Source organism: Brucella haematophila (assembly GCF_005938105.1).
In the GTDB taxonomy this organism is placed as follows: Bacteria; Pseudomonadota; Alphaproteobacteria; order Rhizobiales; family Rhizobiaceae; genus Brucella; species Brucella haematophila.
Genome location: NZ_VCPE01000018.1, coordinates 1 through 57671 on the forward strand (window position 1 = coordinate 1; position 57671 = coordinate 57671).

Below are 57671 nucleotides of genomic sequence, written 5' to 3' on the forward strand. Positions count from 1 at the left end.
ACTCATGGCGTTCTCTTCCGTTTGGTGCATGACGTCAGAGATGATAAGCGCTATTCAACTTGGACGGTGAGGCAAGCGCGGCTACACCATAGGAGCCTGTGGCGTATGCAACAGGCTTTCCAGCTAAAGGCCATGGGGCCGTTCAACACGGTTACTAACTCCCCGATCACCAGGAGTCAGAGAGTTTCGTTTGCGGGGGCGCACCGCAAGCCATCGCTCTCCCAGGATGAAGGGGAATGACGATGCGGGTTTCAGTCGAGCTTGATCCCGACGTGAACGATGTTGCGCCGACAGGCGACAAGATCACCACCTATGACGAACGGCATTTCGTGACCTATCTGCGGCTTCTCGATGCCAAGGCCGAGGATGCCGACTGGAAGGAAGTGGCGCGGATCGTGCTGCATCGCGATCCGGTCGCGGAGGAAGTGCGCAGTTTCCGGTGCTGGCAAAGCCATCTCGAACGTGCGCAATGGCTTTCGCGCGAGGGTTACAAGCGGATATTGGAACAGGCTGTCGCCAACAAGGCGTGACGCCTCGGGAGTTGCGACAACCGTAAATACTGGCCGAAGTCAGGTTCTGCCGGGTTTGACCGGGTAGTGCAGCAACAGGCGGTAACCGCCGCGCATCATCTTGATGCCATGCGCGACAAGCCTGCGAGCCTTGTTCTTGGAGGGATCGGTCTCGAAATCCTCCTTGTTGCCGTGGAAGTCGAGCAGGATTTCCGCAATGGCGCGATAGCTCTCGCCGCATAGTCGCGCATCCAGCGCACGTAGAGACAGGATGTGCCATTCACGGAGCTGGTCGGGCAGGACGCCGATGGGCGGGCCAGGCCGACGCTGTGTGAGGGAGCGCCAAAGGCGACGCGCGGCATGGACGCGAAGCTCCAGAAAAGAATCCATTGGCAAGGTTACGGCGTAGAAGGCGGCGGCGTCGGGCACCGCGTTCGGCAACCAGAACTGGTGCGCGATGTTGCCCACGTGCCAGACGCCATGCCAGCCATCGGCCGCACGGCGCAGATCGAGACCATCAAGGTGAGCAAGTGCGACAAGCAACTCTGTTTCTGAAACCTCGTGTTCGACAGGCGATAGCATGACTGCTTGCGGCTGAAGGCACGGAGACCAGAACAGGGGGGCGCGATCAGGCGATGCGTCGGGGTCGCTTGGGAAATCGCAACCCCCAGCGTTGCGCAAATCGCTCCATTTGCTGTGCGCCGGGTCGCCCGGTCAGGCCGATGGTCTGGAAATCGTGGCGATACTCTTCGTTGCGACGAAGATACTCCCAGGCGAAACCGGCGGCCGGCAGATTTTCGGTGTGCTTGTAAGCCGCCGGAGTACGCCAATCGATGCTAAGCATGGCGTCATTCTCCCAATGGCGGGCTGCGCAGGGCAAACCCGAATTGGAAGCCTGCTGGATTTCAGGCGGCAACTGTAGCTGCGCCAAGGCTATAAGTGGTGCAGATAAGTCGATCAATGTATTGGTTGTTTTTGCCTTAACAGTGCTTACCTTGATTCGCGAGCCGGGCGCAGCCCGGCGAGCGGCGGCCATGTCCCGGCATGGCCGCGCCGCCGATCCGCTGAGCCGGATTGGCGAAGAAATCCAGGAACCTGAAAGGCGGAAAGCCGTAGAGCCGGTTTCCCGGCTCTACGGATTGGCGGTCATCGGATCTTGAGGCGCTGCATGCCTTCGGCGAGCGTCCAAAGCGCGCGATTGACGGCCACGTTCTGCTCGATGCCGTTGATGGGGCGGGTCTGGCTGCGGCGGATGCGGCCTTCGGCATTGTGCTTGCGGCCATGGAGCCCGCCCCGGATTATATTTTCCTGAATGGTGTTGTAGGTCATCCAGAGGCTTTGCCCGACATCCTCGCGGCGACGCGGTTCGATGATCTGTTCCGGGCGGATCGGGCTTTCGTCCTCGCCATAGCGGGCGACAAGGCTGGCCTCGGCCAGAACGCGGCGCTCATCTTCGCCAAGCTGGATTTCCTTCATGGTTTCGCTGGCGTCGATCAGCCGGGGGAAGTCCTCCGCGACCGTATAGACGCCTTCGATAATGTCATGCTGGATATTGCCCTTATGGGGAACGCGCACGTCCTCGAACCGCTCTCCCGCCACAAGGCTGTTGGTGCAGACGAAACGGAGCATTCCGGCGAACATCTGGTAGCTGCTGGTTCCGTCATGGCTGTTGACGATGATGACTTCCGCCGCCTCCTGCTTGCCGATGCCGTCATCCCGGCGCAGGCGCAGCATATGCTTGGCGTGGCCGTGGCGGCTGCCGTCACGCGGAACCGACTGCACGGCGAAGAACGGGAACCATCCTTCCCGCCGCAACCCCTCCACGATGTCGATGGTGGGGACATAGACGTAACGCTCCGACCGGCTGTCATGAGCCTCGCGGGCGAAGATGGACGGGACGTGCCGATAGAGCGCTTCGTTGTCGAGCGCTTCACGCCCGCTGATCTGATGGCTGTTGCGGCCGAACCGGGTGGCAAGGTGATGATAGGTCATGATCTTGATCCTTATGGGTCTGGGTTGGAGCGCAGCGCTGCGCTGCAACCCTGGCCGTCGCCGAGACCGGGGGGTGCAAGGCGCAAGGGCGGACGGGCGGAGGGGGATCACCCGGCCTGCACAAGCGGATCGAAGTCATGACGAGAGTGCGCAGCACATATCCGCGCGGAAGGCTGGGGATACCGCCCGTCCGCCCTTGTGCCGCGCCAGGGGGCAGCGCCCCCAAGCAACCCGCCCGGCCAGAGCGAAGCGGAGGCCGGGGAGAAGAGCTGATCGGGATACGCGAAACCTGAAAACCGGAAAGCCGTCTATCCTGATCTCCTTGTTTCCTGAAAGGCGGCGGACATGAGCAAAAAGAAGCCCCGCTCGGTTGAGCGGGGCAATCTCGCGGAGCCGGTCTTAGTCGCCGTTACGGCGGGACCAGATGAGGTTGTGGTTGCCGCCGTCCTCGGCTTCGACCAGGCTGGCGTAGATCGGTGCGGGGAAGCTCGGATCGTCCAGCTTGACAGAGAGGTATTCGCGCTGCGTCTCGCGGGCGGTCTTCTTCCAGGCCGCGCCGAATTCGGTGGCGCCGGCGAAGATGCGGAAGTCGGGGCCGCGCTCGCTCTCGCCCTCGCTGGGGACGAACTTGGCCTTGACGTTGAGGGTCAGGGTCTTGACCGCGCCGGTGAAGCCCGCGCCGTTCTCGTTCTGGGTGAAGGTGCCGATGGTCGCCATTGTCGTATTCCTTTTCCTGTCGGGCCGCTCCATTGCGACCTCGATGGTGGTCGTGAGACCGGGGACGATCGGCCCCGCACCCGTCAGGGCTGAAACAACGTGGCAGGCGGCCGGCGACAGCTTTTTTGCTTCGCGATGCAAAGCCGACGGCGGCGGAAAAAAGCTGGCGACGGACGTTGCGGGAAGACGAGCGAGCCGCCGCTTCAGCGGTGGCGGTCGTCGGTCAGACCATGCCAATCGAGGACGCGAATGGAGCGCCCGTTTCAGGAAATTGCGGGAATACGGCAATGGCGGCCGTCCTGCGCCGCGCCGGGATCGGAGACGCTGCGCCGGTCGCCTTGGCTGCGGTCTTTTCATCCTGACCTTCAAGGCCAAGTCGTATGCTGCCAGCAGGGTGTTTGCGAGCGAGGCTTCGCCTGACCTGCGCCGGTGCTGGCGTGTCCGGTGTGGCCGGAAGACCGATTGCGGGCCGCACGCCATACCTTGCCAAGCAGATGATCCGAGCTTCCCGGTGCTGATCCGCCGACCCGTCGAAGCGGACGAAAAGCCCAACCTGTTGGTCTGCCGTGGCGACCATGACCAGCTCCGCGAGATTGCCTCTCCAGCCGGATGAGGCTTGCCGCGAAATGTCCGCCGCCGCCCTTGCGTTATGGGATTGAAGCCGAATGGCGGAAACGCGGAGAAGTCGTGGTTCCGGCGCAGCCGAAAGCCCGGCCCGAAGGGCAACGCCCGACGACTACATGAGTGAAGGCTGTCTATGGCGCTCGTCGCTTGTCGGCAGCGGACTACGGGCAATCATAATCTCCAGGAACGCGGAAAACGATGACATCGCCTTCGAGAGAACACCTTGCTTATCCATTGCAACCAAGGTCGCGCATGATCGCGCCTGGCAGTTTATCGATTTCAGCGGGTTGAAAACGATATCGGTAAAGCCTTTATAGTGATAAATTTTGTTCCTCAGATAATCCATGTGCGGATACAGCGCCGAAATATAAAGCCAGTCATAAAAGACTGTTTGCGGATAAATTGGATAGTCGTCTTCATCGAAGTGAAACCCTATCAGGGGGCCGGAATCGCGTAGTCGCGTATCCGACTTCGCTGCTCGCGGTTCCATTTCATAGAGATCGCTGTATGGTCCGCCATCCCTGAAAACCTTGCTTCCCTGAAAGGCATTTTCGAGAGCTATTTCGCGACCGGCCAACTTCACTTTGAGGCTAAAGGCACTCATGCGTTGGCCAACGCGATCCTCCGACTTGCTGGATATCTCCAGCAGCGGAGACAAGCCCCGTCTGGCCGCACTTTCGTGCAGCGACAACACATTCTTCCTCTTTTGGGAATCGGCCATGCCAGCGTGCCAGTGGAATTCGACAGGGCATTCCTGAACGAGCCGGTTTCCATCGGGAAGTGGTATGAAGACGGGGCGTTCGGCCATTTTCAGTATCCTGACAGTAGATCGGCCGATATGTGATCGGGTACGAGGAGTTCATATTTCTTGGCGACCTTCCGCCGTTCTTGCACGGCCGCGTCCTTCCAATTGGTTCGCTCATAGATTACCGGAAAATCCATCAAGTCCAAAGCGCGTGTGAAATCGAACGTCTCAACACCAGCTTTGGGTCGTGTCCCAGGCGGTGGTGTAGCTGAGGGATGGCCATCGGAGATCTTCGGATAGGTTTGGGTTGCGAAACTCAACCAACGGAGACTCCGATGACCGATGAGATGATGAGCGTTCAGGCGCTGCTGGGGAAGAGTGCGGACGCCGATTTCCTACGCGAGATGATCGGCTTTGCCGCGCAGCGTTTGATGGACCTTGAGGTCGGCAGCCTGACCGGCGCCGGCTATGGGGAGAAGAGCAGCGACCGACTTGCCCAGCGCAACGGCTACCGCGATCGGGACTGGGAGACGAGGGCTGGCACGGTCGAGCTGCGTATCCCCAAACTGAGAACCGGCAGCTATTTCCCAGCCTTCCTCGAACCGCGCCGCCTTGCCGAGAAGGCGCTGACCGCGGTCGTACAGGAGGCGTACATCCAAGGTATCTCGACCCGGTCGGTCGATGATCTGGTGAAGGCGATGGGGATGACCGGCATCTCAAAGAGCCAGGTGAGCCGGCTCTGCGAGGAGATCGACGTGCGCGTGAAGGCATTTCTCGACCGCCCCATCGAGGGCGACTGGCCGTATGTCTGGGTGGACGCGACATACCTTAAGGTCCGTCAGGCCGGTCGCATCGTATCGGTGGCGGTCACCATCGCGGTCGGCGTGAACGGCGACGGTCGGCGCGAGGTGCTCGGCATGGCGATCGGCACGTCAGAAGCGGAGACGTTCTGGACCGACTTCCTGCGGAGCCTGGCACGACGGGGCCTGCGCGGCGTGAAGCTCATCATCTCGGATGCCCATGAGGGCATCAAGGCCGCCGTCTCGCGGGTGTTCAGCGCAACCTGGCAGCGGTGCCGGGTGCATTTCGCCCGCAACGCCATGGCGCACGCCGGCAAGAGCGGTCGCCGCGTCGTCTCGGCCTTCATCGCCACGGCGTATGCCCAGGAGACGCCTGAGGCCGCCAAAGGGCAGTGGCGCAAGGTCGCCGACCAGCTCAGGCCCAGCGTCCCGAAACTCGCAAAGCTGATGGACACGGCAGAGGAGGACGTACTGGCCTACATGTCGTTCCCGCCGCAGCATCGCGCCAAGCTGCACTCGACCAATCCGCTCGAACGCTTGAACGGCGAGATCAAGCGGCGCACCGGTGTCGTAGGCATCTTCCCCAATGAGGACGCCATCACCCGTCTCGTCGGTGCCTTGCTGCTCGAGCAGAACGACGAGTGGGCCGTCCAGCGGGGCCGCTACATGACACTGGAAAGCGTTGCGCAATTAAGCGATGATCCCGTCGTCACGTTGCCGTCCATGGCAGCGCGATCCACCCGGGCCTAACCGGAGATCAAAGCGGCTACGCCGCCGAAGCTACACCACGCAGTGGGACACGATCCCAGCTTTGTTGGAAACATCATCCGACAATAATATTCCTGGCCTCGTCAGAACAGACTTGTCGACTTTGATGAATACGGTGTCTTTTATTCTACCATCCTGCCTTATCGTCCATTCCATAGGGTGCTGGTCGAGGAAGCAAAGGTGGACATAGCTATGCAGCCCCAAGCGTTCATCGGCCTCGTGGCTCCAATCATTTCCTCCTGCTGCCGGAGGAGCGATACCTTTCTCCCGCAACAAATGAAGCGACATCAATCCGTGAGATTTGATGGAGGGCACGTTACGAGTATCCGTGAAATGATAGAAGCACTTTCCCATCATATATTTTTCGATGAATTCTGACGGCTTCATGGTCCCCTCCCAAGGTTGTTTCGGGAAGGGTGATGCAATCAGTGCAAAACCGCAAGATGCGCTTGAGATTTCACAACAAATTATGCGCTCATCTTGGTCGCCTATCGTGCTCAAGGCTTGCAGCGGCGACAAGACGCATCAGCGCCGATAGCCCCGTAGAGGCTCCGCCGACCAGACAGAAGATACTCCGCCAGACTTCGAACGGCACGGCCTCGCGCGTGATGCCGTGAACCAGTGCGTAGCCCGCAACGGCGGCGGGCGCGGCGAAAACAAGCGCCACGGCGAGACGCAGGATCGGCGGTCGCACCGCCATGAACAGGACAATCAGCAGACCATAGGCGACAGCGCCTGCCACCAGCCCGACCAGGCCCGCGCCGATCAGGCCGCAGCCGGAGGCATAGGCCCAACGCGCCACCTCCACGCCGAGCATGAAGGGCAGCGCATAGACGGCGAGCGTATAGGCCAGGACGCATAGACCGCCGACCAGCGCGACGGTCATCAACATGAGCACAATCATAGCAAGTTCCTCCTGAACCGATGACGGCGACGGTCATCGGATCGGTCGCGCGGGGTCGATCCCCGCGCGACCGCAATTTTTTCGAGGGTGGAAAATAGGAAGGCCGGGACCACTTGCGCGATCCCGGCCCGGTCCTCACTCGACGGCTTGCAGATAGGCGTCGGCTTCCGGCTCGGCGGCAGGCGGCGCGGTACGCAGCACGGTCGGCAGCCAGCCGGTTCCGGCCAGAAGCTGTTCGGCGGCCTGCGCCATCTCCGGCTTCTTCAAGCCCGCGATCCGCTCGGCGGCTTCATCGCTGACGGCTTCCCGCACGGCGGCGAGGATATGCGCCTTGGTGACGCGACCAAGATAGGTCCGGCCGGTCGGGGTCCAATGCGCCGTCATGTCCAGCATCGTCGCCGTCGCCAGCTTTTCCGCCGTCGCGCGCGCGTTCGGCTTCTGCTCCCACTGAACCTTGACCGCATTGATGGTCAGCGATGCGCAATGCGCGAGCAAGGCCATGAGGCTCGCATGGTCCAGACCGGCGACGAAGGCCCACAGGTCCGCTACGTCGCGGGGCATGTCCGACGCCCATCCGGCATGACGATCCGCCAATGCCTTCGCGGCGGGCGTGTCCTCGATACCGTCCGCATGGGAAGCGAGATAGGCGCTGCTCAACCGGATTTCGAGGCAGGACGCTTCCCCGCCACGATAGAAGGTCTGCGCCGCCAGCGCGTGAACCACGGCGACAAGCGCCATATCCGGCTGCTCGCCAAGGGCGAGGCGCAGGCCAAGGGTGCGATGGGCAGTCAGATCGCGGATGAGAAGGTCCGACAGCGGCTTTCCCGCATCCCCGGCGTCCTCGTCCTCGGTCTCGAGCGCGGAATCCGCCCGCTTGTCCTCGTTTCCCTCGTCCCCGACAATCTCCCCATCCTCGTTGACGGTCACACTATCCACTTCATAGGTGGCGCTTTCCGCTTCCTCTGGTTCCGGCGCTTCGTCCTCGGCGCGGATGAAACCACGCTCGATCCGGGCCGTGCCGTCATGGTTGAGGATGACGAACACGCCGCCGCGAGCGATTTCGTAGGCGTCATAGGCGTGGCGCTTGGCGTCGATCCGCTCGATTTCGGCTTCAAGCTCCGCCAGCCGCTGATCCATCTCGTCGGGAAGGTCTACGTCCGCGTCCTGCCATTCTGCCGAAAGGCGCTCCAATTCCTCCTGCGCGGCGTCATAGGCGGCGGCATCTTCCTCCGACAAATCCACCGGGTGGGGATAGCTGCGGCGCAAGCCGTGCGCATGGGGATAGTCGATGTGAGCGGCGCTCCACTTCCATCCCTCTGCGGCCTGCACCTCGACGGCGATGTCTTCCAGCTTTCCGACGACAAGCCGGTCGAGCAACACGGCATCCTCGAAATAGCCGCCCCGATCCTCGGTGAAGAGGTCGCGGATGATCGTGCCGCCTGCCTCCGCATAGGCGTCCGCCCCGACGAAACGCGCGCGCCGTTCGGTCGCCTCCACATTCGCCTTGGTCAGATCACGCCGGATCGTCGCGGGTTCGCGGTTCCACGACAGATTATCGAAAACCTGTTCCTGCCGGTCATGATCCTCGGTGATGGCAAAGGCCATCAACTGATCCAGCGACAAGCCGCCATCCCGATAGACCTGCATCAGCTTCGGGCTGACCGCGCCAAGGCGAAGCCGCTGCTTCACGACATGGGCGGAAACCCCGAACCGGGCGGCGATCTCTTCCGCGCCCCATCCACGATTGTCCGCCAACTCTCGGAACCGCTCGAACTGGTCGGCGGGGTGCATAGCCTCGCGGGTGACGTTCTCGTCAAGGCTGATTTCCGCCGCGTCGTTCTCGGTATCCAGAACGCAGCGGATCGGTTCGGACTTCTTGATCTGCTTGCGCTTCACGCGCAGCAACTGCGCCAGCCTGCGGCCTTCTCCGATAGTCACGAAATAGCTGCCGGTTGGCTCGCCCTCCGCGTTCGTCTCCGGCTCCACCACCAGATTTTGCAGCATCCCCTTGGCGGCGATGCTGGCCGACAGCGCTTGAATATGGGCTTCGCTGTGCGGGGTCTTGCGGGCGTTGCGGGGCGACTTCTTCAACTTGTTCAGCGGCACGAACAGCACTGCGCCGCTTGCGGCGGCAGGGGCTTCGGAAACCGTGGCGGTCGTTTCGATGGTGTTGGTCATGTCTTGATCCTCATTGGCTTGGGTTGGAGCGCAGCGCTGCGCTGCAACCCTGGCCGTCGCCGAGACCGGGGGGTGCAAGGAGCAAGGGCGGGCGGGACGGAGGGGGATCACCCGGCCTGCACGGAACGGAGGCACGACGTGGAGGAAGGCCGGGGATACCGTCCCGGGCGAGCGTTAGCGATCCCTTGCGCCGCGCCAGGGGGCAGCGCCCCCAAGCAACCGGCCCGGCATGAGCGCCAGCGGACGCCGGGCAAGAAGCTGGATCAGGATGTGCAAAGCCTCAGAACATGGAGGCCGTGGAAGCTGATCGCCGCAGCTACCCTTGTGGTGAGGTATGACCCAGTTCAACAGCCTTGCGACGCTGGGCGGTCGTCAACGCGGTCCAGAACCGATGGACGCGCGCGGTCGGCATTTGTTTCAGATCGTTGATATGTTGGGCGCGGCGAAGCTCGATCTGAAAGAACGACGGGTGATGATCGATGTTGAAAGCCTGAAGCTTCCAGAAGACGACGGCGGCGTATTTGGGGGTGAGCTTCTTGTTCTTGCGATAGTAATCCAGAGCGCCCGACAGGATCGGGTTCTCCTCTTTCGCGGCAAGCTGTTCAAGGGTGCGGATGCACGATTCCAACTGCATCTGCTGGGTCAGCTTGGCGAGGTGACGCTTTGCCTCGGCTGGCGACAAGCGCCGACCTTTCTCCATGACCGCCACGTCGAATTGAAGTATGCAGTGAGATCCGACCCAAAGCGTCGCATCGGTATAGTGATTGGCGATCTCGAAGTGGTAGCGAAGGTCTTGCTGGCCGCAGAGTTCACAGGTTTCGATGGGTTGCTCGTGATCTACTGTGTTGTCGGTGAAGGACCACTCGTCGAACGCAGCCGGCAGGGTTCCCGCCACTGAAAGCGGTAGAATACTGTCACGAATCCGTTGCGTGTACCCGCCTATGATGATGCCGCCCGTTATTTAAGAGCGCTTACCTTAGCTCAACTGCTATTTAAGCCAAGCGCCAATTGCTTAAATAACACTGCGCCCGCATAATGGGGTATGTCCGAATCAGCTTCCAACCTCCGGCTAGGCCGCTTTGTCGAGACCCCTGTTGCGGGCGAAATCGTGCGTGCCTTCGTACCGCCCGCACTGCCGCCGGAACCGCCGATCGACGTGCTGACCCTTCTGGAGCGGCTAAGTTTGGCGGAACGTGCCTTGGGGCGCCTGGACGGCATCACTATGCTGCTGCCGCGCCAAGAACTGTTCCTCTACATGTACGTGCGGAAGGAAGCCGTCCTTTCGTCCCAGATAGAAGGAACGCAATCGACCCTTTCGGACCTGCTCCGCTTCGAGACCGAGGCGCAGGCCGGCCAGCCGATCGACGACATCCGCGAAGTCTCGAACTACGTCGATGCGATGATGTATGGGCTGGAACGGCTGGAAGAGCTACCGCTGTCACTGCGTCTGATCCGCGAGATGCACGAACGCTTGCTGCAAAGCGGACGCGGCGGGACGAAAAATCCCGGCGAGTTTCGGCGGTCTCAGAACTGGATCGGTGGCTCACGTCCAGGCAACGCGCTTTTCGTGCCGCCGCCGCCGACCGAGATGGATGGTTGTCTCGATGCGCTTGAGCGCTTCATGCACGAGGACGGCTCGCGTCTGCCCGCCCTGATCAAAGCTGGGCTGTTGCACGTCCAATTCGAGACCATCCACCCGTTCCTGGATGGAAACGGCAGGATCGGCCGCTTGCTGGTGACGTTGTATCTCTGCGTCAACGGCGTGCTGCGCAAGCCGCTCCTCTATTTGAGCCTGTACCTGAAGACTCATCGCGCCGACTATTACCGCCTGCTTCAGGAGGTGCGCGAGCACGGGGCATGGGAAGCCTGGCTCGATTTCTTCCTCACCGGCGTTGCGGATACGGCCAATCAGGCGTTCGAGGCCGCTACCCGGATTGTCGATCTGTTCAAGGACGACCGCGAGCGGATCACGACAGAGAGCGACCGGGCAGGCTCCGCGCTGCGTATCCACGATCTGTTTCAGCAGAACCCGTTCCTAACGGCCAACCAGCTCGTTCAGCAAACAGGACTCTCAGCCCCCACTGTCAATGCGGCGCTCGCTGATCTGAAACGGTTCGGCATCGTTGAAGAAATCACCGGGCGCAAACGGGGGCGCGTGTTCAGTTACCGGCGATATCTCGCCATCTTGAGCGAGGGAACCGACCCGCTCCCCACAACGGCCTAAAGGGGGGGAGCCTGTGCCGATAAAAACTATATCCGCCGCACAATTCGCGACCGCCTTCGATCTCAGGCCAAACCTCGTGGCATGGTTTCTCGGTGCTGGTGCATCGGCCGCCTCCGGCATTCCGACTGGCTATGCCATGATCCGCGATTTCAAGGCGCAAATCTTTTGCCGCGAAACAAACCTGTCAAGGCGCGAGATTGATACCGCTGACCCGATCTGGATCGACAGGATCGATGCCTTTTTCCGCCAAAACTCGCTGTTGCCGCCTGACGGTGATCCTACGGAATATGCCAAGGCCTTCGAAGCGGTTTATCCAGAGGCTCGGCATCGCCGACAGTATATAGACGATGCGATCTCCAAGGGCACTCCCTGTTTTGGACATAAGGTGCTTGGCAGTCTTATGGCCGCCGGTAAGGTAAATTGCGTTTTCACGACGAATTTCGATCCGCTCGTCGAGGAGTCGGCGCATTCGGCAAATGGGATTCTGCCAGTAGACGACCAGAACCGGCCGACTGTGGCGGCGATCGATTCCGCCGACCGTGCCATGAGGTGCCTGAATGAATCCGACTGGCCGTTGGTAGCGAAGCTCCACGGCGATTATCAGTCGATCACGATTAAGAACACGGGATCAGAACTGGAGGAACAGGACACCCGGATGCGGCATATGCTGGTCGAATCCGGCAAGCGCTTCGGAATGATCTTCGTCGGCTATAGCGGACGCGACGCTTCGATCATGGAGGCGCTGAACACGGTTCTGGATGGGCCGTCGCCATTTCCGAACGGACTGTACTGGCTCACCTCGTCAGTTTCGCGCTTGCTGCCAGCAGTGATCGAATTCCTAGATCGTGCTCAAGCGGCCGGCGTGGACGTGGCCGTCGTCGAATGCGCGACCTTCGACGAACTGGCTGCCGATATCATCAAGATAACCGACCTACCCCAACCGCTTCTTGATCGCGTGATGGAAGGGCGACCTACGCCGCGCCTCGTGCCCGTTCAGATTCCACATACCAAAGCCCGTGCCTTCCCGGTGCTGCGCTATTCGGCGATTCTGCTCCAATCGATGCCGACCGCAGCCAGACGCATCAGGCTGAGCCAATCAACGACGTCGGCAGAGGTACGCGAGATCTTCAAAGCAAAGGGATATCGAGCGACAGCAGCCGTGTTGGGGCGTGAGCTAGCGGCGTTCGGGCGGGACCAAGAAATCCTGGATGCCTTGGCTCCGCTCAGCCCATCGCTCACTGGAACGATCGACCTAGATCCGGTCGCCGATAGCTGGGCGGTGGGATTGCTCTACGACACGCTCGTGCGATCTCTCGCCCGACAGCGCCCGCTCATCCCACGCTACAGGCGTTCGGGCCATTCGCTCGTTGTTGCAACACCGCGCGACGGCGATGATCCTGATCGAACGCGGCGTCAGCAACAAACCCTATCCCGGCTTCGCGATGCCTACGGCACCAGTTTGTTTGGCACAGTGCCCAAGCTCGGCTTCCCGTTTCAGGAGGGTCTCCACCTCAAGCTGGAACAAGTCGATGGAAAGTGGTGGTGCGGCTTCGAGCCTTACACGTTCGTCCAGTTGCCCCGACAAGACACTTCCCAAACGGACGGTGATGAGGGACTGGTCGCCGAAGAAGCTCCCGCTGAAATGGGTATGCGAGCCGAGCGCCGAGGTGATCCTGCCGGTGACTGGCGCCGCGAGCGATGGGCCCCGCGCTATAATAGAAATTGGGCCAGCATTATTGGGGCCTGGGCACAGCTTCTAACCGAAACGGGAGGTACGACCCGAAGTGCCTTCGGCCTCGAGGATGGCACTGGCATTGATGCCGTGTTCAAGGTGTCACCCGTCACAGGGTTTAGCCGACCATCGCATCACCATACCTACTTCGACAGGAGCAAATGATGGCGAACCCAGCCCTCACCGAGCTGCCGCCATTCACGCTCTTGGATGAGCCGGACCTGACGTTTTCGCCATCCGACACCACCCAGGTAGATGTCCATCCATTGCGCGGCCTCCTGAACTTCGGGCCGTATTCGAAGGGATCGTTTAGCGGATACACTCCCCGCATTCGAATCGCGACGGTTGGCCCGGAGAGCGCTTTCCATCGTCGTGGCGATCTGATGAAGCTGTTGCGCGGCGTGCATCGGCCTTCCGACAGATCAGAATATGTGCCGGAATATCCCGGTTTTGAGCGCCTGTTCCGTGTGTCGCTCGATCCCGCGCCAGCGAGCGCGCACATCAAGTGGCCTGAACACCTCGACCAGTTGCCGGGTGACGGCAACGCGCAGCATCGCCTATACCTTGCAATGGATGCCGCGCTCCGCCGCCTCGACGCCGTCCGCAACGAGTTCGACGTTGTGCTTGTCCACTTTCCCGACAACTGGGACACGGCGACACGCGGAAAATTCTTTGACGCACACGACGTGCTGAAGGCTCTGGGCGCCAAGTATAATATTCCGACCCAGGTTCTGAACGATCGCGTCTTCACCTTCAGCTTTAAGGCGTCGCTCGCGTGGCGTCTTTCAACCGCACTGTATGTGAAGGCTGCGGGCACGCCATGGAAGCTCGCGCCGCTGAAGGGTGTGCCGGCGGACACCGCCTACATCGGGTTGGCTTATGCCCTGCGCGGTGACCAACAAGACGCGCATTATGTGACGTGCTGCTCGCAGGTCTTCGACATGGACGGTGGCGGTATGCAGTTCGTCGCGTTCGAGGCGCGAGACCCGGTGGCCGACGTGGCCGAAGCCCGCCGGAACCCGTTTCTCAGTCGCGACGACATGCGCGCGGTCCTCGCCCGTAGCCTGGAACTCTATCAGGGGCGCAATGGCGGCAACCTACCGAAACGCATGGTCATTCACAAAACGACCGCGTTCAAAGAAGCTGAAATCGAGGGCGCGTTCGATGCGCTTACCGGTGTAGCGGAAATAGAGTGCGTCGAGGTCAGTTCGGCGTCGTGCTGGCGCGGCGTCTGGCTCATCAAGTCGGGCGTGGAGAAACCGCCGTCGAAACCTTCGGGGTTTCCCGTGCCGCGCGGGACGATGGTGATCCGCACGGGCAATTCTGCCTTGGTATGGGTGGCGGGAAATGCCCCCGAGGTCTCAACCAAAGGCGATTACTATCAGGGCAAGAAGAGCATCCCCCGGCCGCTACAATTGATCCGTCATGCCGGCAGCGGGCCACTTGAACTTACAGCCCATGAGGCGTTGGCCCTCACGAAGATGGATTGGAATAACGACGCGCTCTACGACCCAGTGCCGGTTAGCATTCGCTATTCGCAGAAACTGGCCCGCACGATAGCGAACGTCCCGGACCTACCGCGAAATGTCTATCCGTATCGCCTGTTCATGTAAGCATTCTAAAGCGAGTACGCGCTGATATGTTGCATACCGAGCCACCTCCATCTGCCGCTCTCGCGCGCATCTTGCATCCAACGGTTGCCGGATCGGGTGCATATGGACATCTACTTCTCGAGCAGCGCATCACTGGTCTCTCTGATGCCGACATATCAGAACTGCGTCCCTATTTTGAGTCGGCCCATCAGGACGCTCGCGAAGTGTTTCACGCGGCCGCCCGGATTTCGCTGCATCCTGAGGATGGCGAAATGGGAGATCATGCGACCTATCCCAATTGCCTGCCGCCAAAGACTGTCCGGGGCCTTTTCGGTGAGGTCATGTGCGGTATCGCCGCGGAGAATTACAGCCTAGTCGGAGGCAAGACATGGCGCGTGCCGATCTTCCTATTCCGGGAGCATGCCCCGGTCGCGCGCTATATCTTTGATCTCGTGCGCGATCCCGCACGGGTTAAAGAAGTTCACGGACGGCCCGGCAATGACTTCATCGGCCTGGAGCTCGCAGCGGATGGAACCGTCTTGGCTTTTATTGCCGGGGAAGCGAAATGGCGCGCCGATCTAACGGCATCGACTATCGACGGGATTATGAAGGGCGATGGCAAGGGGAAAGGCGCAGCGCGGGTATGGGCAAACAATGGCGTCTGGAACGACATCAACACCGCGTTGCTGATCCCACAGGGAATACAACAGATTTGCGATCTACTAAAGGTCAAGGATCGCGACGGATATGCCCACACGATCTTTTCGCTGGACCAAGCACTCCTAACAAATGTCGGTCCGCCGCGCACCGACATGGTGCTGATCGCCGGCAATCGCGCGGCGACGCGCGCGGCTGGCACCGCTCTGCTTCCGACAACCGCACCGCCTGCGGACTATAAGGCCGCACGGCCGCTGCAGATCGTCGAGATTGTGCTCGTGAGCGGCGAGGACATGATTGAGCGGCTCTACGCATCACTTTGGAAAACCAATGGCTGAGCTTGATGAGGATCGGCGGGCGCTTGCCGAAAGGTTTCGCTTAACGCATGCAATCGAAAATGCGCTAACTTCCCAGCAAGCGCGCTTGTTCGTGCGCTCCATCCAGAACAGTTGGGGTGTGCAACCACTGGCCTGGACACAAAGTCAGTCGATCGAGCTATTCAGTGAAGCGCGACGGCTGTTGCACGCTGCTGGAATCTTCGAAGATACTGACGGTTCCGATAGCGAAGCGGCGACGTCCTGCTATCGCCGCGCGGGTGAACTGCTGGAATGGCTTTCGCGATCGCGCGATGAGGTCACACGTGAAGTGCCCGCTGAGATTCTTGCGGCCGGTGCCTATCAATTGGCTGGGCTCCCGGCGATGGCGACGGGCATACTGCGACTGTCGAAGGTAGACGGTGCCGGCGGCATCATCGGTGCCTTCCTATCCTGTAATTTCGATTCCGTTCTGGAGCGCACAGCGGTCTTCTGGCGGGACAATGCCGATCTCACGGGACGAGACGGATCCGCGCGCTTACTAAATGCAGCCGAAGACAGTGCCACAGGATTCCCGCCGCAGACGTCGAAACCAGATCAAGAATGGGACGCGGAGGAGGATGACGTACCCCGCGAGGCGCCCTTTAGTCCTATCGCATGGTATATCGTCGTGGAGACAGTCCGGACGCTCGGTTTGCTGGCGGAAGGATTGCGGCGCGGCGAGCAGGACCGAACAGGGTTAGCTCTCGAGAAATTGAAAGCGTTAGTTGAGGTCGCAACTCGCTGGGCGAACGATGAGACCTGGATCATGTTGCGCCTTCTCTTTGCTGCAGCCGAGCGCTTCGCGCGCAACAACTTGCATCGACGCGCCGCAGTGCTCATCACGGACACAGTGACGGCGGGAGAGCGGCTCAGCCGCTTTGCTCGCGAGCAGTTTGGACGAGGGCGCGGCGTTCTGTGGGCCTCGCAGATCAAAGGTCTCGAACGACTGGCGGCAGGAAACGCCTTTGCCCTGTGTACACCGACAGGGTCGGGCAAAACGATGGTGGCGAATCTCGCGCTAGTTAAAGAGCTGCTACTTACGCCACCTGAACCCGGAGCGCCGGGTCGGCTCGCCCTCTATCTGGTACCCTCGCGAGCGCTCGCGGGTGAGGTCGAGGCGAAGCTCAGCGCTGAATTTCGCGGCGAGGATATCGTGGTCACGGGCCTTTATGGAGGTACGGACTGGGGTATCACCGATAACTGGCTGACGACGGAAACGCCCACGGTCCTCATCGCCACAGTTGAAAAAGCCGAAGCGCTGATGCGCTATGTCGGCAGGCTGCTGATTCATCGCCTGGCTTTGCTCATCATTGACGAGGCGCATCAGGTGGTGGTGGCGGGAACGCCGAAGACAATGCGCGACCTGGCGGCGCACGGTGATCGGTCCATGCGGCTTGAAAGCTTGGTGTCCCGTATCCTCGTGCTCAAGCCGAACATAGCGCGCATCGCACTTACCGCGGTTGCCGGCGGCGCAGCGCCACCTGTATCGCGATGGATTGAGGATGATGAAGCCGCTAATCCGGTAGGGCTCGGCTATCGGAGCAGTCGTCAACTAGTTGGGGTGCTGGAATGCCGCCCCAAACAATCCCCTTTCATTACGTTAGAACTCAATAATGGGCAGCCGCTCTATGTGCGAGGTCGTGATGCGCCCGTGTTCCTTGCACTTGGCTTGCCGCCGATGCCTGACCCGCCGGCAGGGGTGAAAAACAGCCTACATCATTATGTGCAGATCCACGCGCTGTGGACTGCGCTGCATCTTGCGCCGAGCGGGCGACGTATACTGGTGTCGGTTACACAGGGTCCAGATCGTGTCATGCGGCGCTATGCCGACGCGTTTGATCTCACGGGATGGTCAGCAATAGCCCCCTTCGCACCGAAAACAGAGTACGCACAACGGCTGTTCGATGAGGCTCGCGCCGCCTGTGTCGACTATTGTGGTGAGGGGTCGAGCGAGGTCCGCCTTCTCGATCACGGCATCGCAACAAGCCATGGTCAGATGCCACAGCGGCTTCGGCGCCTGATGGTTGAGCTGATTGACAAGCAGGTGTGTCCCATCACGGTTGCGACCGCGACATTGACCGAAGGGGTCAATCTGCCCTTCGACCTTATCATTCTACCGAGCCTAGAGCGTATCGTTGAATTCGGCACCAATGGTGCGCCGGTAACCGATATCATTCCCACCTCGGAGTTCCGCAACCTTGCGGGGCGCGCCGGGCGGCCCGGGGCGGCGGACGCGATGGAAGGTCTTACTCTGGTCTGCGTGCCAATAACGAACAGCGCGACGGCGGCTAGCAAGCAAAACGAGCAGCGCAGGCAACGTGACGCCTATGTCGCAAACCTCAACCGGATGCTCCATCTACTGGCGCTCGAGGAATCGGCCGATCTCGTAGTCTATGCGCCGCTGCAAACATTGCTGGTTTCGATCTGGACAAAATTGCGGGATTACTTCGGGCTGCGAACCGTGGCCGACCTGCATGATTTCCTTGAACAGACAATGCCCGAGGGGGTCGGGACCGACCTCGGCGTCGGTTCATCAGCGTTGCTCGACCTGCTAGGCGACAGCCTTGATGAGCTTGATGGCGTGATCATCGCTGCCATCGACGAAGTCGATAGGCTGGAAGGCTTGCCCCCTGCGTCGCTCGAAGCCGCCTTGAGCCGTGTGTGGCAACGAACCTTTACGCGATACTCAAGTGCTGTTGAGGCCTGGATGGAGGCAGCCTTCATCAAACGCGGCCAAGCGGTGGTCGAACGTCTATATCCCGACCCGATTCAACGGCGAACTCTCTATCAAATAGGCTTTACACCCTTTGTCGGCCGCCAATTCCAGCAGGTATCGCCTCAGATTAACGCCGCCCTCAAAGAAGCAGTCGATTATGGCCGGAGATCGCCGGAGGCGCGCTTCACGCTTTTTTGGCAGATCGGAGAGTTGGTACGAACCGGTCGAGGGTTCGGTTTTACTTCACGGAGCGCTACTGAAGCCGCGCTGATCGGGCGCTGGCACGAGGTAGCCGGCTGGTGGTTGCAACGCGAGGGCGCTCCACCGCCGCCGCCAGCGGAGTTGAGACGTTGGCAGGGATTTGTTGCGAACAATCTGGAGTTTCGTCTCGGGGTGGCCGTCGGCGCTGCCGTTGCAGAAGCGTGGAATGCTGGTGCGGGCGAACTTGAGGTGCCGAGTCTAGAAACGTGGCGGGCAACTAGCGGCCTGCCATGGATCGGATTCTGGTTCCGCGAACTGTTACGATGGGGAACACTGGATCCGTTTGTCGCCTTTGCGCTCGCACAGGGGATAGTCGGCACAAGGGACGAAGGCGCCGCACGGCGTGTGGATTATGACATATGGTTGGTTCAACGGGGCACCCCGATCTCAGATGAGGACTTGATCGACCCACAGCTCTTTCTCGAATGGCACAGGTCGTTGCCAAAGCCGGATCGGGCCGCAGCAGCACCCAGCACGGTGAGCGCAAGCTTCACGGAAGTGGAAGGGAAACTAAGCCGGTACGCGGTGCGACCAGTGCCAGCTCCTGATGGCGTCATCTGGCTGGATCCAGCAGGCTTTCAGATTGCACAAAGCTCATCGATCCCTGGCGACCCCGAGGTGAATGCATCAAGACGAGATTATGAACTGGTGAATGATACCTTTGGTGTCCGAATAGTGCGAACGTACTAACAATGCGCATTAATGAGATGGTATTACTGTTTGGTACTATTGCAGTATTTTCGTCGATCTGAGCGCACCAAAAGTGTCATCCGTGTGTGGCCGTTGTGGGTTGATGAATGAGGAATTGCTTTCGGGAGCGGTGACGAGCCCAGCTAGAATGAATTAAATTGGCGGGCGAAGCAGAGTTCGATGGCCATCAGTTGGCTCCGCCATCCCTCTATGACTTATTTTGGAGGGTCATGGAGGGCTATGGAGTAGATATAGTTCTCATCGCTATCTCGCATGGCCCGCCATTTCCCCCCTTTTTGTTTTCTGTTGCAGCGCCAAAGCTGGGACAATGTTCTGGGCGCTTGAGTTCAGTTTGCGGCAGTATCGTCCGTCGCATAAATCGCGACTCGACAGTTTTTCTTGTATTTAAGTTCATTTATCAATTATAATACAGATTTTTTATCAAGTTCATATGAATTATACTAAATTTTAGATTCTAATATATAATGTATATTAATTTTTAGGGTGAAATAGAAATCAGAATTATAAAAGATAACATTGATTTTATTTAATGATTATTATGATATCCATTCATTTATTGTTCATCGCGGGTTGGGTAGCGTGAGTTCATCACGAAAGGAGAATATCATGTTCAAGAAGATCCTACTCGCAGCTGTTGCTCTGTCGTTCATTGGCGCGCCGTTGGCGCAGGCTCGTGATAACCAGCCTCAGCGCAAGCCAGCGGCACATCAGGTTCAGGCCAAGAAGCAGCCTGCCAAGGGCTGGTCTAAGGGGCAGCGTTTCAACAATTCGCGTCATAGCCAAGTCACCGACTACAAGCGCTATGGACTTCGTGCTCCGGGCAAGGGCCAGCATTGGGTCAAGGTCGACAATCAGTATCTTCTGATTACGGCGGCGACCGGTCTTATCGCTGGTGTGATGGCTGCTCGGTAATTCGAGCACGAGAATTAGGACGGTGAATGCCGTCTTCACTCAATGATCAGCGCCCGGGTTCTTCTTTGAGCTCGGGCGCTTTTATTGACGGATTGGCAATTAGCGCGATTGTTTGCGCATGAGCATGATGAAGAGTGGTGTACCGATAAACGCGGTTACGATGCCTGCCGGAATTTCCTGCGGTGCGAAGATTGCCCGGCCCAGCATATCGGCCAGAACTGTTAGCACTGCGCCGATCAGCGCCGTCACTGGCAGCAAATGCCTGTAGCGCGCGCCGCAACAAAGGCGCGCTGCATGTGGCGCAATCAACCCCGCGAAGCCAATCGCTCCAACAGCGGACACCGCGCCCGCCACGGAAAGGGCGGCAAGCAGCAGCATCCACAAACGGGTGATTGCAGTGTTGACGCCGAGCGATTCAGCCGCATCGCGACCGAGCGCCAGAATATCGAGGCGTTTGGCGAATGCCATTGAAACGGCGATGAGCATAAGCCAGGGGGCAAGTGCTGCCACATCCTGCCAGTTGCGCCCATGTGTGGAGCCAGCGAGCCAGGCAAGCGCTTCGGCAATCTGAAGCTTCGCTTCAATCACCACAATTGTACTCAGTGCTGAAAGGCTGGCCGCGACGGCAAGTCCGGTCAGTGCTGTGCGTGTCGGTGACAGGTTTTTGCCGAGCAGGCTCAACAGCACAACCACAAGGCAAGCACCGCCTGCCGAGAAAAGGGCAAAGAGTGCGCTACCGGGAATGATACCGCCGAGTAGTGCGACGAGGCTTGCAAGCGCTGCGCCTTGTGCAAGGCCCAATGTCTCTGGGCCGGATAGTGGATTGCGGGTCACGGCCTGCAACAATAATCCCGCCACTGCGAGCAAAGCGCCTGCGCCCATGGCCACGAACACGCGCGGCGCGCGTAGCGCCTCGATCGCCTGCCAGTCGATGTCGCGTCGGGCAATTCCGTCGCCGAAAAGAAGCCCGGCCAGAAGAACCGCGACCAGAAGTGCGCCGAGGCTCGCATAAAGCGCGGTCGGCCGCTTGAATATGGTTTTACCCAGAATCTGTGCGGGGCTGGCCGTTGCTTCAGTCTTCATGCGGCGCAATACGAAGATCAGCGCCGGTGCTGCAAAGCAGGCGGCCAGAATGCCTGTCGGGATGATTGTGCCCGCGCTGCTCAGCCATTGTGCTGCAATGTCGGCTGAAAGCAGCGCAACGGCTCCCCACAGGCAAGCGGCGGGCAAAAGCACATTGTGTCGAACCATGCCGGTGGCGCGCAGCAAATTGGGCACTGCCAGACCAATGAAGCCAATGGGCCCGGCGATGGTGACGGCGGCGCCCGATAGCACGATTGTTGCAAGAAGGCCGATCAGTGCCGTCGCTTTGCCCAACCCAAGGCTTGCCGCCATGTCGCTGCCGAGCGCCATAACATCGAACTGGCGGGCGAGGGCAACGAGCAGCAAAATTGCGGCGACGATAAAGGGAGCGAGCGGCGCAACCTTGCTCCAGCCGGTTTGTTCCAACATGCCTGACGACCAAAGGATAATGCCGGATGCGCGATCATCCGCAATCAGGATGATGGCGGAGGAGAGCGCCGAAAAGGACAGTGAGACCGCTACACCCGCCAGTGCAAGCCGAACCGCTTGGGCACGCAATCCGCCGCCCACCAGCAGGCATAATGTTCCGCCAAGCGCACCGCCGATGATGGTGGCGAGAAAGCCCGGAAAGGCAAAGGGAAGCAGCAGGCTGGAAATAACCAATGCCAATTGTGCGCCGCTGGTGACCGCCAGAATGTCCGGTGCGGCAAGTGGATTGCGCAAAATGGTTTGCATTACCGTGCCTGCGGCAGCAAGGGCTGAGCCGACCAATATGGCTGCAACTGCGCGGGGCAGGCGAATGGTCTCGATGATGATCTGCGCCAGGGATTGCGGGCGCGATGGTGACTGCAAGACATCCTGTAAGGTGACATTGCCGCTACCGATGACGAGTTCGACAGCTGTCAGCGCGACGAGCAGCAGGATTGCCAGAACAACAATGCCTACAGTGAAGGTCGCCGTTTTCGTCTGGTTCGACGCCAGAGGTTGCGCGGTCATTCCGCGTTCCGCTCATGTTCGGCGGATGGCTGAACGGTTGGATCATTGACCCAGCGGGGCATGCAGAACGGGATCGGTAAAACCGGATGCGCCGTCACTTCGATGTCGAAATCGAAAGCTTCTCTAAGGCGCTCTGTTGTGAAAACGCTTTCGGGACTACCGGAGGCCATCAAGTGGCCTTTGCGCATCAAAATGACATCGTCGGCCAGTTCCAGCACCTGATTGAGATCGTGCAGAACGGCTACGATGGTCAGGCCATGATCGCGGTTGAGCTGCTTGAGCAGTGTCAGCAGTTCAGCCTGATGGCGAATGTCGAGAAAATTTGTCGGCTCATCGAGAAACAGGACTGACGGTTCCTGTGCGAGAGCCAACGCCACCCAGGCGCGCTGGCGTTCGCCACCAGAGAGAGAAGCCACCTGACGATGACGCAGGGCATGCAGGCCCGTTTGCGTGATGGCGCGTTCGATAGCCTGGCGGTCATGATCGCCGAGACGGGAAAACAGGCCGCGATGCGGATGACGTCCGTTTTCGACCAGTTCTTCTACGGTCAGGCCAGCGGGGACTTCCGGCATTTGCCCCAGCACGGCGATCTTGCGGGCGAGATCAATACGTTTCAGACGGTTGATGTCTTCCCCGTCGAAAAGGACTTGACCGCTCGTTGGCGTTTGAAGACGCGCCATGCTGCGCAAGAGCGTGCTTTTGCCTGAACCGTTGGCTCCGCAAATGACAGTTATGCGCCCGGCCTGAACCGAGGCATCAACCGAGTTCAGAGCCATCGCGCCGTCAAAACTGACGGAAACGCCAACCGTCCTGATGATTGCTTTGTCCTGCGTGGCCATAGGCTTCCAAACGACATGTTCTTCGATGCCGTGTGATAGACAAGAGGATACGGCTCCGCAAGTTTTCTAGAGCATTCCAGTTAAGATTGAATCGTCGGGACGTTTGCATTGTCCAATGGACGCTCTGCCGACAGGTGGTCGATCAGTGCACGCGCCGATGAGGTCAGCTCATCCAGCGAACGTATGCACAGCGACAAATGCCGCGTGGCCCATGCATCCGTCAGCGGTATTGGCACGATGCTGGTTGTTGTCATCATACGGTGCGCAACCAGTTCCGGAATGATCGCCAGACCGACGCCTACGGCGACCATCGGGCAAATGCTCTCAAATGTACGCAGCCGCGTGCGCGTCTTCAGCTTGACGCCAAGACGTGCCGCATGGGTTTCAATGTGATTGTAGAGGGCACCTGAATAGAGCCCGATAAACGGTTCATGCAGCGCATCGGCGAGACAGGCCGATTTTCTGGCGGCGAGGGGATGGTCTGGTCCCGTAATCAGAACCAGTCGGTCGATGGTGAAGGGGAGGAGTGTCAGTCCAGCGGTATCGACAGCGTCCGACAATATGCCGATCTCGACAAAGCCGCCGGAAACAGATTTTGCAATTTCCGCGCTCTGCCGTTCTTTCAGCTCAACATCGATTTGCGGATTGTCGGCCATAAACCGGGCAAGTCGCGTCGGGAGATATTCGGTAACGGAAGCCGTATTGGCCGCCACGCGCACGGTTGAACGCATGCCCTTGGCATGGGCGATCAGATCGGTATGCATATCGGTCATCTGGCGCAACACGATGCGCGCATGATGCGCAAGCGCTTCCCCCGCCGCAGTGAGCGTAACACCACGTCTGCCGCGTTCGAGAAGCTTGACCTCGCCAATGGTTTCCATATCGCGCAAGCGTTCGCTTGCGGAGGGCAGGGCTAGCCCCACTTCCGCAGCGCCGTGCGTAATGCTTCCGGCGTCGGCAACGGCGATGAAAAGGCGAAGGTCTGTAAGGTCGAAACGCATGCTTGTTTATCGCCGATATTATGCCTTCGGTAAAGCCGAAGGCAGAATATGGAAATTCCGCATTTCGCAAAACGGGGATTTCTCTATAGCGGAAGAATGACCCAATCAGCCGCACTTATCGTCACGATTAGCCTCACTTTCCTTGGCGCTGGCTTTGTCAAAGGCCTGACCGGCATGGGATTGCCAACCGTTGCCATGGGTGTGTTGGGCGCGCTGATCTCACCTTTGACAGCAGCAAGCCTGCTTATTGTTCCGTCATTCATTACGAATGTCTGGCAGCTTCTGGCCGGGCCAAGTTTTCGTGCGCTGGCTCTGCGCCTTTGGGCCATGATGGTGGCAATCATAGTCGGAACGTGGATCGGCACCTTCATGCTGGTCGACGGCGAGACGAGCCTGACCACCGCGCTGCTCGGTGCATGCCTGGTCATTTATGCTGGGTATACGCTGCTGGCCCGACAGTGGCACGTAGCGGCTCGGCACGAAGTCTGGCTCTCGCCGCTGATCGGTCTTCTGACTGGCTTGATCGCCGGTGCGACCGGCGTGTTCGTCATCCCCGCTGTTCCCTATCTTCAGGCGCTGGGGCTGAAGAAAGACGATCTGGTGCAGGCATTGGGATTGTCGTTCACGGTGTCGACCATTGCGCTTGCTCTCGGGCTTTCCTCGCGGCAGGCCTATAGCGGCGATATTCTTCTCATTTCGCTCGCCGCCGTCCTGCCAGCGCTGGCAGGCATGGCGCTTGGGCAGGTTTTTCGCCAGAAAATAAGTCCGGAACGGTTTCGCCTCTGGTTTCTTGTCGGGCTTATGCTATTGGGAACGGAAATGCTGGTGAGACCGATATTCTTGATAAGCTTTCAATAGCGGAAGAATTTTCTTTTCCCCTCCGATACATACGGATTTGCTTTCTTGTTCGCATATGTCGGAGACAGGATACTCACGCTCATCAATAGCGGGATCGGTTGCAGTTCCCGGGAAAGCTTGGAATAGACAGGCCGCTTCTGGCTGCAGTGTGACATGACCCGACAGAAATCTCCTGACCATAACGGGTCGCCTGTGTCGCGATTCCGGCTGTTTAATCCGCTTCTTGCGGGTGCGACGCTGCGTGAGCGCGCGATTGCCTGCATTGGGGCGCTGGTTGGCATCGCTCTCACCGGTTTTGTCTCGGGTCTTCTGCTCGGTAACGGTCCGCATCTGCCCTTGATCGTCGCGCCCATCGGCGCATCGGCGGTGCTGCTGTTTGCCGTGCCAAACAGTCCACTCGCACAACCATGGTCGATCATCGGCGGCAATACGATTTCCGCGCTGGTCGGCGTGATTGTCGCTCGCTATGTCAGCGACCCAGCTCTTGCTATCGGGCTTGGCGTTTCGCTTGCAATCGCCGCCATGTCGGTCACGCGCAGTCTGCATCCGCCCGGCGGCGCTGCTGCGCTGACGGCTGTGCTTGGCGGTCAGGCGGTCGCAAGCTGGGGCCTGTGGTTTCCGCTCGTGCCGGTCGGTTTCAATTCCTGTCTGCTGGTGGGGGTGGGCATCCTGTTCCACAAGCTTGCCCGGCGGAAATATCCGCACAATGCGGCTACTGCGCCAGTGAGCCTGCACGAGACCAAGGACTTGCCGCCTTCGGTGCGAACCGGCATTCGGGAAGAGGATATCGATGAAGCGCTGAACACGCTGGATGAGAGCTTCGACATCGACCGCAACGATCTTGGCCGGTTGTTGCGGCAGGTGGAATTGCAGGCATCGATCCGCGCCCACGGCGATCTGACTTGTGCCGACATCATGTCACGCGATGTTATCAGCATTGGTGAAACCGATTCCGGCGATCAGGCCCGCAATTTGCTGTTGCGCCATCGTATCCTGACCTTGCCTGTGACGGGTTCCGATGGGCGTTTGACCGGTATGGTTGGCCTGCGTGAATTGATCCAGCCGGGCGAAAGCCTGAAAGATCATGTGATCCCGGCCATTACGGCTGGGCCGGATGATGCCGCATTGAGCCTGCTTCCAGTTCTGACCGATGGTCTTACCCATGTGGCTGTCATCGTGGACGAGAACAGATTTGTGGTCGGCGTCGTGTCGAAAAGCGATCTTCTCAGCGCCATTGCACGCGTTTTGCCGCAAGCGGCGCTACCTTCCATTCGGGCCGCAGCCTGATATCTGAATAGGGCCAGATGTTCCTGTTTTTAGCTGTTTCCGGCAACGCCTCTCAAGGCTCTGCCGGAAATACGCTATTGAATAAAAAGCAGATTTTGGGCAGGGTCGACTCCCAAGACAATGTCGGTGAGTGAAAATGTCCGTCCAGCGCGTAAGTTTCTATATTCTTCTGGCGCTCGTCACGATCGCCTTCGCCTGGCTGCTTATTCCTTATTACACTGCGGTCCTGTGGGCGGTCATACTCGCTGTCATCTTCTATCCCGTTCAGCAATATCTCGTGCGGCTTCTGCGTGGACGGCGCAATCTTGCAGCCTTTCTGTCGGTGCTGATGTGCATCTGTCTGGTCATTATTCCGGTGCTGATCATTTTCAGCTCGCTGGTTCAGGAAGGAAACTCCCTTTACCAACGGCTGAGCAGCCGCGAATTTGACCTCAACAGCTACATCACCAGCATTCTTTCCGTACTGCCGGATTCGCTGGAAGACTGGCTCAAGCGCTTTGAGCTTGGCAGTTTCGCCGAATGGCGTTCGCGCATTTCAGCGACAATCCTGCAAGGCAGCCAGCTTTTCGCTGGTCGTCTCGTCAGCTTCGGCCAGAACACGCTGCAATTTTTCATCGGCTTCGGCATCATGCTGTATCTGCTGTTTTTCCTGTTCCGCGACGGTGCGGATCTGGGACGCAGAATCCGGCAGGCCATTCCCCTGAGCGACGACTACACACGTCAGTTTCTGGAAAAATTCACCGCTGTTATCCGTGCAACGGTCAAGGGCAACATCATCATCGCGATCATTCAGGGCGCCATCGGTGGCGTTGCCTTCTGGCTGCTGGGGATCGAGGCAGCCCTGTTGTGGGGCGTGATGATGACCTTCTTCTCCATGCTGCCAGCAGTTGGTGCGGCGCTTGTCTGGGTGCCTGCCGCCGTGTGGTTCTTTGTCAGCGGTGACTGGGGCAAGGGCGTCATTCTCGTCCTGATCGGAACGCTGGTCATCGGTCTCGTGGATAATCTGCTGCGCCCGCCGCTGGTCGGCAAGGGCACACGTATGCCGGACTATGTGGTGCTGATCTCGACGGTTGGCGGCATTTCGCTGGTCGGCATCAACGGCTTCGTTATCGGGCCGTTGATTGCGGCCATGTTCATTGCCGCATGGTCACTGCTTGCTGAAGAGCAGAAAGACAAGCCCATTGCCGCCGACAGTCCGAAACCGTCGGCGGTAAAGGCTAGACGCTCGAAATAATCAAGGATCAGGCGACTTTGAGCGTTTCCACTGGCAGGCCGGTATCGGTCATCTTGTTGTCGATACCGTTTTCGTCGAGGAACTGCTTCATCTCCGCATAGGTTTCAAACCATGCGCGGTTATATTTGTCGAACAGCGACTGATCCCAGTAATCTTCCAGACGGAACGGCTTGTCGCTGAAAACGTCATAGCTTGGAATCTTGTAGGTCTCGGCAAATTCGGCCGTGCGACTGTCATAGGTGAAATAGATCGACGGCACGCCATTGGCGAGCGCCATCAGATTGCCGTGCAGGCGATAACCAAGCACAAGCTGTTGCTGGCGCACGAGGTTTTCGTAATCGGCCACAACATCGGAATAGAACATCTTGTTCCGGTAGAGATTTTCGATTTCATCGTCGAAATACCAATCGGCGGTCCAGCGATGCGCCTTCAGAGCGGCGATGGCCTCTTCCTTCTGTTCGGGTGTGCCGAATACCATCTTTTTCTCATCGATCTCGCCTTGGGCCATCAGCGTGACGTCGAAGCGCCGCGCCATTGTCTTGATGAGGTCGCGGTGACGGGTGAGATATTGCTCAATGTCCTGTGCATAGGCAGGTGAAACCTCGCGGCGTACGGTGACGCCAACCTTCTCTACGCTGTCGAGCGGCGGCAGCTTGATGCGCAAATGCTGGTTGTTGCGGCGGAAAGCCGTGGGGCAGCCGATGATGCGCACATTGCGAATACCGATATCGTTCAGCACCTGCGCCGTATAAGCGCCACGCACGCCAATAGAGACCGTCGAATCCGCGATGATGCGTAGTACGGCCTTGGTTTCTTCGGAGAGTTCCAGCGCGCCCTTGGAGGGGGCCTGCGCGCCGATGCCAAACGCGATGACCGGCAGCTTCAAACGTTGCAGGACGGCAATGCTCTCGCGCCAGTTCATGTCCTTGTTCACATAGTTCGACCCGCGCAGAATGACATAATCATATTCCTCGCGTAGCTGATCGATCTTTTCCGGCGAATAAGCGGTTATGGGAAGCTCGGACGCCTTTTCATAGTTCATCAGCTTGAGTGATGACTCGAACACAAAAGCATCGCCGATATTGTGATAGTGATTGATGCTACCCTGCACGTCGGTGTGACGGTACCAGCGCACATTGTCGTGGTCATACACTTCTCCAGCGGGAATCATCACGAGGGCGCGGGCCATTCGGTTTTCCTTTGGTAAGAGCATTTCCAGCAAAAGTGTAAAACGGTTTTGCGTTCGGAAATGCGTAAGATCATGATTCCAAGCAAGCCAGGCTCAGCTTGCCTGAGAGAGGACAGTTTCACTCACTGCCGGCTTCGGTTTGCGAGGCTTCGCCTCACGCAATCGGTTATAAAGGTCGAGATGCTCTTTGGCGCAATCAACATAGTGTACAGGACGACGGATAGAATTGTGAAGTCGGTCCCATATGCTAGGCTCGCTTAGAACCTCGGTGAAACGGTCTGCGAGATCTTCGGCGCTGCGGACGCGAAAATGCAGGCCGTCTTCGCCATCGCGAATTTTCTCGGCCATGCCGCCAATATTGGAGCAGATCACCGGGCGGCGGTGATGCAAGGCTTCCTGAATGACGATGGGTGAGTTTTCCCACCAGATCGACGGCATCACCACCCAGTCGACCGACTGCATGAGACGCGGCATTTCCGCATTCTGGTAAGCGCCATAAAAACGCACGCGGGGACCGGCCTCTTCGATCAGCTTCTGCATCCGCTCCTGAAAGGCAGGCGGCTGCTTCTCCAGATTGCCGCCAAAGATCATCAGGCGGGAATCTTCGCCCCATACCTGTTCCGGAACACGCGATACCGCGTCCACCAGTACGTCGATGCCCTTGAACGGATTGATCTGGCCGAAAAAGGCGAAGCGGCTGCGGCGCGGGTTCGGGCCGGTCAATTCGCGCGGTGGCGTAACCTCGCGGATGGCGATGCCGTTCTCGATCACAGCCATCTTGTCGGGGCTCAGGCCCCATTCGTGATAGCGGTTTGCCAGAAACTGGCTCGGCGAGATGAAGGCGTCGGCCAGTTCCAGCATTCCCCGTACAAAGCGCTCACGCTTGAGGAACCGCGCTGGCGGAACCTGCGGAAAGCAGGCGTGGCAATCAATGGGCGAGGCCTCGTTGCAAAGCTTCGAGGTTCCGGCTTTTACCATCTGGCCGTCATTGTTGCAGATGGACAGGAATTCGTGGAACGTGACCAGAATGATGCGATCCGGCAAGGTCTCGCGGATTGCATAAAGCGTTTCCAGTCCCAGTCCCATCACATGATGGAAATGAACGATATCCGGATCAAAATCGCGTACGAAGCGCAAAAGATCGCGACGGATTTCGTCCGTGTTCTTGTTCGACAGGTAGAAGTGATCATATTCGTCGGCGTGAAACAGGATTTCGTCGCTGGCGCGGCGCATGCTCATCAATGCCGTTGTGCCGTGGCGCGGTATCGGGTGTCCGGCGCGGGCCAGATAGACCGATTGCACGCCGGGAATGGCGTTTAGCCCCTTGTGCAGGTTATAGGATGCGATTTCACCTCCGCCCAGCGAGATCGACGGGTGGGCGTGCGAGATGACCAGAACGCGGAGTTTGTCGCTCATGCGGGTTCCTCAATCTGTGCGCTGCGCCTGCCAGCAAGAATATTCGACCAGCGTGCATCAAAGACCTGACGGTCGATCCGCTCGATCAATGCGATGGTTGATGCTCTGTCGGTGACGGACACATCGTCGGAACCGAGCATCTGTGCCGATGGCAGCCAATAGGAGCGCAAGCCGGACTGTTTCAGTTTCAAGCCAAGGTCCAGCCCTTTTTCGTGCGTGCCAAGATAACCGCGGGTGAAGCCGCCAACCGAAAACAGGGCGCTACGGGGCAGAATGCAGCATTCGAAGGTCGCCGTGGCGACTTCTGTGAGTGACATGCCGGAAACTGAATCCATTGGATAACCGGCATAGCGGCTGATGAGGGCTCGATCTGATTGCGGCCCTGCAACCCAGGTTCCGGCCCAGCGTATGGAATCGTCTTCGTAAACGAGTGTTGGCGAAAGAACGCAGTCGTGATGTGCGTCGTAGGCCGTGACGAGCTTGTTCAGCCATCCGGCACGTCGCGGCAAAAGCGAGCCTGCCAGAAACACCACCTTGTCGGTTGTGACGGCGCGCGCGCCAACTTCCAGCGCATCGTAAAGGTCTTCCGAACCGCTTGCCGAAACAAGGCGGATGCGCAGGCGATAGAAGTCGGCGAGCCTTCGAACCTGTACCCCGATACGGTCGATGATTTCCGTTGCTGCCGCCACGACAATCGGCGCGATGCGGGTTTCCGGATCGAGTGCGAGCAGGGCCAGCAGAGGCTCTATCTCTTCTACCCGTTCATCGACACCGATGATGATCGCCAGATTGGCGGCGTGGTTTACCGCATCTTCGAACGGGCCCAGATCAACGACGCCGAACACTTCCGGCGCCGGACGGCTGACGCCGCTCAGCAGGGGAACAAGCTGTTGATCGACAATGTGGCGCAGCGCCCAGGCATTGGGGTCCGTCGCACGTATCTGCCGGACAATCGCATCGCGTGATGTCACACGGGTCGGCGTCAGTGGATGAAAGGCGCGGCGTCCATCGCTGATGGCAAGCTCGATATAGAAGGGTGACGTGCTGTCGCCTGCAAGTTCGGGCGCAAAGGCCACGAAACCATGCGCATGACGATTGGGGTCGAGACCGGCATTGAAGGGCGGCTGGTTGTCGAACTCGCGGGTGACATCCGGCCGGTCATAGCGGGTCCATGTGCTGTCGACCTGTATCTCGCCGCGGTGGCGGCGCAGCTTGACGCTTTCCACATGGCTGTCGGGATCGAGCAGCCAACCAGAAACCAGAATGCCGCTGCCCTCGACGCGAAACACATTGTCGATGCCAAGCCTTACCGGGAAGGGCAGGCCAGAGACGGTCTCACCGCCGTCGAAGCGATTGGCGGCAGAGCGCAACCGCAGCAGAATATCCGTCGAACTGCGCACGCGCGGCAGGATGGCGCGAATATGCCCCGGCGTCTCGCGCGATCCGGCCAGCAGCCTGCGATCATAGACTTCCGTGAAGCGCCAGCCGCGTCGTCCGCGAAATAGCAGGCGTTCGATATCGTTCGGTTCAACCGGTTCGTTGGCAAGCAGCAAACCGGCAAAACCCGACGCCTGATCGTTGAGATCAGGGCGCGCGAAAACGCTGACTGAACATTCTGCCAGCGACGAGTTTTTACCGCTGATGAGAAGTCGCGTGACGGCGGGCGTCAGATCCTGCGCCCAGCCCTGAACGAAGATTTCGCCTTCGTCGCTGCCCCCAATCAGCTCGATGCAGCCATCGGAGCGCGCGCCGACCTGCAACAGAACCGTAATTGCGGCAAGCTTCTTGCGCCCGATCGGACCGGAAATCAGCCCTTCCACCAGTTCATCAATGACGGTTGGCAGGCTTGGTCCGGCAAGATCGCCGATCATGGCGACGAAATCGGCGACAGGTGCAGCGCGGGAAGCAAAATTGTAACGCGCGACCTTTGCCTTGTGCTGGAACATCACGGTCTTGAGGATACCCCGGCGCAGAACGCCGGTTGGCACAATGGCCACGAAGCCATGAGTGCCAGCGGGAGACGGCTCTTTCAGCGGCCAGGTGACGAGGTTCACCTTGACGCTCAGCGCTGGATCGCCATTCAGAAAAGCCGTGACCTGATCGCCGCTCGCATTGCCGATGCCGAGCACGAGCAGAAGCGTTTCCTCAATCACGCAGCCGACGACCATCTCGCCTTCCATCATCATGGGCGGGCGTTCCGACGGTCGGGCCGGTTTTGCTACCGGTTGCTGCGTGGCGGATCTTTCGTCTTGCGTCATGGGTTTCCCCTCAGCGCATCACGAAAAGCGTCAGGATGGCGCCGGCGACGAACCCTGCCATAACGTACATCAGCATGAACAACATTTTCACGTCGCCACCGGTGCGTTTGCGCACGTCGTCCATGCGCTTTTCAAGCCCGGCAACAACACCATCCATGCGCATGATATGCACGTCGAGTTCAGTCATGCGCTGATGCAGATCGGTGCGCAAGCTATCCACGGATGCGGTTATGTCTGCCATTTCGGCAGGCGCAGCGTTGCCGGAACTATCCAGTACCGGAGCCACACGTTGCAGCGAACGCTGGTTGACCTGTAACTGGCGCTGCGCAGCCATCAACATGTCGAGCTTGTCGAGAATGCGTGTCATCGGCGCTGCAATCAGCGCTTCTGCGGCCTGTTCGTCTGGTTTCGGCACACGGAGTTTCTGCTCATTGCCTGCCGCATTGGCTGCAACGACAACAAGTTCACCGGCGCGAGCGGCGGCGAATTGCGGCAGCATCACTTCGAAAGCGTGCAAGCCGTCGCCGATGCCGTTGCGCTTCAGGTCGGGACGTTCCTTGTCCGCCGGTGCTTCCGCGATGGGCTTGTCATCAAGAAGAACGCGGATCAAAAGCCGTTCGGTGGGTGCTCCGGGATCGAACGCCCAGCCGTACAGGCGGCCTTCTTCAATGGCGTCAACGCGTCCTTTCATGGCTTCTGTCCTCTGAGGTGCGGCGGATGCAGCCTGTGCTGCTGCCGGTTTTGCTGCCCCTTCGGTTGGAACTTTGGTCGCGATGTTCATGATCTACCTCTTATGCTGCCTCGACGCAGGCCGTTCGTAATGTCCCGATCAGATCGAGATACCGCGATGCCGTCATGTCGATGGTGTCCGGATGGCGTGCATTGTCGCTGAGTGACTGACGCAGCTCCGGGTTTTCCGCCATACGGCGCATGGCTTCCGCCAGCGCCTGCGGATCATTGGGCGGAACGGTCAGGCCGTTTACGCCGTCCGTAATCATTTCAGCCATGCCGCCGATATTGGAACAGATGACCGGGCAATCCTGTCCCTGTGCTTCCTGAATGACGAGGGGCGCATTTTCCCACCAGATCGATGGCATGATGGCGCAATCGACGGTGCGGATCAGTTGCGCGATATCCTCGCGCCGATACGCTCCACGCCTTTGCACGAAAGGGGCTGTTTCAGTGAAAAGCTGGTCGATTTCGGTGACAAAGCTCTCGCTTTGAAAGGGTGCCGCGCCATGCACGCGCAATTCGAAGTCGAAACCTTCATTGATTAGCTGTTGCGCCGCCCGGAGCAGAACAGTCGCGCCCTTCCATGGGTTCAGATTGCCGAAATAGCCGAACACAGGCTTGTTTCGTTCGCGACGCGGGGTGTCGATCGAAGGGCGTTCAGGCTGACCGTTCGGAATGACACTGATCAGCTCTTCCGACAGACCCCAGTCAACATAACGCTGTTTCAGGAACTCACTCGGAGACACGAAGGCGTCAACCGCGCTCAGCAATGACTTGATGTGGCGCTCACGCAGCACGAATTTGTCGAGCGCTATGTCCTTGAAGCAGGCATGGCAGCGATCCGGGCTGGCGCCGTAGCAAAGTTCCTTGCCGGTTGTGCGCACCATCAGTCCATCGTGGTGGCAGATCGGGTAATAGTCGTGCAATGTCAGAACGATACGGCAATCCGGCAATGTGCGACGGACAATATGCGGAAATTCCGCACCGAGCAGCAGAAGGTGGTGAAGATGCACCACATCCGGGCGGAAATCCTTCAGCAGTTCCACAATGTCTGGCACAATGCCGTAGAGGTCGACCTGGCTCATGTTGAAACGGTCGAAATGACCAGACCAGAGCAGGATTTCGTCGCCGCCATTGCCAATGCTCTGAAAGCTCGTTCCCGGCCGTTCCTGACGGTGAACCTTGTTGGTGGCTCCGAGAAACAATGCTTCGCAACCGGCGCGCTGATAGGCGCGGAACAGGTCATGGGCGAAGATTTCCGTCCCGCCGGGATGCAGCGAGGGGTGATTATGGGCAGCGACGAGCACGCGTTGGGCCATCAGGCAGCGCCTCCACGTGTCGCAATGAACAGATCCTGATAATGGTCGGATGCGATTCCGCGCCAGTGGCCGAATGACTTCAGTTCCAGTGTCAGGCCGACACCCGCCAATGCGCGATCCAGAAAGCCGTTTTCGAATCCGACGGCGGCGAGTGGTGGCAGCTCCGGCACATACCAGCACGGGCCTGCACCGCTGCGTTCGAAACTGAGACGCGGGTCGCGTTTGCCATGGCGGTCACGTGCGGCGATGTCATCGACGACAAAAGCCGTCATGAACAGTTTGCCGCCCGGCGCCAGCACACGGGCAATTTCCCGCAGATAGACTTTGACTTCGTCAGCGGCGAGATGCGTCACCACCGACGTCATGATGACAAAATCGACACTCTTGTCTGGAAACGGCAGAACGAGGTGATGCCCATCGACAGCGCCACGCGGATTATAGAGCGCATGGGCTATATCGATGTGCTGAAACTGGAAGTTCGGATAAAGCGCGCTGATGTGCTGGCGGCACCAGTTCGTGCCACCCGCCACCGGGTCGATGCCCGCATAACGACCCTTGGCGGGGTCGAGATATTGCGTCAGCGGCACGGCCATGCGTCCGATGCCTGATCCGATATCGAGAACGCGCGCATCGGGCTTGAGTCCGCCTTTGCGGATAAAATGGCCAAGAAACTCTGCACCGACGGCCCGGAAATCACCATCGCCCACAAACACGCTGTTGGGATCGGGTGAGGGCAGGAAGCGGTTCTTCAAGACGGCGCGTGTCAGCCAGCCGATTTGTTCTTCGGGAATTGGAAGTTTGGTTTCAGGCTGTTTCAGCGCTACCACGTCGGTCAAGCGACGCTCCTTTCATATTTGGCTACGATCACATTGGACGACGACGCGGTCTGCGTGTCGTCTTCTGGCGGAGCCATCAGGTCGGTGATGTCTTCGTCCCAGCGCTGGGTGTGCATCCAGGAGTTATATTGGCTGGCGAGGCCACGCATATAATCAGCGCTGCGGCGGATTGAACGGCGCTCGAAATGATACAGCGCGACGGCAGGGTCGTAGTAAACCTGAAAGCCAAGCTGGCGAATTTTCAGACAGAGATCACTGTCTTCATAGTCACCGATCACATAGTCTTCAGTATATCCGCCCACGAGATCGAAGATATCCTTGCGGGTTATAAGGCAAGCGCCAGTAACGCCGGGAACATCGCGTCCGACAAGGGCAGGCGCATAGCTGCCGGGCATGCCCTTGTAGTAATGATGGTTGAGCCATACGCCGTGGCGGTCACGGGCAAAATAGAGGCCTGCGTGCTGAAGCGAGCCGTCTTCAAACAGAAGTCTGGGGCCGATAGCGCCAAGCCGCTTGTTGTCGAAGAGCGGTTGCAGCAATTCTTGCAGCCAACCATGCTTTTCCGGCACGACGTCGGAATTCAGCATCACAATGGCCGTACCCGTTGCCACGCTCGCACCCGCATTGCAGGCGCGGGCATAACCGCCATTGCGGTTCATGATGACAAGGCGAAACGGCAGGTCATGCAAGATATGCAGGCCGCCCAGCATATGCTCCGTATCGTCGTGTATTTCCGGCGAATCGAGAACGAAAATGAGTTCTGCATTGCCGACGATCCAGGGATCGGTTGCCAGTGATGAAAACTGGAAGCGCAAGAAATCCAGATTGCGATAAAGCGGGATGACGATCGACGCGACCGGGTTGGCGGGCGTGGTGCCGAAATCCTTGGTTTCCGCAATGCGCACGGTCGCGCCCAGCTTCTTTTCCACTTCGGTCAGCGCGGGAGCGAGAATGGTCTCGAACACTTTCGGGCGTGCGTGCTGCGGCGGCACGGCACGCAAGATGCGCTTACGCTGCTCCGCCGGTTCGAACGGCTGCGGGGCAGGGACCAAAGGCGCGGTTGCGCCGGATGTGAGCCGCATCTGGAAACGCGGTTGCAGAAGAGGACCTAGGTTCTTGGCTGCGGGAAGCCACGCGACAAATCCTGTCACATCGGCCTGTGGCGCATCTTCGCGCTTGGCGATCTTGCCAGGGAATTTGTGAAAATGGGCTTTCAGCGAAATTGCGCTGCCATTGGCCGGTAGATATTCGATATCGCCCAGCATCGCGGACGGATCATGGTACCATCCGCCGACGATCAGCCCGTTATCCAGTGCAAGTGCGAGGTCGATTTCCGCCGCCGGGTTATGGCTTGCGGATTGTGTGATCTGGCGTACTGGAAGAGGTGAACGGCTTTGCAGGTCGATGGCTACAGCCGGGCCGCTTTGGCCAAGCTTGGCGAGTTGACTGACCAGAAATTCACGCAGATCGGCATTGCCCTGCCATTTCGTCCACCATTTGCCGAAATCCATCGGCTCCGACGGGCTATCGGACAATTTACGGATCGCAACACCCTTCTGCCCGGTCAGGACGAACAGAAACGATGAGGGCAAATCCTGCGGAGATTCAACCAGAAGATGGCAAGGCTGCCATGCCTTGTGCGACTGCTGGCCGACCGTGAAGCGTGGAGGGATAACGATGACGCTTCCATTGCTGACGCCATAGATGGCTGAAATTTCGCCCAGCATCGGATCGACAGCAGTCTCCAGCAGATGATGCCCGGCAACTGGCTGGCCGCAGTTCTGGATTTCGCGCGGCTCTGGCGTCAGCGCCAATGTGATGTCGCGAACCAGCGCTGCAAAAGTCTGATTGCGCGACAGGCGGAACGCGCTGCGCCATGTGGTCAAAATGGTCGAGAGCAGCTTGATGTGCCCCGGCAGGGTCAGCTCTGACAGCATGCGCTCGCTATCAAAGGATGCAAGCTCGTTGGCTGGATAGAGAATGGACTGAACCGTGGGGCCGAGGGAACCGGCAGAAAGCGCAAATTCAACGGGTTCGTTGCCCGTGCGCATGGCCCAGAACATACGCGTGCCGCCGTTTTCCAGCGGAATACCGACACTCAGCAGCGGTACCGGCTGGACGGGCATTTCAAGCGCACATTTGGTCGACTGGCGCGCCGGGCTTGGAATGTCCCAGGCGATCACAGCGACGTCGGCGCAAAGGCGGCAGATTGAGAGATTTTCGGGTTTGCTTTCCCGGATATCGCGCGTTCCGATATCGCTTGCCCCGGAGCCGCTTGCAATTTCCGCCGAATGGTCGAGGTTCAATGCGAATACCCTTTCATTCTTGTCGGATGCAGGAAAATCAACGAGGAGCCCGCATTCTGATCCGAAAACTGGCAGTCACTTTTCGGAATACGCTTCAAAATCAAAAGCGTGCCCGGCGGGAGGCTGCCGGGCACGCCATTATTGGTTCAATCAGTGAACAGTGAAGTACTGGTCAGGATGTGACTGAATGTCGTCAGCACTGGTGTTCACGAGGGTAACGGTGTCGCCATTGCCGAGATCGACAACGACATTGCCACCAACCTGCGTGACGCGATCGGCAAGATCGTCCGCGGACGAAATGTCGAGGCCATTGATGCCCTTCTGAATCTGAAGGATGTCCTCGCCAGGATTGAAGTCGAGGATGACGTCGTTTCCGCCGCCACCGTTGAACAGGAACGTGTCGCTCCCGTTACCACCAATCAGCACGTCGTCGCCGGCACCGCCATCGAGGATGTCGTTACCATTGCCGCCGAACAGAATGTCATTGTGAGCGCCGCCATAAAGCAGGTCATTGCCGTTGCCGCCCTGGAGAATGTCATCTCCATTGCCGCCATACAGCACGTCGCTGCCATTGCCGCCGCTCAGAATGTCATTTCCTTCATTACCGTAAAGAATGTCATTGCCATTCTCGCCGAACAGGACGTCATTGCCCGTGCCGCCGAAAAGAATGTCGCTGCCATTCCCACCGAAGATGGTGTCATTGCCATCCCCTCCGAAGACGAGATCATCACCGCCATGGGCACGGATGAAATCGTCAAAGCGGGAGCCGAACAACACGTCGTCGTAGGCGCCGCCTTCTAGAGTGGCCATCTGCTTCTCCTTGTGTTCCGTTGGGTTTCACAAGCCGGAATGCTCCGACCATTATGCTCGTAGTAGTCTGATACGTATCTTGGATAAATACAACATTGGAAAATGGTATAATTATAAGAATAGCGTGTAACAATTTATTACGAAAAATTTATATTCTGATTTTGTGAACTTCTTTTGAAATTACTTTTGTATCAATAATAATTTATATTTGGATTATATTTAAGCGCAAATTGCTTCAAAATTTGAAACGTCACGAAATTGTCAAGAAAACGCCTATTTTTCAAAGCGATGACGCCACGCATCGTTTCCAATGCGCGGCGCTTCAAAAATGCGGAAAACTGATCTTTCTTTAGGGTATACTGCGAAATACCGTTCTTCGGCGAATGAAGGCCCGGGTTTGAATCCGCTCCGCGCGAGATTCAGTCAGGGACGGAACCCAAGCAATTCCATTCTGGAACAACTTGCTTGCAGGTCGCTCGAAACTTCGGGCGGTCAAGTTTTAGTCTTCGCGGAAAGCGCGGTTGAGGCTGTCGGTGATCGGTGAAACGATATAGTCGATTGCGCGGCGCGTTTTATGCACGATGATGACTTCCGCAGGCATGCCCGGATACATGCGGGCTGTTGGGTTGGCAGCAAGCGAATCCGGATTGATTTCGGCACGGGCTACGAAATAGGCCGTGTTGGTCTTGTCATCGATGGTCTGGTCGGCGGCGATATAGGTCAGCTTGCCGTCGAAAGGCGCCATTGAGCGCTGATTATAGGCGGTCAGCTTGATCTGCGCATTCGACCCAACTGCGACACTGTCGATATCGTTGGGGCTGACTTTCATTTCCACCACAAGCGGTTCGTTTTCAGGAACGATGTCCATGATCGCTTCGGCGGGGGAGATGACACCACCCGGCGTACGCAGGCGAATATTGGCGACGATGCCTTCCTGCGGAGCGAGCACCTCAACGCGGCGCATCACATCCTTTGCGGCGATGATCTGTTCTTCTGCGTCGGAAAGTTCGACCTGGCTGGTGGTGATTTCACCGGCAATTTCCGATTGCAGGTCGCTCTCAATACCGGACAGGGCGAATTCTGCGCCCGCCTTGGCCTGCTCGGCCTTGGCCTTGTCGCCAGTATATTCGCCACGATCACCCGCAAGCTGGCTTAGCCGGGTCTCGATTTCGGTCAGCTTGGATTTCTGAGCAAAACCTTTCTCGACAAGGCTGGCGATGGCTTTGCGTTGCTCTTCGATCAGTGCGATCTGGCGGTCGGTCGCGGCGATCTGTGCCGTCGAAGCCTTGGCCTGCTCGGTATATTGCTCGATGGTCTTCTGCTGAATGTCGATCTTGCTTCGCTTTTGCGTCTGTCGCTTCTCGAAGAAGATCTGCTCGGCGCGGATGGCATTTGTTGCGTTCTCGCCGCCTTCCTCGAATTTATCCGGGAAGGTGATTTGGTGTTCGCCAGCCTGTTCCGCTCTTAGACGCGCCAGTTTGGCGATCAGACCGATCCGGCGGCTTTCGAGCGATTGCAGCTGCGAGCGCGCCTTGGTTGCATCGAGACGGAGAAGCGGTTGGCCGACCTTGACCAGATCACCTTCCTGAACCAGCAGCCGGTCGAGGATGCCGCCTTCCAGATGGCTGATGGTCTTGCGCTTCGAATCGACGATGACGGTTCCATTGGCAACGGCAGCGCTGCCAAGTTCGGCGGAATAGGCCCAGGCGAAGAAGCCGCCAAAGGCAACGCCGATGGTGGCCAGCCCGGCGATGATCAGGCGGCGCAGCGGAGACTGGTTGTCTTCGCGCTCCAGATCATAAGCCCATTCTGGTTTGACGCTGCCGAAGCGGGTGAGCGCCTTGTGGTCGGATGATTCTGCACGTGGTGCGAGCAGATTCGAAACGCGGCGGGGAATGACGGATTTTCCGGTCATGAGTTCACGGCTCCTGCCTGCGGATTATTGTTGCCGGGCGTCAGCGACGCCACAACGTCGGTGCGCGGACCGAATTGTGTGATGCGGCCGTTTTCAAGCACCAGCAGCTTGTCGGCAACCTGCATGATAGTCGGACGATGTGCGATCATGATGACGATGGCGCCATCATCACGGGCGTGTTCGATGGCGCGCATCAGGGCGCGTTCGCCGATGGCGTCGAGATTGGAATTGGGTTCGTCGAGTACGATCAGGCGCGGACGATTATAGAGACAGCGCGCAAGGCCGATGCGCTGGCGCTGGCCGCCAGAAAGCGTTAGTCGTCCGTCGCCGACCGGTGTGTCGTAACCGAGCGGCATGCGCCCGATCATTTCATGCACGTCGGCAAGACGGGCAGCTTCCAGCACGCGGTGCGGATCGCTGTCGCCCATGCGCGCAATGTTGTCCTTGATGGTGCCGTCCAGCAGTGAGACCGACTGCGGCAGATAGCCCGCGATTTCGCCAAACGAGCCGCGCTCCCAGAGATAGACATTGTTGCCGTCGAGGAAAACGCCGCCTGAGGTGGGCTTGACGATGCCGATCAACAGACGCGCAAGCGTGGATTTACCGGCCGCCGATGGGCCGACAACGCCGAGCACTTCACCGGGCGAAATCGAAAACGAAATGCCCTTGATAATCGGGACTTCCACGCCGGGAGCAGCATAGATCAGCTTGTCGATAACAAGATCGCCATTGGGGCGCGGGGTCGGCATCGTCTGGCGCACTGCGAGGTTTTCAGACAGCAGCGACTGAACACGTTTCCAGCTCGCTATCGCGCTGACCCATTGACGCCAGTTCTCGACAATGCGGTCGAATGGCATCAGCAGGCGACCGATGATGATGCTGGTCGCGATCATCGCGCCGGGGGAGATTTCCTGCTGCATGGCAAGCAGAGTACCGATGCCGAGCGAGGCAATCTGGATGATGAAACGCGCCGTGCGCGCAATAGACGACAGTGCTTTGACGCGGGTGCCGCCAAGGTCGAGAACCTCGAGTGCCTGCATTTGCACGGTGCGCCAGCGGCGGGCGAGGGCAGGCAGCATGCCCATGGCTTCGATGACTTCGGCATGGCGCAGACTGCTGCCGATTTTCGTCACCGCTTCGATATTGGCCTGATTGGCCTCCTGAATGAGATTGCGGGTCAGGAGGTCGGTCAACAGGCCGCAGGCGACCAGAATGACGACCGCAACGACGCCGATAACACCAAGCATCGGATGCAGCAGAAACAGCACGCCGAGAAAGATTGGCGACCATGCCGCATCAAGCGGCGCGTTGATGGCGGGTGAGGTCAGAAAGCCGCGTAGTTCTGTGAGATCACGCAGGGTCTGCGTCGCCTTTGGCAGCCCCTGATCGACCGAGGCCTGAACGGCGGCGGTCAACACGGCCAGGTTGAGGCGGCGCACCAGCGCGGTACCCATGGCTTGAAATGATAGCGCCCGGATGAACTCCAGAACGCCGAAAACGATCATCGCGCCGACCGCGAGAATCGTCAGCATGGTCAGCGTGTCGAGACTGCGGCTGTTCAGGACGCGGTCATGAACCTGCAACATGTAGAGCGGTACGGTCAGTTGTAGCAAATTGATACAGGCACTCAAAAGCACCGCATAAAGCAGCCCCGACAGGAAAACGCGCCGGGCCCTGTAAATTAGGCTTTTGGGCGAAACTCCCGCTTCATCGGTGGCTTTTTTGCCGACGGAGCTCTTGCCATTTAGGTTCTTTTGGCCAGTATCGTTCATACGCGGTCTGCCTTGGTATGGTCACAGGTCGTGGATATCCCTAAAGAGAGTCACCCATCTATCAGTATTATTCAAGTAATACCGCTTAGAATGTGACGGAAAAAAGTTATTACGGCGGGGAAATGCGAAAGGAGACAAGAAAATCTAATTGAAAATTTCTTCAAAATTTGAAGTAAAATTGAAAATGGAGAGTAAAAGATGCAAAAACTTCTGCACGAGGGAGTGGAAGTCGAAACATCAATTGACGGATACTCATCCGTTGATTTTCCTGAAGTAACCGCCGAGAAACAGGAACGCAGAAACCCGGTGCATACAGTCGTAGTTACTCATTTCGAACTGGCCCGGATGATTGAACGAGTGAACCGCCGCTTTGTGAGCCTCCTGAAGACGGAGCTGACCAAGTTGGGGGTAGAGGACATTGGCCCGGCACAGACGCTTGTTCTGATGGCGATCGGCGATGTCGAGCTCACTGTGGGTGAACTACTGGATCGCGGGCACTATGTCGGGTCCAACATTTCCTATTATTTAAAACAGCTTACCGATGGCGGTTATGTTGATCGTGTTGCCTCTCAGCGAGACAAGCGGTCTGCACGCATTCGTCTGACAGACAAGGGCGAACGCCTTTGCCTGAATCTGAGAAACGCCAGCAGGGACTATCATCATATCCTTGCTCGCGATGACGATGATCTTAGAAATCTCGAAATCGCATACCAGACTTTACACAGACTGGAATTGCTGTGGGGCAACGCCGCACGGTATGGCATTTGATGTTGATCGACGAATACCGACCAAAAAACCTACACGTTTTGTGACATGCATATAGCTTTTGTGCACAGACGTGGATTTGGTCAGTTCGCTGCTTTGGCCGGGCATCTGGCTGAAAGCGGACATGATGTAAGCCTGATTTGCGAGACGGTGGACCGTCGCCTCCCTGCGGTCCGCGTCATTCGCCACAGAGTTGAATCTGGTCCTCGCACCGATGGTGCGATGGCCAGATATCTCGAGGTTCCGGATCATCATACCCGGATCGGTTACCGTGTCGCCGAAACGCTTGAATCGATGGCGCGGCACGGTCAGCCGCCGGACATAGTCATAGGTCATATCGGCTGGGGCAGCATGATGTTCGTCAAGGACGTGCTGCCCTCGACGCCGGCGCTTGGCTATTGCGAATTTTTCTATCGGGCGCATGGTGCGGATGTCGGCTTTGCGCCCGATGACAAGCCTGATGTTGAGATGCGTAAAAGGCTGCGGCTTAGAAATATGGCCCAGCTCGTAACGCTCGAAGGCATGGATGGCGGTTTCAGCCCAACACACTGGCAGAAGAGCCTTTATCCGAAGGCGGTGCAGAATCGCATCGCGGTCGTTCATGAAGGCGTCGATACCAAGGTTTTCTATCCAGACCGTCACGCATCTTTGCAGCTGCCGGATGGTCGTGTTCTGAAAGCCGGAGAATCGCGCGTGATCACCTTTGTGGCGCGCGATCTCGAACCCTATCGGGGCTTTCCGCAAGCGCTGGAAGCGGCGGCGAAAGTTATTCGTCAGAACAAGGATGCGATCTTTGTCTTCGTCGGCGGAGACGGCGTCAGCTATGGCACGCCTCCACCTGGTGGCGGCTCCTGGCGAGACCATCTTTTGCGCAATCACGAGCTGCCACCCGACAGGGTGGTTTTTCTAGGCTCCATCCCACATGCGGATTTGCGCAAGCTTTACCAGATCTCGACGGCGCATATCTATCTGACCTATCCGTTCGTGCTGTCATGGTCGGTGATCGAGGCAATGGCGTGTGGCGCGCTGATCATCGGGTCCGACACGCCGCCGGTGCGCGAGGTGATCCGCGCCGGTCAGAACGGCCTGCTTGTTCCATTTTATGACACGGACGTGCTGGCTCAAACGGTGCTGGACGTTCTCGCCGACCCCGATGCCTGCCTCCAGATGCGGGCGGCAGCGCGGCGAACCATCGAAAATCGCTTCCGGTTGTCGGAATGTTTACGTCAGCAAAAAACGTTGATCGATGCAGTATTGAATGTCCGATGAGCGGTATGTGGCGACAATCGGGCATTCAAGTGCCTGTATTATAATATAATAGCCCGCAATTCTGCGTGTTTACGAGGTATAGTGAATATATCTGCATATTGTTTCAAATTTTGAATTAAACCATTTTCAATTATTCGCAATATTATCATATAGTTGACGCTATATCACTGTTGACAATACATGGTCTGTATTTTCTCATTGTACTTGTAGGCCGAACCTCCCAATCGGCCATCAGACAATGGACGATTATGTTGAGCACACCACTTCCTGCGATCTCGGGGCGGAAGAACCGCCGCTATGCCATTGCTTCGATGCGTGATCGTGAAGCGCTGGAAGCGACTTCTCTGGGCGACGTGACTGCTTTCGTTGAAGGCGACGGCAAGCGTCTGCGTCTGGCGAATACATTTCCGCTCATTGCGGTTGCCGCTTCCGATGAAGGCGCACACGAACTGAACACGGTCCTGCAGCAGCTTTATCGCATGCGCACCATACCGGAAGTACCGGTCGTGCGCGTCGATGAGGCCGGGCCGGAAACCGTGCCCATGCTGGTGACCCAGTTGCTGGAAAGCAGTCTGGACCGCCTTGTCGGGCATGTCAGCAAGGTGCATGCGGAACTTGCCATGCTGCGCCGCGAACGCGAAACAATGTTCGAAAATTATCGCGCCATCGAAGACGCCTTTCATGCGCGCAACTGGGATTCGTCGACCGAGATATTCAGTCACGCGCCTCTGGTGGATCCGAAGGATGAAGGCTTTGCGCGCCTGCTACGCGAATCTGAAATCGAGCAGCTTTTTCCGGTTTCGAGCTATGCCGTGTCCGGCTTCGCGCTGCATTTCCGCGATCTGCCCGCCAACCGCAATGGTCAGTTGATTGTCACGCTGGATTATCTCGAAAACGGCGAGGGCATTGCCGAATGGCTGGTGCCCTATGGCACACTGCATTCGGAGTGGAACTTCTTTTCGCTCCCGAAAGCCTGTGACGGCAGCCATCGCACCTTGCGGCTGCGTATTTCGGCGACGGGCGGCGTTCCGCCGGAATTGTCGCTGGGCAATGTGATCGCCAATGAGCGCTACGCTGCGCGTGCCCGCATTCCGCATGCCGATCTCGACATGCGCCCGCTGGCGCTGAGAATCTTCACCGGCCTGCCGGGCGTGCGCCCGGCATCGCTGCCGAATGCCATTGTGCCGACCTCGATGATCAACGGTCGGAAGGTGGACGATTATCGTCTGCCGATCGAGCTGCTGCGCAACGTCACCAATGTGTCGGTAACGCCGCTCACGCCGGATTTCCCGACGGTTCGTTTTCTGGAACATGAAGACGCCATCGGTTGCCACCCGCTGGAAGAGGGTATCACCGCCGCTGCGATCCGCCGCGTGGTTGCGCCGGGAACCGTGCGGATTTCCGCCCGGGCTGTGATCGACCATCCGGAAGGTCAGCCCTGCGCGGTCGGTCTGCTGCTCGTCAATCTGGCGTCAGATGCGCAGGAAGAAATTGGCGCGCTGACTGCCATGGATAGGCGACGCTCGCAGGTTCTGTTCAGCGGCTGGTCGGAAGTGGCGCCCAATCGCCCCATCGACATCAACTTCATGCTCGAAGAGCCAATCGACCGCACGATGGATCTGGTCGTGTTGAGCCGGGCCGCCGGAGGGTCTGTCGATTTCTCCTGGTTGAAGGTGTTCAACTTCCGCCTCGTCAAACATGTCGAAACCAGTCCCGTCCAAGAGGTACTGAAAGAGGCCGCGAATGTACGATAGATCGAAGGATTTGATCGTTGTCGCCATGCCGCTCTACGGACATGCGGCGCTGGCGCTTGAGGCGCTGGAATCGATCCTCGCTTCGCAAACCGTGTTCCGCACGCAGATCGTGGTGTCGGTGGACGGTGATCCACGACGCGAAGTGTTCGACAGTCTGGCGCTCTATTCCGCAGCACATCCGAATATCCATGTGATCTTCGGCGAAAACGCAGGGCCGGGCGGGGCGCGTAACCGTGCTGTCGAATACATTCTCGAAGAGATGCCGGACGTCAAGGCGGTCTACTTTGTTGATGCCGACAACCGTGTGCAGCCGCACACCATCGATACGCTTTATCGCAAGCTGCTCGCGTCGGATGCGGGTTGGGTCTACACGAATATCGATACCTTCTCGGTCAACTGGCGCGCCCACTATGGCGACAGTTATTCGCGGCTCATCCACTGCATCACGGATAATATCTGCGATACGGGATCGATGATTTCTGCGGATGTATTCCGCAGTGGTGTTCGCTTCGATGATGACCGCCAGAACGGTTTTGAAGACTGGGAATTCTGGCTTTCAGCGATTGAAGCTGGCTTTGTCGGAACGCCATGCCATGACACTGGCTTCGAATATCGTCTGCGGGCGGAAAGTCGTTTCAAGGAGGCCAATCGTGACCGTTCCGGTTCGATCAACTTCCTGCGCAAGCGACATAAGGCGCTGTTTCGCCGCCCGACATTGGTCGGTTTCGAACACGAGGAATGCCCGCGCTATGGCGTCATTCGTGCGGGCGAAGGTACGGTCAGTTTCTTCACTGATCCGAGCCTTGGCGCGACTGATCTCAAGTTTGACGATGCGATCCGGGCCTTCTGGGGCAGTGTGTCGGAACCCGATAATTTCCACTTCCCCCCATTTCTTGCCTCGTCCAACACAGAGACTCTCAAACTGCTGACGCGTTCGCGTCTGTTCCCGAATATTTTGTCGCGATTGGAGAAGCTCGCCGAGCAGGCCAACATCGTTTTCGTGGAACTGACGAATGTTGAAAACGAACGGCGTATCGATACCGAAATCATGCCGTCCGGGACGCGACAACCGTACGCCGATCTGATTTTCGTTTCGACCCGGTTGATCCGGGAAATCATTGAGAACGATGCGTTGAACTGGTTCGCATCGCTGGGCACGCAGCAATTGTGGCCCACATCGGCACGCATGAAAGTGCGCTTTCCGTTCCCGCGGGTCCGCCAGCGTCGCGCCTTGTCGCGGCCGGAGCAATCCATGCTCAATCTGGTCACGTCGATTGCCACAAGCCCGCTGAAGCAGAGCGCGGCCATGCGCTGGACGTGGCGTCCGCGCCGCTTGCCCGCTTTGTCGGAAATGTATCAGGTGCTGCGCGATGAGATTGGCGGTGGGCCGGTCCTGCCGCTCGCACATAATCCCGCGAAGAAAAAGACCGCGGCGGTTCTGGTGCCGAATGCATCGTTCGGCGGTGCGGAAAAGGTGGCCTATGCGGCAGGTCGTGAACTGAAGAATCAGGGTTTTGAAACCCATCTTTTCGTTCTCGGCAATGAACGCATGGATGTGCTGGACGAGTTCGACCAGGCCTTCGATTATCTCCACTTCTGGAAGGATGGCATTCCGGCCTGGGGCGATACGAATCGCTTTCTGGGGCAGGATTTCATCACCGAGGATCACCCGCTCGACTGGAGCATTTTGCGTGGTCAGCTTTCGGGCTTCGATTTGGTCGTGAACAACCACGTCATGGCAGCGCATCCGCTGATGGGCAAGCTGCGATCCGAGGGAACGCGCACGGCCTGTTATCTCCATGTGGTGGACGAAACCGTCTTCCGCCGTCAGGCCGGGCAGCCTTATGCGGCCATCGCCTTTGAACATGCCTATGATGCGTTTCTGACCTGTTCGGATCAGTTGAAAATCTACCTGCACAGTTTTGGCGTACCGTTCGAGAAAGTCTTCTCGGTGCCAAATGGCGCGAGCTTCTCCATTGATGCGAAGCAGCGTGCGCAGGTGACGGCTGCCCGCAAGGAAGGCCGAAAAGGCCGACCAATGCGCATCCTCTATATGGGCCGCCTCGACCGCCAGAAAGGCATCGACCGGCTGCATGACGCGATCATGAAGCTCAGAGAGCAGGGTATCTCCTTCGACGCGCAGGCGATTGGCGGGGAGATTCTCTCTGATGATCCAAGCGCATCCTGGTTGACGAAGCTGCAAGAGGCGGGTGTCCGTGTGTCGCCGCCGGTCTTCGACGGCAAGGACATCGCGAACCATCTTGCCTGGGCCGATGTGCTTTTGATGCCTTCTCGTTGGGAAGGTGCGCCATTGATGATTGCCGAAGCGCAGCAGCTTGGCTGTGTGCCGGTGGCAACAGCGGTTGGTGCGGTTGATGAACTCATCAATCATGGCCGCGACGGCATCCTGATCCGCAATGGCAATGATGCGCAGATCGTTGCCGATATGACGCGCATCCTGACCATTCTTGCGCAGGACAATGACGCGCTGATGCGCACGGCTGAAGGCGCTCTTGCCTCGGCAGCGCACCGCACATGGAGCGCAGCGTTTTCCGACTTCACGGATTGGGCCAATGAAATCAGCCCTGTCTATCCGAAATCCCGGTCTTCCCAGCCGGACGTTGCAGACGATGCCAGCGCGATTGCCGTTCTCCCCGGCCGCGCAGTTGCCTGATTATACCAGAAAGGTCGACCTATGAGCCGCCCAGCCAACCCACGAATTCTCGTCACTGGCATCCCAAGCCATTTGACCCGCCTTATCCAGCGCGCGGAAAAGGCGCAGGTTTATTATTCGGAAAAGCAACGCGTGCCGGAATCCAAGGAAAACTTCATCCAGGAACTGAAGAACATCAGTAATACGGGCAATTATCTGATCGGAGAGGGTGCCATGACTGCCCTTCTGCCATCAGCAAAGCATATTCCGTTCTGGCATCTCTATAACTGCGTCAATAATGGCGCGGGTCTGGAAGAGATCAACAAGGAATTCGACATCTGCGTCTTTACCTGCGCCAATCTTTTGCGCAAGGGCCTGTCTGCTGATGCGGAAGCTCTGGTTTTGTCTAAACTGGACATGCCGGTGGTGATGCTCGGCATCGGCATCCAGAACCGCCCGGATATTGAAGGCAAAGACGGTCTGCCTGAGGGCACGAAGAAGCTTCTGGATGTGCTTAAATCCCGTGAGCATTATTTCCTCACGCGCGGCGAGAACGCTGCCGGTTATCTGCGCGATCAGGGCTTTTCTTATGTCCGCCCGGTTGGCTGTCCGTCGCTCTACTTCCGTCCCGACAATATGCGCAAGGCGATCAGCCGCCTGCCGGATGTGAAGGTGGGCGAGGGCCGCACCGTCTTTACCGGCTATATGGGCGCGGAGTTGGAAACCATCGGCGACATGAATGCGCTTAGCTCCGATGACGGACGCTCGGCCTATGTCGTGCAGGATGAGCTTCTGCATTTCGACATGCAGCTTGAGCCGGACGCCAATGGCCGCGCCTACGATTCGACGACGGGCGAGCTGGTCGGGCCGCTCACCTACAAAGGCTCCGGCGATCTCAAGAAGAAGATCAGCGTTCACGCTTTTCTCGACACCAATCAATGGCGCGCCTGGTGCTCGACGATGGATTTCTCCTTCGGTCGCCGCTTCCACGGCAACGTCATTTCCATGCAGGCCGGTGTGCCGAGCCTGATGGTGGCTGTCGATGATCGCATGCGTGAAATGCTGAATTTCTCCGGTCTGCCAAAGATCGACGCCCGCGATCTCAACGCCGCCAACGACCGGCGCGCATTCGTGAGCGATCATATTGCGGCGATGAACATCCCCGACGTGATCGAAAAATATTCGGACCGCGAACGCAACTTCCGAAGCGCCCTTTCAGAAATCGGCATTGGATAACTCTCGATCCTAGTGGTCTGATTCCAACATTTGCATCCCTCGATTCAAGCGCTGAGCAAATGTTGGAATCACAAAGACCACTAGCAAGTATATGTATCTAGTGGATTTTTCGAATTTGACGTTTGAAACAGCATACGTGTCAGCCGGGATTCAAACGTCAAATTCAATCCACTAGAAGCCCTCTCATAACTCCAGCGAAGATGGATCATCATGCGCATAATGATTACCGGCATTCCGTCATATCTGATGCGGACCGTCGAAAGCGTTTCCGGCGCGAGCGTGAAGCATCGCCCCTATTTCGAACCCATCCGCACGAAGAAGGATGTGATTGATCAGGTCAAAAAGATTGCCAATACGGGCAATTATCTTATCGGCGAAGGTGCAGCCAACGCCGTGCGCGGCCACGACGTGACCTATGTTCCGTTCTGGCATCTCGCCAACAGCCTCAACTCGCCGGACACCTATGCGAAGCTCAATGAGAGCTTTGATCTGTGCCTGTTCGCCTCGGCCAATCTTTTGCGTCCGGGATATGCGGCAACGACCGAATCCTTCGTCTTCGAAAAACTGAACATGCCCATTGTCGTTATGGGCATCGGCATTCAGAAGAAGGAAAATCTGAAGGAAGAGCTGCCCGAAGGCACACGCCGCTTCCTGGAAATTCTGCGCCGCAAGGAAAGCTTCTTCCTGACACGCGGTCATTTTACGGCAGAATTCCTCAAGGAGGCGGGCATGAAATATGTCCGTCCGACCGGCTGTCCATCGCTTTACTACGCGCCGGATCAGATGAAGCGTTCGCTGAGCCGTCTTGCCGACCCAAGCCTCGCCGACGCGCAGAAGATCTCCTTCGGCGGCTATCTGGGCAGTGTTGCCGATACGATTGTCGATGCGCATGCGCTGCTCGAAAAGGACAGCGTTGCAAGCTATGTCATTCAGGACGAAGTGATCGTCTACAATATGAACATGGCCGGTGAAGACCACTCCGAAGCCTATGATCAGGCGGCAAGCCGTATCACTGCACCCGTCGATTACAAGCACATGGAAAAATGGCAGCGCAAGAATGAGCTGCTGGTGTTCTTCGATACGCACAAATGGCGCAGCTGGATTTCCAGTCAGGATTTCGGCCTGAGCCGTCGCTTCCACGGCACGATCATCGGCATGCAGTCCGGCATTCCGGGGCTGATGATCGCCGTTGATGACCGTATGCGTGAAATGCTGGGCTTTGTCGGCTTTCCGCATATCGATGCCAGTGTCTGGAACCGCGAACCGCAGAAGAAGGCTTTTCTGCGCGACTTCCTTTCCAAGATCGATGTGCCTGCCGCCATCAATCGCTATTCGGAATGCGAAGCGAATTTCAACGGCGCGTTGAAGGATATCGGCATACGATGAAACGGACGGTCAGGAGCACCGGGGGCAGGAAACGGGCAATCGCAGCGCTTTTGGGTGTTGTCCTGCTTGGCATCATGCCGAACGGCGCTCTGGCCGATATGCGCTTCGGCGTCAACCGGGTCAATATGGCCTGGTTGCCCGCCGCAGAACGCGCACAGATTTTCGACCAGATGGTGAAGAATGGCGTTGTCGCTGTGCGACTTTCGCTGACGCGGCCCATTGACCAGAGCATCGATGCAGTCCGGGTTGCGCATGAAAAGAAGCTGGCCGTCTTGCTGGAAGTCTCGCTGAACAATGTGGATTTTTATCCGGAAGGCACCAAGCCCCGTTCGGGGCGAGGCCGGATCTGGGACATGTACCGGCTATCGGACATTGATCCGATACGTTTCCAGACAGCGATTGGCGATGCGCTTCAAAAGATCGACGCGCTTGGCGTGAAGCTGATCGGTGTCGAGACCGGCAATGAAATCAACTGGGGCGCCTATAATGGTGATCTGGCTATTTTGCCGAGTGAAAAGACAAAGACCGCTCGCTCGTTGAGTGAAATGGAAGAACTGCCCCTCGTGGAGAAGGGTGCGGAGAAATATGTCGAATTGCTGCGCGCTGTTCGTACTGAACTGGCGAAGACCAAGCTCAATGCAAACGCCAAGGTGGTTTCAGCGGGGCTTTCGGATATCCCCTTTGCCGATGCGGATCGGCGCGGGATCGATACGGTCGACCCGGCGGTCTTCACCGATCTTCTGAAGAAACATGGTCTCGATACGGTGGCCGATGGCTACGGTATTCACATTTATCCCGGCAGCAGCGGGACGCGTGCCGCGCGCGCCAAGCATGTCAACAAGGCGCTTTCTTTCTGTGGCGGCGCCGATGGAAAGCCATGCTGGATTACCGAATGGGGCTTTGCCAACAAGTCCAGGGCCTGCCCGGCAGATGACAATAATCGCCAGCAACTGGTGGAGAAGGCGCGGGAACGCTTCCGCCAGATGATGGACAGCGGCCAGATCGCGGCCGCTTATTATTTCGATTGGGATGAGGGAACTTACGGCGTCTGGCGTTGCGGGGCTTTGACCCCGGCAGGCCAAGCCGCAACGGTGACGAAATGAAACTCAAGACTGTAATCATTGGCGGTTCCAACACCGTCATGCTACCCGGCTATTTGCCGACCCTGCTTTCGACCATGGCGCGTCGCGGGGTGGAGCTGGATATCGTGGCCGATCTCGCGGTTGGCGGTACGACGAGCGCCTTCGGCCTCTATCAGCTGAAGATTTTCGAGCAGCTTGAAGACTGCGAATTGCTGCTGATCGAATATGCGATCAACGATGCGTTCGTTTATGGCGACGAGCGCAGGCCCTTCCGCCATTGGGCGCGGTTCTATGAGGGGATCATTCGCTACGCGCTGGAGCGTAATCCAAATCTGCGGATCGCAACGCTTGTTTTCGGCGCACGCAACGGGTCGTTCCTGAACTCGGTTCCGTCCATCGATGCGGGCATCAATTACATTTCGCAATGGTATGGCACGATTTGCGCCGATGTTTCGCGCATGCTGATGCAGCAATATGGCCGCGATGCCGTGACCAATCCGTCTTTCTATCTCGATCAGGGCCATTATTCGCGGCCCATCGCTACCACCATCGTTGCCAATCTGATTGCCGATGTGCTGGAACCGGCGCTGTCCGCCGCCCATCGCCCGAAGGCGCTTCCCTTTGCAATCGATCCTGACCACTTCGCCAATGCGCGCGCCTTGAGCGGCGTGCAGCTATGCAAACGGTTGGGACGGACGCCGGTGGAATATAGCAATCGTCGTTTTTCGATTTCAGCAATTGACCTTGGCACGGATCGAATGCGCTTTGAGGTTGATAATGGCCAGTTGCTGGCGGTTGGCTATGTCTGCGATCCAAACACGTCGCCACTTGATGTGCGCATCGGCGATGAGTTGCACCGCGCTGCCATGATGAAAGGCGGCGTGCGTGATAGAACGTACAAGTTCCTCGCCTCAATGCTTAGCTTCGAGTTTCTCTATGGCGCCAACCTTCTTGATGCGCGGGGCAATGTGGCGTTGACGCTTTCCAGTGCGGATAGTGATGTGGAGCATAAGCTGCATGTTCCGAAAGACAGTGTCCGTCAGGATGATCTGCCAGCCGAACCGGTTTTGCCGATCTCCGGCATATTGTTTTCCGGCAATCTGAAAGTCATGTCGCTGGAAAAGAAAGCCGTGATGAGCGAGCCTATTTCGGAAGCTGCGCAATAGACGCTACTCGACGAAAATCTTGACGCTTGCCGCACGGCCTGCGGCATCGATGACGGTCAGGGTTGAATAGCCCGTACCATCCGGTTGCCAGGTGGCAGTGCGGCGGCGCTCCGGTTCGGCCACGGGTTTGCCATTGGCGAGCCATCGAAACGGTGCGCGCCCGCCCTGTAGCTTGAGCACCAATGGCGAAGCGGTTTCAGTTAGCGCCTTCAAATCCACATGTGCGCCATCCGGCGGAAAGATAATGCGCGGTGCGGGTTCCGTGGCAGCCTTCAACACCGGAAGCGGATCGCTGGCCGATGAAAAACGTGTTTGCGTTACCGGCAGGTCGGCACGTGCTGTTCGGAATGCTCCGGCTGGCGCGCGCGGCAAGGGTACTGAGACCACGCCCGACTTGACGAATGCATCGAACAGGATCGGCGCGGCAGATGCATAACCGGCAAGGCCTGGCACGGAGCCGCCATCGGCACGGCCAACCCAGACACCGAGAACGTAACGTCCGTCATAACCGACAGACCACGCGTCGCGATAGCCATAGGATGTGCCGGTTTTGTAGGCGAGGCCCCGGCGCGGTGCACCTTGCGGCGGCACGACACCAGCCAGAATATCTCCGATCTGCCATGACGCCTGTTCGGTGAGAATGGGGCCTGAGGGTTGTGTCGGCTCAGCCGTTTCGGTTCCGTCGCGTATGGCGACACCCTGTCCGCCATTGGCAAGCCCGGTATAGAGCTGCACCAGATCGCGCAGGCTGATCCCCGCACCACCAAGCCCGATGGCAAGACCGGGCGCTTCGTTCTTCGGCAGTTGCAAATTGATGCCCGCCTGCCGGAACCGCGTGGTCAATCGGGCAGGACCAATGGCGTCCAACAGGCTGACAGTCGGGACATTCAGCGACATTTGCAGCGCTTGTCGGATACTGACATCGCCCTGATAGCTCATGTCGAAATTGCGCGGACGATAACCGGCAAAGTCCTGCGGGCGGTCTTCGATGATGGTTTCCTGCGCGATCATGCCCTGTTCGAAGGCAAGCCCATAGATAAACGGCTTGAGCGTCGATCCGGGTGAACGGACAGCGCGGGTCATGTCGATCCAGCCTTGCCGTCTGCCATCGAAATAATTCGCCGATCCCACTTCGCCGAGAATATTGCCGTTGCGGCTATCGGCCAACACCATGGCCACCGACACTTTCGGTCCAAGTTTTGATGCCGCTTCGCGGGCCGATGCCTCGAGCCCACGCTGGACGGATTTCTTCAAGGTCAGCTTGTGCCGCGCTTCCGTCGGCGCTTTTTTGAGTGCCAGATCGGCAAAATGCGCAGCCAGTGCCGGGAGAGCATGACGGGTGGCGGAAATCGCCTCGCGCTTGCCCCGTTCGGCTTCGTCGGCGGTCAGGACATCGGCCTGAACCATTCGTGTCAAAACGCGATCGCGCGCTGCGCGTGCTGTGCTCGCTGCGCGGTCCGGACGACGACGTTCTGGCAATTGCGGCAGGGCCACCAGCATTGCCGCTTCCGATGTGGAGAGCCGCAGCGGCTCCTTGCCGAAATAGGCGAGTGATGCCGAGCGCACGCCTTCCAGATTGCCGCCATAGGGGGCGAGCGTCAGATAGCGCTCCAATATCTGGTCCTTGCTCAGACGGCGCTCAATCTGCACGGCACGGGCAAGCTGGCGGAATTTGGAGCCGAAGCTGCGGCTTTCGCGTGGTTCTATCAGCCGGGCGAGCTGCATCGAGAGCGTGGAGCCGCCGGACACGATACGCTGATTACCAGCAAGCTGCACCGCTGCGCGCACTAAGGCCCAAAGATCGATACCACTGTGATCGTAGAAACGCTTATCCTCATAGGCGATCAGCATCTTCACGAATTTCGGATCAACGTCTTCAATGCGCGTGTTGAGACGCCAATAGCCGTCTGGTGTCGCATAGGCGCGCAGCAATTCGCCGTCGCGATCCATTACCTCCGTAGAAATGGTCAGGCGTTCAGGCAAGGGTGGAGGAAAAGCGCGGTCAAGCCAATCAAGGCTGACCGTCGCAAGAGCGGCGATGCCGAGAAGTGCGGCACCGCCTATCGCTATTTTCCAACGCCGTTTCATGTGTTGATCGTGGCCCCACCGAAAAGGTTACGGCGCAGCAACCTCCATCATTCCGGTCGAAGTGCGGGCAGAATATTGCGGACGATACATGTCTTCCACCGTGGCTGCCGGATGGGTGTAAAGCCCCGGTGTTACCGCACGCACCACATAAGCAAGCACGATCTGTTTTTTCTCGCCTGCCGAACGGTCGAATGCTGCGACAAAGCGATCATCACGGAATTCGAGATGCGCAGCCTCTGTGCTTTCGAGCCACGGGAAATTGCCGAGATCAGCACTGGAAACCAGACCCGGATTGTCGATCTCCAGACCGGCTGGCAGAAGATCGGTGACCAGCAGGCGCGACTGCCATTGTTGCAGATCGTCGATCTTCAACACCACCACAAAACGCTCATTCTGGTTGATGCCCGTGATGTTGGCTTCCTGTCCGTCGAGCGTGTAATAGGCGCGCTCGATGTTGAAGCCTTCGCCACCGGCAGGCAGCGATTGTGCCGGTGGCGCAACGGCTGTCACCACGGCGTCCACGGCATCGCTGCCCCGGTTCGTCACGACAAGCGGCTGGGCTTCGAGCGCATTGCCGTTGACCCGTTCGGAGAAAGCGCCTTCATGGGAGGTGCCGTTAATGTCGAGATTGATCGCGGCATTGTTCTCCTTGAGACCGCGGGCCGCGAGCAGCATCCATGCCTGATCCTGCGTGCTGAGATATTTCGTCTGATCGCGCTCGTAACCAACCAGCGTGACGAGCGAAGGCAAGACCTTTGGTGCGGGCTTGCTTTCAGCGGCCAGTGCCAGCATGGCCGCGCCGTCACGCAGCCGCGAACCATAATCGGAGCGATTATAGTCGTATGCCGTGTTGGTACTTGCGCGGTCGAGAGCGACATTGAACACCCGGTCCGAACGCTGCTGATCGCCATAAAGCGCCAGACCTGCGGCCAGTTGGGCAATTGCCATCGGACTTGTGAAGTTATCGAGCTGGGTATCCGCGTAATAACGCAGATCACCGACCGAGGCCTTCTTGTTGCGTGCCAACACATAGAGCGAATAGGCGATCTCGCTGCCGCGATCCTTGGCGTCGGTCGTGTAGCCGAGCGCATTTTGCAGATTGGAAAGCGCCGAGAGCAGGGCCTCTTGCGGAACCACATAGCCCTTTTCGCGGGCACGGGTGAGGAAGTCGGTGACATAGGCATCAAGCCACAAATCACCGGAACCAGGTCCCCACAGGCCAAACGAGCCGGACGAAGACTGATAGCTCAGCACGCGATAGATTGCGTCCTGCACGCGCTTCTTCAGTTCTTCCTGATCGCCAAGGCCGGCACTTGCTTCGGAGCCTGCCGCCATTTCGCTCAAGTAAAGCAGGGGCAGGGCGCGGCTCGTCGTCTGCTCGGCGCAACCATATGGATAACGATCGAGCGCCATCAGAAGCGACGGCACGTCGAACGCCGCGCTGCGGGTGATGCCGACGCTGACAAAAGCACCGTCGAGCAGGCTTTCCGAGAGCAGGCCGCCATCGATTTTGAGGCTGCCGCCATTGGCCGGAAGGCTGACCACCTGACGTGTCGTGACCGGCAGATCGACGGGGCGCACCGGCAGCGACAGGTTTTGTTCGATGGACAGTCCGGCATCATTGGCAAGGCGTATCGTGATATTGCCCTGTCCCGTCTTCTGCGCGTTGAGCGGCACAGCGACGGATTGGCGTTTGCCACCGGCAAGCGCGAGCGTGTCAGGATAAGAGCCGATTTCCGTGCCGAGATTGTCGCTGGTTTCTACGATCAGACGATAATTTCCGTCAGGCGCGTCCGTATTGGCGATATCGAGGCGCAGTGTCGCCTGATCTCCCGGCGCCATGAAGCGCGGCAAGCCAGCCGTAATGACAATGGGATCGCGCACGATCACATCGCTGGATGCGTGACCAACGGCCTTGCTTGTCCAGGCCACGGCCATAACACGGGCGGTTCCGTTGAACTGCGGGATATCGAAATCAACGGTTGCCTTGCCATCGCTATCCAGCTCGACAGGGCCAGAGAAG

The 57671-nt window shown here is 58.4% G+C and carries 45 protein-coding genes (1 of these 45 running past the window's edge); 20 read left to right on the forward strand and 25 right to left on the reverse strand.

Annotated features, from left to right (window positions below):
- Window positions 1-242 precede the first annotated feature (242 nt).
- Complete coding sequence (locus FGI60_RS21265; RefSeq protein ID WP_138786960.1) at window positions 243-530, forward strand: DNA -binding domain-containing protein; 288 nt, start codon at window positions 243-245, stop codon at window positions 528-530.
- A gap of 39 nt (window positions 531-569) precedes the next feature.
- Here FGI60_RS21265 and FGI60_RS21270 read toward each other — a convergent pair whose 3' ends face one another.
- Together FGI60_RS21270 and FGI60_RS21275 are read right to left on the reverse strand one after the other, a co-directional pair.
- Window positions 570-1091: a DUF2285 domain-containing protein gene (locus FGI60_RS21270; RefSeq protein ID WP_138786869.1), complete on the reverse strand. Its 522-nt coding sequence runs from the start codon at window positions 1089-1091 to the stop codon at window positions 570-572.
- 46 nt (window positions 1092-1137) lie between these two features.
- Window positions 1138-1353: a transcriptional regulator domain-containing protein gene (locus tag FGI60_RS21275; RefSeq protein ID WP_138786870.1), complete on the reverse strand. Its 216-nt coding sequence runs from the start codon at window positions 1351-1353 to the stop codon at window positions 1138-1140.
- Between FGI60_RS21275 and FGI60_RS21280 the strand changes: the two genes are divergently transcribed.
- Window positions 1352-1669 carry a hypothetical protein gene (locus FGI60_RS21280; RefSeq protein WP_171058825.1) on the forward strand — a complete coding sequence of 106 codons (318 nt, stop codon included), beginning with the start codon at window positions 1352-1354 and terminating at the stop codon, window positions 1667-1669. The genes FGI60_RS21275 and FGI60_RS21280 overlap by 2 nt on opposite strands.
- Here the strand turns inward: FGI60_RS21280 and FGI60_RS21285 are convergent.
- From FGI60_RS21285 to FGI60_RS21300, 4 genes are all read right to left on the reverse strand, one after another.
- On the reverse strand, window positions 1656-2501 hold the full coding sequence (locus FGI60_RS21285; protein WP_138786872.1) for a DUF932 domain-containing protein: 846 nt from the start codon (window positions 2499-2501) through the stop codon (window positions 1656-1658). The genes FGI60_RS21280 and FGI60_RS21285 overlap by 14 nt on opposite strands.
- 399 nt (window positions 2502-2900) lie before the next feature.
- Window positions 2901-3218, reverse strand: coding sequence for a DUF736 domain-containing protein (locus FGI60_RS21290; RefSeq protein WP_138786873.1), 318 nt, complete (start codon window positions 3216-3218; stop codon window positions 2901-2903).
- Between the two features lie 223 nt (window positions 3219-3441).
- Window positions 3442-3795 (reverse strand): hypothetical protein, encoded by a 354-nt coding sequence (locus FGI60_RS21295; RefSeq protein WP_138786874.1) that lies wholly within the window; start codon window positions 3793-3795, stop codon window positions 3442-3444.
- Window positions 3796-3954: 159 nt separating this feature from the next.
- Complete coding sequence (locus tag FGI60_RS21300; protein WP_138786875.1) at window positions 3955-4650, reverse strand: DarT1-associated NADAR antitoxin family protein; 696 nt, start codon at window positions 4648-4650, stop codon at window positions 3955-3957.
- A 272-nt stretch (window positions 4651-4922) separates the two neighbouring features.
- Here FGI60_RS21300 and FGI60_RS21305 point away from each other — a divergent pair, with 272 nt between their 5' ends.
- On the forward strand, window positions 4923-6137 hold the full coding sequence (locus tag FGI60_RS21305; protein WP_138786876.1) for an IS256 family transposase: 1215 nt from the start codon (window positions 4923-4925) through the stop codon (window positions 6135-6137).
- Between the two features lie 30 nt (window positions 6138-6167).
- Here FGI60_RS21305 and FGI60_RS21310 read toward each other — a convergent pair whose 3' ends face one another.
- The 4 genes from FGI60_RS21310 to FGI60_RS21325 form a co-directional block, all read right to left on the reverse strand.
- Window positions 6168-6542, reverse strand: coding sequence for a DarT ssDNA thymidine ADP-ribosyltransferase family protein (locus FGI60_RS21310; protein WP_138786877.1), 375 nt, complete (start codon window positions 6540-6542; stop codon window positions 6168-6170).
- 88 nt (window positions 6543-6630) lie between these two features.
- Window positions 6631-7059: a hypothetical protein gene (locus FGI60_RS21315; protein WP_138786878.1), complete on the reverse strand. Its 429-nt coding sequence runs from the start codon at window positions 7057-7059 to the stop codon at window positions 6631-6633.
- Between the two features lie 135 nt (window positions 7060-7194).
- Window positions 7195-9237: a ParB/RepB/Spo0J family partition protein gene (locus FGI60_RS21320; protein WP_138786879.1), complete on the reverse strand. Its 2043-nt coding sequence runs from the start codon at window positions 9235-9237 to the stop codon at window positions 7195-7197.
- A gap of 316 nt (window positions 9238-9553) precedes the next feature.
- Entirely contained in the window at window positions 9554-10132 is a 579-nt protein-coding gene (locus FGI60_RS21325; protein WP_210238464.1) for a hypothetical protein, read from the reverse strand.
- Window positions 10133-10279: 147 nt separating this feature from the next.
- On the opposite strand from FGI60_RS21325, the gene FGI60_RS21330 reads away from it, so the two are divergent.
- The 6 genes from FGI60_RS21330 to FGI60_RS21355 all read left to right on the forward strand — a co-directional run bounded on the left by FGI60_RS21330 (window position 10280) and on the right by FGI60_RS21355 (window position 20398).
- Window positions 10280-11461, forward strand: coding sequence for a Fic family protein (locus tag FGI60_RS21330; RefSeq protein WP_138786881.1), 1182 nt, complete (start codon window positions 10280-10282; stop codon window positions 11459-11461).
- A gap of 13 nt (window positions 11462-11474) precedes the next feature.
- Window positions 11475-13358, forward strand: coding sequence for an SIR2 family protein (locus tag FGI60_RS21335; RefSeq protein WP_235889888.1), 1884 nt, complete (start codon window positions 11475-11477; stop codon window positions 13356-13358).
- On the forward strand, window positions 13358-14806 hold the full coding sequence (locus FGI60_RS21340; RefSeq protein WP_138786882.1) for an argonaute/piwi family protein: 1449 nt from the start codon (window positions 13358-13360) through the stop codon (window positions 14804-14806). The genes FGI60_RS21335 and FGI60_RS21340 overlap by 1 nt, the downstream gene beginning before the upstream one ends.
- Before the next feature lie 26 nt (window positions 14807-14832).
- Window positions 14833-15780: an aminotransferase gene (locus FGI60_RS21345; protein ID WP_171058826.1), complete on the forward strand. Its 948-nt coding sequence runs from the start codon at window positions 14833-14835 to the stop codon at window positions 15778-15780.
- Window positions 15773-19465, forward strand: a complete 3693-nt coding sequence (locus FGI60_RS21350) for a DEAD/DEAH box helicase (protein ID WP_138786883.1) — start codon at window positions 15773-15775, stop codon at window positions 19463-19465. Before FGI60_RS21345 ends, FGI60_RS21350 begins: the two co-directional genes overlap by 8 nt.
- A gap of 627 nt (window positions 19466-20092) precedes the next feature.
- A complete protein-coding gene (locus tag FGI60_RS21355; RefSeq protein ID WP_138786884.1) occupies window positions 20093-20398 on the forward strand; it encodes an RcnB family protein in 306 nt (101 codons plus the stop codon).
- A 99-nt stretch (window positions 20399-20497) separates the two neighbouring features.
- Here the strand turns inward: FGI60_RS21355 and FGI60_RS21360 are convergent, their stop codons facing one another.
- The 3 genes from FGI60_RS21360 to FGI60_RS21370 all read right to left on the reverse strand — a co-directional run bounded on the left by FGI60_RS21360 (window position 20498) and on the right by FGI60_RS21370 (window position 24317).
- On the reverse strand, window positions 20498-22477 hold the full coding sequence (locus FGI60_RS21360; protein WP_138786885.1) for an iron ABC transporter permease: 1980 nt from the start codon (window positions 22475-22477) through the stop codon (window positions 20498-20500).
- Window positions 22474-23316 (reverse strand): ABC transporter ATP-binding protein, encoded by an 843-nt coding sequence (locus tag FGI60_RS21365; RefSeq protein ID WP_138786886.1) that lies wholly within the window; start codon window positions 23314-23316, stop codon window positions 22474-22476. Before FGI60_RS21365 ends, FGI60_RS21360 begins: the two co-directional genes overlap by 4 nt.
- 80 nt (window positions 23317-23396) lie before the next feature.
- A complete protein-coding gene (locus FGI60_RS21370) occupies window positions 23397-24317 on the reverse strand; it encodes a LysR family transcriptional regulator (RefSeq protein WP_138786887.1) in 921 nt (306 codons plus the stop codon).
- A gap of 96 nt (window positions 24318-24413) precedes the next feature.
- Here FGI60_RS21370 and FGI60_RS21375 point away from each other — a divergent pair, with 96 nt between their 5' ends.
- The 3 genes from FGI60_RS21375 (at window position 24414) to FGI60_RS21385 (ending at window position 27696) form a co-directional block, all read left to right on the forward strand.
- Window positions 24414-25175, forward strand: coding sequence for a sulfite exporter TauE/SafE family protein (locus tag FGI60_RS21375; protein WP_138786888.1), 762 nt, complete (start codon window positions 24414-24416; stop codon window positions 25173-25175).
- 153 nt (window positions 25176-25328) lie between these two features.
- Window positions 25329-26462 (forward strand): HPP family protein, encoded by a 1134-nt coding sequence (locus FGI60_RS21380; RefSeq protein ID WP_138786889.1) that lies wholly within the window; start codon window positions 25329-25331, stop codon window positions 26460-26462.
- A gap of 136 nt (window positions 26463-26598) precedes the next feature.
- Window positions 26599-27696, forward strand: coding sequence for an AI-2E family transporter (locus FGI60_RS21385; protein ID WP_138786890.1), 1098 nt, complete (start codon window positions 26599-26601; stop codon window positions 27694-27696).
- 7 nt (window positions 27697-27703) lie between these two features.
- Here the strand turns inward: FGI60_RS21385 and FGI60_RS21390 are convergent, their stop codons facing one another.
- The 10 genes from FGI60_RS21390 to FGI60_RS21435 form a co-directional block, all read right to left on the reverse strand.
- A complete protein-coding gene (locus FGI60_RS21390; protein WP_138786891.1) occupies window positions 27704-28885 on the reverse strand; it encodes a polysaccharide pyruvyl transferase family protein in 1182 nt (393 codons plus the stop codon).
- A 93-nt stretch (window positions 28886-28978) separates the two neighbouring features.
- Window positions 28979-30301 carry a glycosyltransferase family 4 protein gene (locus FGI60_RS21395; protein WP_138786892.1) on the reverse strand — a complete coding sequence of 441 codons (1323 nt, stop codon included), beginning with the start codon at window positions 30299-30301 and terminating at the stop codon, window positions 28979-28981.
- Complete coding sequence (locus FGI60_RS21400; RefSeq protein WP_138786893.1) at window positions 30298-32559, reverse strand: glycosyltransferase family 2 protein; 2262 nt, start codon at window positions 32557-32559, stop codon at window positions 30298-30300. Before FGI60_RS21400 ends, FGI60_RS21395 begins: the two co-directional genes overlap by 4 nt.
- Window positions 32560-32569: 10 nt before the next feature.
- Window positions 32570-33340, reverse strand: coding sequence for a hypothetical protein (locus FGI60_RS21405; protein ID WP_138786894.1), 771 nt, complete (start codon window positions 33338-33340; stop codon window positions 32570-32572).
- A gap of 10 nt (window positions 33341-33350) precedes the next feature.
- The gene (locus FGI60_RS21410) at window positions 33351-34610 is read right to left on the reverse strand and encodes a glycosyltransferase family 4 protein (protein ID WP_138786895.1); all 1260 of its coding nucleotides are present in this window, start codon (window positions 34608-34610) and stop codon (window positions 33351-33353) included.
- Window positions 34610-35446 carry a class I SAM-dependent methyltransferase gene (locus FGI60_RS21415; RefSeq protein ID WP_138786896.1) on the reverse strand — a complete coding sequence of 279 codons (837 nt, stop codon included), beginning with the start codon at window positions 35444-35446 and terminating at the stop codon, window positions 34610-34612. Before FGI60_RS21415 ends, FGI60_RS21410 begins: the two co-directional genes overlap by 1 nt.
- Window positions 35443-37752: a glycosyltransferase family 2 protein gene (locus FGI60_RS21420; protein WP_235889889.1), complete on the reverse strand. Its 2310-nt coding sequence runs from the start codon at window positions 37750-37752 to the stop codon at window positions 35443-35445. Before FGI60_RS21420 ends, FGI60_RS21415 begins: the two co-directional genes overlap by 4 nt.
- A gap of 150 nt (window positions 37753-37902) precedes the next feature.
- Entirely contained in the window at window positions 37903-38562 is a 660-nt protein-coding gene (locus FGI60_RS21425) for a calcium-binding protein (RefSeq protein ID WP_138786897.1), read from the reverse strand.
- A gap of 499 nt (window positions 38563-39061) precedes the next feature.
- Window positions 39062-40477: an HlyD family type I secretion periplasmic adaptor subunit gene (locus FGI60_RS21430; protein ID WP_138786898.1), complete on the reverse strand. Its 1416-nt coding sequence runs from the start codon at window positions 40475-40477 to the stop codon at window positions 39062-39064.
- On the reverse strand, window positions 40474-42249 hold the full coding sequence (locus FGI60_RS21435; protein WP_138786899.1) for a type I secretion system permease/ATPase: 1776 nt from the start codon (window positions 42247-42249) through the stop codon (window positions 40474-40476). Before FGI60_RS21435 ends, FGI60_RS21430 begins: the two co-directional genes overlap by 4 nt.
- A gap of 198 nt (window positions 42250-42447) precedes the next feature.
- On the opposite strand from FGI60_RS21435, the gene FGI60_RS21440 reads away from it, so the two are divergent.
- The 8 genes from FGI60_RS21440 (at window position 42448) to FGI60_RS21480 (ending at window position 53560) form a co-directional block, all read left to right on the forward strand.
- Window positions 42448-43017: a MarR family winged helix-turn-helix transcriptional regulator gene (locus FGI60_RS21440; protein WP_078337044.1), complete on the forward strand. Its 570-nt coding sequence runs from the start codon at window positions 42448-42450 to the stop codon at window positions 43015-43017.
- A 45-nt stretch (window positions 43018-43062) separates the two neighbouring features.
- Window positions 43063-44283, forward strand: coding sequence for a glycosyltransferase family 4 protein (locus FGI60_RS21445; protein ID WP_138786900.1), 1221 nt, complete (start codon window positions 43063-43065; stop codon window positions 44281-44283).
- A gap of 248 nt (window positions 44284-44531) precedes the next feature.
- Window positions 44532-46037: a DUF6212 domain-containing protein gene (locus FGI60_RS21450; protein ID WP_138786901.1), complete on the forward strand. Its 1506-nt coding sequence runs from the start codon at window positions 44532-44534 to the stop codon at window positions 46035-46037.
- On the forward strand, window positions 46027-48711 hold the full coding sequence (locus tag FGI60_RS21455; RefSeq protein WP_138786902.1) for a glycosyltransferase: 2685 nt from the start codon (window positions 46027-46029) through the stop codon (window positions 48709-48711). The genes FGI60_RS21450 and FGI60_RS21455 overlap by 11 nt, the downstream gene beginning before the upstream one ends.
- Window positions 48712-48732: 21 nt before the next feature.
- A complete protein-coding gene (locus tag FGI60_RS21460; RefSeq protein WP_138786903.1) occupies window positions 48733-49926 on the forward strand; it encodes a polysaccharide pyruvyl transferase family protein in 1194 nt (397 codons plus the stop codon).
- A 210-nt stretch (window positions 49927-50136) separates the two neighbouring features.
- On the forward strand, window positions 50137-51312 hold the full coding sequence (locus FGI60_RS21470; protein WP_138786904.1) for a polysaccharide pyruvyl transferase family protein: 1176 nt from the start codon (window positions 50137-50139) through the stop codon (window positions 51310-51312).
- On the forward strand, window positions 51309-52415 hold the full coding sequence (locus tag FGI60_RS21475) for a glycosyl hydrolase (RefSeq protein ID WP_138786905.1): 1107 nt from the start codon (window positions 51309-51311) through the stop codon (window positions 52413-52415). The genes FGI60_RS21470 and FGI60_RS21475 overlap by 4 nt, the downstream gene beginning before the upstream one ends.
- Window positions 52412-53560 (forward strand): SGNH/GDSL hydrolase family protein, encoded by a 1149-nt coding sequence (locus FGI60_RS21480; protein WP_138786906.1) that lies wholly within the window; start codon window positions 52412-52414, stop codon window positions 53558-53560. The genes FGI60_RS21475 and FGI60_RS21480 overlap by 4 nt, the downstream gene beginning before the upstream one ends.
- 3 nt (window positions 53561-53563) lie before the next feature.
- Here the strand turns inward: FGI60_RS21480 and pbpC are convergent, their stop codons facing one another.
- Together pbpC and FGI60_RS21490 are read right to left on the reverse strand one after the other, a co-directional pair.
- The gene (gene pbpC, locus FGI60_RS21485; RefSeq protein ID WP_138786907.1) at window positions 53564-55648 is read right to left on the reverse strand and encodes a penicillin-binding protein 1C; all 2085 of its coding nucleotides are present in this window, start codon (window positions 55646-55648) and stop codon (window positions 53564-53566) included.
- A gap of 27 nt (window positions 55649-55675) precedes the next feature.
- Window positions 55676-57671: the end of an alpha-2-macroglobulin family protein gene (locus tag FGI60_RS21490; RefSeq protein ID WP_138786964.1), read on the reverse strand. It continues 3515 nt past the right edge of the window; only the last 1996 of its 5511 coding nucleotides appear in the window; its start codon lies off the right edge, out of view; it ends in the stop codon at window positions 55676-55678.

Coding starts and splice junctions, on each gene's coding strand:
- FGI60_RS21285 (WP_138786872.1), bottom strand. CDS start 2,501: ATGACCTATCATCACCTTGCCACCCGGTTCGGCCGCAACAGCCATCAG.
- FGI60_RS21455 (WP_138786902.1), top strand. CDS start 46,027: ATGTACGATAGATCGAAGGATTTGATCGTTGTCGCCATGCCGCTCTAC.
- FGI60_RS21475 (WP_138786905.1), top strand. CDS start 51,309: ATGAAACGGACGGTCAGGAGCACCGGGGGCAGGAAACGGGCAATCGCA.
- FGI60_RS21430 (WP_138786898.1), bottom strand. CDS start 40,477: ATGACCGGAAAATCCGTCATTCCCCGCCGCGTTTCGAATCTGCTCGCA.
- FGI60_RS21450 (WP_138786901.1), top strand. CDS start 44,532: ATGTTGAGCACACCACTTCCTGCGATCTCGGGGCGGAAGAACCGCCGC.
- FGI60_RS21395 (WP_138786892.1), bottom strand. CDS start 30,301: ATGAGCGACAAACTCCGCGTTCTGGTCATCTCGCACGCCCACCCGTCG.
- FGI60_RS21405 (WP_138786894.1), bottom strand. CDS start 33,340: ATGAACATCGCGACCAAAGTTCCAACCGAAGGGGCAGCAAAACCGGCA.
- FGI60_RS21410 (WP_138786895.1), bottom strand. CDS start 34,610: ATGGCCCAACGCGTGCTCGTCGCTGCCCATAATCACCCCTCGCTGCAT.
- pbpC (WP_138786907.1), bottom strand. CDS start 55,648: ATGAAACGGCGTTGGAAAATAGCGATAGGCGGTGCCGCACTTCTCGGC.
- FGI60_RS21445 (WP_138786900.1), top strand. CDS start 43,063: ATGCATATAGCTTTTGTGCACAGACGTGGATTTGGTCAGTTCGCTGCT.
- FGI60_RS21380 (WP_138786889.1), top strand. CDS start 25,329: ATGACCCGACAGAAATCTCCTGACCATAACGGGTCGCCTGTGTCGCGA.
- FGI60_RS21390 (WP_138786891.1), bottom strand. CDS start 28,885: ATGGCCCGCGCCCTCGTGATGATTCCCGCTGGAGAAGTGTATGACCAC.
- FGI60_RS21295 (WP_138786874.1), bottom strand. CDS start 3,795: ATGGTCGCCACGGCAGACCAACAGGTTGGGCTTTTCGTCCGCTTCGAC.
- FGI60_RS21265 (WP_138786960.1), top strand. CDS start 243: ATGCGGGTTTCAGTCGAGCTTGATCCCGACGTGAACGATGTTGCGCCG.
- FGI60_RS21320 (WP_138786879.1), bottom strand. CDS start 9,237: ATGACCAACACCATCGAAACGACCGCCACGGTTTCCGAAGCCCCTGCC.
- FGI60_RS21440 (WP_078337044.1), top strand. CDS start 42,448: ATGCAAAAACTTCTGCACGAGGGAGTGGAAGTCGAAACATCAATTGAC.
- FGI60_RS21275 (WP_138786870.1), bottom strand. CDS start 1,353: ATGCTTAGCATCGATTGGCGTACTCCGGCGGCTTACAAGCACACCGAA.
- FGI60_RS21345 (WP_171058826.1), top strand. CDS start 14,833: ATGTTGCATACCGAGCCACCTCCATCTGCCGCTCTCGCGCGCATCTTG.
- FGI60_RS21280 (WP_171058825.1), top strand. CDS start 1,352: ATGGCGTCATTCTCCCAATGGCGGGCTGCGCAGGGCAAACCCGAATTG.
- FGI60_RS21305 (WP_138786876.1), top strand. CDS start 4,923: ATGACCGATGAGATGATGAGCGTTCAGGCGCTGCTGGGGAAGAGTGCG.
- FGI60_RS21385 (WP_138786890.1), top strand. CDS start 26,599: ATGTCCGTCCAGCGCGTAAGTTTCTATATTCTTCTGGCGCTCGTCACG.
- FGI60_RS21355 (WP_138786884.1), top strand. CDS start 20,093: ATGTTCAAGAAGATCCTACTCGCAGCTGTTGCTCTGTCGTTCATTGGC.
- FGI60_RS21435 (WP_138786899.1), bottom strand. CDS start 42,249: ATGAACGATACTGGCCAAAAGAACCTAAATGGCAAGAGCTCCGTCGGC.
- FGI60_RS21340 (WP_138786882.1), top strand. CDS start 13,358: ATGGCGAACCCAGCCCTCACCGAGCTGCCGCCATTCACGCTCTTGGAT.
- FGI60_RS21400 (WP_138786893.1), bottom strand. CDS start 32,559: ATGACGCAAGACGAAAGATCCGCCACGCAGCAACCGGTAGCAAAACCG.
- FGI60_RS21310 (WP_138786877.1), bottom strand. CDS start 6,542: ATGAAGCCGTCAGAATTCATCGAAAAATATATGATGGGAAAGTGCTTC.
- FGI60_RS21270 (WP_138786869.1), bottom strand. CDS start 1,091: ATGCTATCGCCTGTCGAACACGAGGTTTCAGAAACAGAGTTGCTTGTC.
- FGI60_RS21365 (WP_138786886.1), bottom strand. CDS start 23,316: ATGGCCACGCAGGACAAAGCAATCATCAGGACGGTTGGCGTTTCCGTC.
- FGI60_RS21315 (WP_138786878.1), bottom strand. CDS start 7,059: ATGATTGTGCTCATGTTGATGACCGTCGCGCTGGTCGGCGGTCTATGC.
- FGI60_RS21290 (WP_138786873.1), bottom strand. CDS start 3,218: ATGGCGACCATCGGCACCTTCACCCAGAACGAGAACGGCGCGGGCTTC.
- FGI60_RS21300 (WP_138786875.1), bottom strand. CDS start 4,650: ATGGCCGAACGCCCCGTCTTCATACCACTTCCCGATGGAAACCGGCTC.
- FGI60_RS21360 (WP_138786885.1), bottom strand. CDS start 22,477: ATGACCGCGCAACCTCTGGCGTCGAACCAGACGAAAACGGCGACCTTC.
- FGI60_RS21470 (WP_138786904.1), top strand. CDS start 50,137: ATGCGCATAATGATTACCGGCATTCCGTCATATCTGATGCGGACCGTC.
- FGI60_RS21480 (WP_138786906.1), top strand. CDS start 52,412: ATGAAACTCAAGACTGTAATCATTGGCGGTTCCAACACCGTCATGCTA.
- FGI60_RS21460 (WP_138786903.1), top strand. CDS start 48,733: ATGAGCCGCCCAGCCAACCCACGAATTCTCGTCACTGGCATCCCAAGC.
- FGI60_RS21375 (WP_138786888.1), top strand. CDS start 24,414: ATGACCCAATCAGCCGCACTTATCGTCACGATTAGCCTCACTTTCCTT.
- FGI60_RS21425 (WP_138786897.1), bottom strand. CDS start 38,562: ATGGCCACTCTAGAAGGCGGCGCCTACGACGACGTGTTGTTCGGCTCC.
- FGI60_RS21350 (WP_138786883.1), top strand. CDS start 15,773: ATGGCTGAGCTTGATGAGGATCGGCGGGCGCTTGCCGAAAGGTTTCGC.
- FGI60_RS21370 (WP_138786887.1), bottom strand. CDS start 24,317: ATGCGTTTCGACCTTACAGACCTTCGCCTTTTCATCGCCGTTGCCGAC.
- FGI60_RS21330 (WP_138786881.1), top strand. CDS start 10,280: ATGTCCGAATCAGCTTCCAACCTCCGGCTAGGCCGCTTTGTCGAGACC.